This window comes from Thalassospira sp. Z349TD_5 (genome assembly GCF_056173045.1).
The window spans coordinates 1,365,001-1,412,500 of record NZ_CM149654.1 but is presented as its reverse complement, the minus strand read 5'-3'; the positions used below and the strand labels follow the sequence as shown (position 1 = coordinate 1,412,500).

Here is a 47,500-nt window from a genome sequence, read left to right as displayed (position 1 = left end):
TGATGGCGTAAAGATAGTTCTGCCAGGAAATGATATTGGTCACCGTCACATAACTTGGCGCGCGTTTGCGATCATCCCGGTAGGGTTTTGGCGGCGGAAACGGTGCGTGATGCGGCGGGTTGCCCAGATAATCAAACGTCTTTCCACCATTCGTGGATTTTAACGTCACCAATCCATTGATCCAGCAATCGGTCCGCTTGGTGCGGTCTTTGCACGGCATATCATGGCGATAGGGCATGAAGCTGGCACTGCCAAGGGCATATACGTTCTGCCCATCGTTTGTATAAATCGCCTGCAACCATGTCCGGTCATCAAGAAGGTCGGGGGATGCCTTGCCTGCGGCCATAAAACGGCTATCACAATCAGGCTTGAGACTATTAAACCCATAGCCAACAAATGCCCGGTTCTGGAAGTTCGGTGCAAACATCACCATCTTGCCTTGGGCATTGCGAAAGGCCCGGGCGGGGGAGTCTGGTAAATGATGGTTGTCACACCCTGAAACGTCACTGTCGAATATGATTTTTTCGGATCCAGTGACGGTCACTTCGGTTGCAGCCACGGGCGGGTTCCAGCCAACAAGACCACCAAGAGTCATACCGGCGGCAAAGGCCATGGTCGCGATCATGCGTCGTGATGGATTCAGTCTGGGCACAGCAAGTTTCCCTGTCATCATCAGTGGGGAAAATACGAGGCACATGGCGTTCTGGGGGAACGACCATGTGCCTCAGGCAGCAATGTCACGCCGCCTCTGCGACATAGGGGGTCGGGACGCGACCAAGACGGTGTGCCATGCTGTTTTCTTCAAGGAACTTTTTCAGCTCCCCAAAACGCTGCTGATAGGTTTTCTCAAAAAGATCGAAATCAGCATTGTCCCAAGCTTCCTCGAACGAGAATTTGTCCATGTAGCGCCCATCGATATATGGAATACCGAGCGTCTTGACGAATTCCCGGGTTCGGGTGTCATAGGTGACATAAAGTGCCGGAACTTCATTGGCGAGTGCCAGCAAATTGCCATGCAGTCGAAAGCCCGTCACGGCATCAAGGGATTGTTCTGCCTTTTCGAAATCGGCAACACTTTCAAAAACCGACAGTGACGACTTATACAAATCAAGAAGCGGATCTTTTGCGCCCGATAGCCATTTTTCGGCCGTCAGTTTCTGAACCGCATCCTTCATCACCTGATCATCATTTTCGACCTGCTTGGTGCGCGCATAGTAAATCTGCTTTTCTTCAAGTTCGCCTGCACAGAGGATTTCGGTGTCATAGCGTTCTGCCAATGTCCGCAACATATAGCGTTGAAGCGTCTGGAAGCCGTGAGTTTTGCGCCGAAGAGTAAAGCCCAGCCTGTTGATGGCAGATGCCTCAATGCGCGGCAATTTCAATTCCGGCTTGCAATGACGGAATGCAGTTGGGCAGCCAAAAATGCGAACATTTTTGATTCCGATCGAATTCAACGCCTTTTTCGACAAGTTGCCCCGCACCCCAACGGTGGTGGAACGATCGGCAATCAGCTGTAAAAAGCGTTTGGTCAACTCATTGACATAGTTTTCCGAATTGTCCGGCACCTGAACACCAATGCCAAAGGCAATCACCGGCACATTGGTTTTTTCAAGAACCGCCGTAATCGGATCCCACTGACCATTGGCATTGATATAGTTCGAGCCGCGCAAAAAGATGTAGTCCAACTGATTGATCTTTTCGATCTGTGTTTCAGACAGATTGCCGTCTGCAGGCACATAAATCGGGAACAGTTCGGAATAGTCGAGAATGCGCAAGGATGAGTCATAGACAAAACAGTCACCAATATTGGTAAACAGCGTTTTTGCCTTTTCGGGCGCACCATATGTATGGGTGACGACACCGATGTTACCTTCGATCCGGCCCGCGGGCATTAAAACGCCAATGCGGGGCTTACGGCCCGAGGTTGGGGAAACCTGGCTCATAGACATAACTCCTGCTGTCTTGGTTCGCACCGTTGATCGGCGTTATGATCGAACCGTTTGCTCGTATCTGAATAATTCAGTTTTAGATCGTTATGCGGTCAGGCCGCATCCACCTGACGTGTTTTGAGACTTTCTTCCCAATCAAGCGCGTGGCGCACGATGGCGTCGAGATCATCATATTCTGGCGTCCAGTCGAGCTTTTCACGAACCCGGTCAGCCGCTGCAATCAATGCCGCCGGATCACCCGGGCGACGTTCAGCACGCTCCACCGCAAAATCAATACCCGAAACGCGTTTGACCGCACCGATGACTTCCTTGACAGAGAACCCACGGCCATACCCGCAATTCATCACGTCGCTTTCACCACCGTCTTCAAGGTATTCCAGCGCCAGAACATGCGCCTTGGCGAGATCGGAAACATGGATGTAATCCCGGATACATGTCCCATCGGGCGTGTCGTAATCTTCGCCATAGATTGCCATTTGAGACCTCGCACCCGTCGCGGTCTGACTGGCGATCTTGATCAGATGGGTGGCCTTGCGTGATGTTTGCCCGGACCGACCTTTGGGATCAGCCCCGGCAACATTGAAATAGCGAAGCGCGACATATCGAAGATCATGGGCAATCGCGGCATCGGCCAGCATCTTTTCGGTCATCATCTTTGATGTGCCATACGGCGATATCGGCTTGAGTGAAAAGTCCTCAAGGATCGGCGTGCTTTTGGGTTCGCCGTAGACACCCGCTGTTGAAGAAAAGATGAAATGCTCGATCCCGCTATCCACAGCGGCCTGTGCCAGGGCACGAGAGTTCACCGTGTTGTTGTAATAGTATTCCAGAGGATAGATCACGGATTCAGGCACAATGATTGAGCCCGCGAAATGCATGATTGCCGTGACGTCATGTTCGGAAATAACCCGACGCACCAAATCATAATCGCCACAATCACCTTCAACAAACGCAGCCCCAGTGGGAACCGCCCAACGATATCCCTGGCTAAGATTATCAAGAACAACGACGTTGCGTCCGCCATCAAGAAGTGCCAGTGCTGCGTGACTACCGATATATCCTGCGCCACCCGTTACAAGTACAGTCATTGCCGTGTCTCCTTGTTCATGTTGTTCAATTTTCTGAACAGCTTTGGGAAAGCACAGCCGCTATGAACCCCGTTCCGGGACAGTCAAAGCAGCTGTACCGGATGCGGTCACGCCACCTTGCGTTCAAGTTGCGTGTCAGCGTTCATGACATCGACCATTTTGTGATCGATGTTATTTTCGCTCAGGAACAAAGCCATTTCGCGATAAGTCTGGAACCAAGCGCGGTTGAACTTGTCGAACAGGCCTTGATCCCAGTAATCCTCGAGCACGAATTCCTTTGTCGAGAACACGTCATACGACGGGATTTGATAGGTTTCTGCGAATTCGACCGTCCGGCTGTCATAGGTAAAGTAGATCGACGGCACACCGTTCGAGAGCGCCATCAGGTTACCGTGCAGGCGATAGCCCAGAACGCAGTCCTTCTGACGGACGAGGTCTTCGTAATCAGATACCACATCCGAATAGAACAGCTTTTCGCGGTAAAGGCGTTCCATCGTATCGTCGAGATACCAATTCTTGACCCAGTCGTTGTTCTTAAGCGCCTGCATGGCTTCTTCACGCTGGATGTTAGAGCCAAAGACCAGTTTCTTTTCTTCGGGCTCACCTTGTGCCATCAGGGTCATGTCATCGAAACGACCGGCCAGATGTTTGACCAGATCCCGATGGAAAGTCAGATAGCGTTTAATGTCCTGAGCATAAGCTGGCGAGACTTCGCGGCGCAGGGTAATGCCGACATTCTTGACACTTTCAAGGGACGGCAGTTTGATCCGCATATCCGGATTGTTCTGACGAAATGCCGTTGGGCACCCAACGATGCGAACATTGGTAATGCCCAGATCCCATAGAACCTGTGCAGTATAGGCACCACGCACACCAATTGATGTGGTGGAATCAGCCATCATCCGCAGGACGGTTTTGGTCTGATCAGAAAGCTCAAGCTTCCCTTTGACCGGGGCTTGTGCACCGATGCCAAATCCCAGAACTGGTAACTTCAACCGTTTAAGAACCTCGATCGTGTTCCGCCAGTCCATGTCAGAATGGATGTAGTTCGACCCACGCAAGAACACATAGTCATATTCCTCACGAAGACGGTCGATGTCTTCCATCTTGGGTTCGGCAATCGGCAGGACACCAAGCTTGTCGTAGTTCATCAGCTTCAGCGATGAGTCATAGACAAAGGCGTCACCAATATTGTGATAGTGATCGATGCTCCGTTGAACATCCTGATAGTTGTACCAACGGACGCAGTCGTGGTCGTAGACTTCGCCCGACGGGATCATTACGAGAACGCGCGCCATATTGTGTCTCCTTGGTTGATCACGTTTTTGTTCCGAATTCATGCCGTGCTTGCCACATTTTGCTCAGTGGCGGCTTTTGCAGATAGCAGGCGCGTTTTCAGAACCTCCCGATACTGCGCGAGATGTTGCTCGGCGCATTCCTCATAGGTCGTCACACGAGGGATCCCCTCGCGCATCCGGTCCCAAATCTTGTTGTCGCTTAAAACGTCAATCAGACGGTCGGCCAAATCTTCGGCACTTCCGACGCGGAAATGCAGACCATTGACCCCGTTTGTGATTTTCTCGGCCATGCCCCCAATGTTCGAACAGATCATCGGGCGCCCATGGAAAAAGGCTTCCTGAATGACCACCGGTGAGTTTTCCCACCAGATCGACGGAATAATCGTCCAGTCGGCAAGCTCCATCAGCTTGGGCATCTCGGTGTTTTGATAGGCACCGTAAAAACGGACCCGATCACCAGCCTTCTCGATAAGGTCGTGGACCTTTTCCTGATATTCAGGGGGTTGGCGTTCCAGATTACCGCCAAAAATCATCAGACGTGCATCATCGCCCCAGATTTCATCTGGCACACGTCCCACCGCATCAAGCAGGATGTCCGCACCTTTGAACATCGTAAGCTGTCCAAAAAAGGCAAAGCGCGACCGGCGTGGCTGTGTTTTGGAAAGCTGGCGGTCCTTGGCCCGTTCATCGATGTCCAGACCATTTTCGATCACAGACATCTTTTCGGCCTTCATGCCCCAATCGACAAAGCGTTTGGCCAGAAATTCACTGGGCGATACGTAATGGTCGGCCAGTTCAAGCATCGACTTGATGAACCGTTCACGCCGCAGGAATGAGGCCGGGGAAATGTCGGGGAAGCATCCGTTGCATTCAATCGGACTTGCCCGGTTGCACAGCTTCGTTCCACCGCTTTTGAGCATCTGTCCGTGGTTGTGGCAGATCGTCAAAAACTCATGGAATGTGAAAAAGATCGCTGTTTCGGGCAAAGCTTCGCGAATGGCGTAGATCGTCTCTAGCCCAAGGCCAAGATAGTGATGGAAGTGAACCACGTCCGGTTCGTAATCCTTCACAAAACGCAGGAAATCACGATCTATCTCGTCTGTGCTGCCGTTTGATAGAAGGAAATGATCATAGTTTTCCGCATGATAAAGGATTTCGTTGTTCTTCTGACGCAGGCTCATCAGTGCAGATGCACCATGACGTGGAACAGGGTTACCGACCCGCGCAAGATAGAAGCTTTCAACTCCATCAAGCGCATTCAAACCCTTATGAAGATTGTAAGAGGCCACTTCGGCCCCACCCAGCGAAATACTGGGATGGCCATGCGAAATAACGAGGACACGCAAATCAGTCGACGGCATTGTTATGGCTCCGCAAGTTTGAGACGACCAAAGACCAGCGACGATCAAACGCCCAGCGGTCAAGACGATGCGAAAGTTCCTCCCAGGCGGGGGCGCTGCTTATCGATTGTTCGCTGCCCAGTACTTCGACTTCGGGGATCCAGTAGGATGGTGTCCCTGCCATACGCAGCTTCAGCGCAAGATCGAGGCTCTTTTCGGCCGGACCGATATAGCCGCGCGTAAAGCCATCAGTATCGACAAATGCCTTACGCGGCAGAATGCAGCATTCCAAGGTTCCCGCACTGACTTCGCTTGGTTCTGCATCGGCCAAAACTGCGCAGGGATAGCCGACATATCGGTCTGACAAATACTGACCACCTTTGGTGTCACCATCGATCCATGTCCCTGCCCAACGAACAGAATCGTCTTCGAACAGGATGGTCGGCGACACAAGTGCCTTACTGCCGCGCTTGCGATAAGCGGCCAATAATTGGTCAAACCAGCCATCGTCACGCGGTAAAATATGGGCCGAGACAAGCCCGATGGTTTCCGAATTGGTTGCGGCAACACCGACTTCCAGGGCATCACAAAAGTCTTCCACCCCTTCGGCGAAAACGATCCGGGTATTGAGTTTGTAAAAGGCAGCAAGACGCAACATGTCGCTGCCGACGAGGTCAAAACTTTCAACCGGCCCAGCAATCACAATCGGCAAATGGCGTGTTGCTTGATCAAGTCCCAGAAGCGCAATCGTCACACCGATGTCATTGATCGTGTCATCGACACCGACCACCAGAGTTACCGGTGCGTCTTCATCAAAATTACCGATATCGTGGACATCAACGGCATATGGGTTTTGGGCTGTCATCCCCTGCAACATCGGCCCGAACTGGCGCTCGATACTGTTGGACGCCGTGACCGAACGCGGATCAAGCGAAGGCAAAACCCGCGACAGCGCCTGACGGGCCGATGCACGTGTCGGGTTTAAGGGACAATACGCCGGAAAGGCATCAACAATTCCCAGTTCAAGATAAACCGGCTGATCAGATGGCGGCGTATCCTCCAACGAACAGAACACCAAGAAACCGTGGTTGTTGCGCGCCGGGTTCATCCCCGAAAACATCGGATCATTTGCAAAGGCGCCGGTAACATCTGCACGTGACTGCCGTGTCCAGTGATCGTCAATCCGAACAAGTTCACCCCCGACACGCAGCGATACATTTTCCACCGCGCGATCAGGATCAAGCATCCAGCCTGAAATCAAAACACCGCTGCCTTCGATCAGGAGCGAGAAATCAATCCCGATCCGCACCGGACGGTCCAGTTCGGAAACAGTATCGCGACCATCAAAACGATGTGCGGCCATACGCAATTGATGCAGGATGTTGTCAGGAGCCCGAACGCGCCCCAAGACAGAGCGAATATGGGCCGGAACATCGGGCGGTGCGACAAGAACGCGCTGCTGATAAACCTCAATAGAATACCAACCTTCACGCCCGCGGAAATAAACGCGCTTGAGCTTGCCGGGGTTGATCGGTTTGTCACCCAGCATAAGCCCGGTCACGCCTGATGCCTCGTCACCAAGGTCATCACGTTGAAAATCAGCACTGGTCAATTCCGCCAGGATCGGCGCATCGTCCATGGCGATGACGCGTGTCCGCCCAACCGGGAAGTCGCTTGACCAGCCCTGAATGTAAACCTCACCTTCTTCAAGGCCGCCAAGTACTTCGATAAAGCCGTTGCTGCGTGCCGCAATCTGAACAAGGGCCGCAACTTTACGCAGACGTTTTTTGTCCGGGTCCCCTGCAAGTAATGCCTCGATCACACCATCAATGACGGTGGCAAACGCAGGGCCTGCTTGGTCTGCAACAGACGAAAGGATTGATTCAATCCGCTGTTGCCGGTTTTCAATCCGGTATTCGCATGGTTTGCCCGCCCCACGGAACAATGCGGTTTTAAGGCGACGCGGGGAGACATCCTTCATCGGCAAAAGGGCGACGAAGCCGTATGCATTTTCCTGATCGGTTTCGTTGCGACGCCAACTGATCACCGATGCCTGTATTTTGGCATCGGACTGATTGTTAAGATAAATATCAATAGTTGCTGGCAGGGCATTCCCAACCCCGACCATCAATGCCAAACCATCATCAACCAAGGCGGCAACGACGGTTCTGCCATCCAAAGGCATTCCATAAGCTTCAGTCATGCCCGCACCTCCTTGTCTTTATCGGGGTCTGTGTCTGTCGTCAGCGATGTAAAAAATTTCATGCCCGCACGCTCACCAGACAACCGCACCAATTGCCAATCCCGCCGTTACCCCGATCAGGCACGACAAGATCAAAAGTGGTGTTCTAAGATCATTGGTATGGCGTGCGGTCAGGACCGAAAGACGTTCGTCAAACCCGCCAAGCGACTTGTCGAAACGCACCAGAAACACTTCCAGTTCATCCACCCGGCTGGAGATTTCTTCCTGACCGGTCCGAACCAGCTTCACCCCTGCTTCAATGCCATCATCCGCAGATGCCAGTTCGTCCATGCGCTTTGACGCACTGACAAGACGCTTGGCAGCTTCACGTTGTCCGTTCTGTAAAATGTGCTGGGCTGCTAAAAGTCGATCAAGCCGATCAAGGATCTTACTAAGCGGCGCATTTAACGCAGTGTGGGCTTCCTGTTCGCTTTGCGATGGAATGCGCAGGTCAATTTCTTCGCCGGTCTCGGGAATGATCGCACATACTGAAATATTTTCAGCGCTGGCCAAGGCGGCATCTGGTAGCTCAGCTTCAAAGGCGTGCTTACCATCACCAATTCCGTTGCGACGCAAATCAACGCGCTCGTTTTCGGCTTTGATCCTTATTAACGCGTGCCCGTTCAGGCGAATGACAACATCGACACGCGCATCAGGCCGTTCTGGTGACCAAACCCAGCCAAACAGGCGGTTCTGATCAATGGCGTCAACGCGTCCTTCAAGGGTTGGCGTTGCGTCTTTGACATCTGGCGGCATGCCCGCTGCCATAGTGGCATTTGGTTGGGCGTTATCTTTGACCGTCTGTTTTTCTGCGAGTGCCATAAAGCGCTCCTAAGTAAAATCAGGCTGCAACAAAATCGGGGCGGATCATCTGACGAAACATCACGAGATATTCCTGCGCGACATCATCAATCGCGGCAGGTGCACGGACGTGCCCTGACAGTTTTTTCCAAAGTTTCGGATTGGTTGCGCAGTCCTTCATGACACGCGCCAGTTCTGCTGGATCATCGGGGCGCACATGAATGCCGTTATGACCATCGCGCACCATCTCGGCCATACCGCCAATACCACTGGTGATTACAGGACGCCCGTGCTGGAAGGCCTCCTGAATGACAAGCGGCGCATTCTCCCACCATATGGATGGCACAATGACCCAGTTCGACGCGCGCCATCAGTTCTGCAAGGTCTGCGCGTTCATACGCCCCTAGCCGGTGAACCTGATGGCCGGTCTTTTCAAACAGATGCTCCATCCGCTCGGTAAATTCGGTCGTCTGGAACAGCACGTCACCATGGATACGAAGATCGAAATCAACATCGTCTTCGACCAGTTTGTTGCTGGCCTCAAGCAGGACATCGGCCCCCTTCCAGGGGTTCAGATTACCGAAATAGCCAAAGACATTGGGCATGCCCGTTCCCATGTCGCGTTTGGGGGCGGCGGGAACAGGTGGGCGGCCATTTTGAATGACTGAAATCTTTTCAGGCTCAATGCCCCAGTTAACATAACGGTCCTTAAGAAATTCACTTGGCGAGATGAATTGATCAACAACACGCAGGTGATTGCGCAAATTGACGGCCCGCATGGAATATTGATCCGGGGAAAATCCATCCAATCCACACAGGCGACCAATTGCATCGGCCTTAGTGTACCGCTGTCGGTTTTTACGATTGATCATCAGACCGTCATTCGGGCAAATCTGATAATAGTCATGCAAGGTCATGACGATCCGGCAATGCGGTAAAACACGACGGATCAATGTTGGAAGTTCGATGCCCCACAGGACCAGATGATGAATATGGACAACATCCGGATCCCAGCTTTTCAACAATCGGGTAAAATCGGGGGCAACCGCATAAAGATCGGTTTGCGACATATTGAACCGGTCAAAATGCCCGGCCCAAAACAGCATTTCATCACCGGCCTCATTAATCGCCTGAAAGCTTGTACCCGGACGGCGTTCGCGGTGAACATCATTGGTTGCACCAACAAACAGGGCATCACATTCCGCACGCTTGTAAGCATGGAAAAGATCATGGGCGAATATTTCGGTTCCGCCGGGATGAAGGTCCGGGTGGTTGTGCGCCAGCACCATAATACGGGGGTTCATGCGGTCCTCCGTGGTTTTTTGGCAATAAGGAAGTCCTGATAATGCTCGGCCGTTTCACCGCGCCAGCCACCAAAGCTTTTTGAGCTGATTTCAAAGCCTGCTGACGTCAGGACGTTGACAATAAATTCTTCGTCAAACCCGACCGCCGCCATGGGGTTCTCCCCGCGCAGATACCAGCACGGCTGACCTTCGACCTTTTCAAGTCCCGACAGACGCACATCGCTGCCCGGCTTGGCCGGGTCGTCTTGTTCCCGGAGAATGAACGCCGTCAGGAAAATCCGCCCTCCCGGACGCAGCACACGAAACACCTCGGAACAATAGGTTTCGATTTCTTCTGGTGGCAGGTGGGTCGCCACCGAGATCATTGCAGTGAAATCGAATGTTCCATCCTGAAAAGGCAATCGCATGCCGCGCCCGCCGATGGATCCTTCGGGGTTATAAAGCGAATTTTTGATATCCTGGGTTTCGAACCGGAAATTCGGATAGGCTGGTGTAATTGAACGTTTGCACCATTCAATCCCGTTCGCCACTGGATCAAGCCCGCGATAAATCGCGTTCTCCGGATCCAGAAACTGGGTGAGTGGCACTGCAATCCGGCCAATACCGCAGCCGATATCAAGAACATCATCCGTTGGTAACAGCCCGGCACGGCGGACAAAATGGCCAAGGAACTCGGCACCAATCATCCGGTAGTCACCATCACCGACAAAAACGGCCTCCTCCGGCGGGACCGGCAGGAAGTGATTTGCGATGATCTGCTGGCACAACCATTCAAGATGGGTGTCATCCACGGCATCATGGGCCGGGGATTGATGTTCCGACAAGGCGAGAACCTGACTCATGCCGCGGCTCCATGTTTTGTTTTGCTGGGGGAACGTTCTTGGGGAACGCCATTGGCATGGATATCTTCGAGCATGTCGCGCCAACGCGACGCATGAAGCCACGCGTTATATTCGGCAGCGACACCACGCATGTAATCGGCATGGGTCGAGATTGACTTGCGCTCGAAGTGGTAAAGACTGACGTCGGGAATGTATTTTATGTCAAAATCGGCTTGCCGGATTTTCAGGCACAGATCACTGTCTTCGTAATCACCGATGACATAGTCTTCGGTAAACCCGTTGACCTCGTTGAATGCATCCCGATGCAGCATCATGCAGGCACCGGTAACACCGGGTACGGAACGTTCAACATTGGCATCCCGATACTGATCAGGCATACCTTTGTGGTAGTGATAGTTCAGCCATTTTCCGCTCTCATTGGGGGCGAAATACATCCCGGCATGCTGGATTGAGCCATCTTCAAACAACAGCTTTGGCCCAACGGCAGCGACTTCTTGTGGACCTCCCATTTTCGAGGCCAACCCTTGCGCCCATCCCGGTGTATGGGGGATGACATCCGAATTGAGCATCGCCAGAAGATGAGAACGGGCAACCTCCGCCCCGGCATTACAAGCACGCGCATAGCCCCCATTTCGGGTCATCACCACCAATCGCATTGGAATGCCATAAAGAATGTGCAAGCCGCGCAAAAGATGTTCGCATTCTTCGACCTGTTCAGGGGAATCCAGCACAAAAATCAGGTCACAGTTTTTCGCAACCCACGGATCACAGGCAAAGGCACCGACTTGCGCGCGCAGGAATCCCAACACACGGTATAGCGGTACAACAATCGAAACATCCGGGTCTTCGTGCGGCGTGCCCATTTCAATGATGTGATCAACCTTTGCGGACCCCATCAATTTTTGCTGCAGGTCGCCAATCACCGGCGCCAAACAATTTTCGATGATCTCATCGCTCAGATGCTGTGGCGGAACCGCGCGCAAGATACGCGCACGTGCCTCTGCCGGGTCAATGGGTTGTGCCGGTGGCACCATCAAATGGCGGTTTCCCGATGTCAGGCGCATCACGCTTCTTGGCTGAAGGATTGGTACAGGACTTTGAATGTCCTGATAAAATCCGACGAACCCGGTCGCTGGAACGGTACGGTCTTCGTCTTGAACGTTTCCGGTATACCGATAAAACCCATCGCCAAACGGGTGGGCAATACCATTGCTATCGAGAAGATCGATACTTGCAATCATATCAACAGGATCGCGATACCAGCCGCCAATCAGCGTGCCCCGTGCCGTTGTGACAGCAAGGTCGACTTCACCGCTTGGCAATGATCCACCACCGGCCACCCGTTGACTTGAAAGTGGACAGCGCAACTGAAATTCAATGGCGGCCTTGCTGGCCTTCATATCGGACCGTGCCAGCGCGCCAATAATGTATTCGCGGAGATCAGCATCCGATTTGCCACGCGCCTGCCACCAACGCGACACGGATGGCAAAACCGTGGTGCTGGGAAGATGACGAATGGCCAAGGTGCGCACACCGGTCACAACAAGATACGCGCCGTCTTCTGTGCCTGCACGATCGGCAATCATATACACCAGATCCTGCCCTCGCGGCCCCTGATGGCTGGTATGAGGCAACATCGCAAGACGACGGAAACCTGATGGTGAAACGATAAAAACAGCTTCGATTTCTTTGAACGCCTCGGGCAGCCCGGCGGCAATCAGCATTTTCTGATCGGACAGTTTTGCCAGCGCCTGGGCGCGCTGCGGCCGTTCAACAATTTCGGAGACAAGATGATTAAGGAAGCGGTTGTAGCTTTTGCTCAGGCGCAAACGGAACATGCTCGCCCACATGCCAAGCAAGGTCGACACCAGCGAAAGACGCCCGGAAGGTGTAACACCCTCAATCAGATGAGATGCATTTGCGAATTCAAAATCGCCATCTGGCTCGATTGTGATTTCGTCTTTACGACCAAGTGTCCCGGCTTCCGCCAGAAACGAGACCGGCTCGTCTTTTGGACGCCTAATCACACGCAACAACCGTGTCCCGCCACTATTTAGAGGAAGACGCAATGTTGCTTGCGGTGAAATCGCGACACCGGCAGCAGTTTCAAGTCTGGGAACCTCCCACAAGCGGGTCGGTGTATCCCAGATCAACATCAAGGTATCTGGGTTGAGCAGACAAACGTCCGGCGCTTCGCCGGTCGTCCGCACAGCATCGGACGAGGCAAATTCAAGCATGACCATCTTTCGCTTAACTTGAAGTTCAGGACGAAACGTCCGCAGCCGTAACTGCGGACGCCGTTTGACGGATTACTGGACGCTAAAGAAGCTATCCGGATCGTCCTGTACGTCTTCTGCATCGACATTGTTAAGGGTGATGGAATCACCATTGCCAAGGTCGATAACGGTGTTGGCCCCAACTTGCGTTGCACGCGCAGCAACGTCATCGGCACCTTCAATACCGGTGTCGTTTATATTGCTGCTAATGGAAAGCATGTCTTCGCCAGCCTGGAAGTCGAGAACGACATCGTTGCCGCCGCCGCCGGAGAACACGAATGTATCTCCACCAGAACCACCAGACAGGATATCGTCCCCGGCACCGCCTTCGAGGACATCATCCCCGGAGCCGCCCAGAAGAACATCGTTGCCTTCGCCACCCTGAAGAACATCGTCTCCAGAGCCGCCAAGCATGACGTCATCACCAGCACCACCGAGCAAGATATCGTTATCAGCACCGCCGACCAGAACATCGTCGCCCGAACCACCGTCCAGAACGTCGTCGCCTGATCCGCCAAGCATGATATCGTCACCCGATCCACCTGACAGAACGTCTTCGCCAGAGCCACCCGACATCAGGTCGCTCCCGCTGCCCCCGATCAGTGCATCGTCACCCGACCCACCAAACAGAAGATCATCACCTTCGCCACCAAGTGCTACGTCGTCGCCTGATCCGCCGAACAAGGCATCATCGCCTTCTTCGCCAAACAGCACGTCGTCATTGCCTTGTCCGAAGATTGTATCGTCTCCGCCACGTCCAAAGATGACGTCACTGAAACGAGATCCGAGAAGCGCATCATCAAAGGCGCCGCCTTCGAGAGTTGCCATGTAATCCTCCTTCGTGTCCCAACATTAATGACATCGTGGGGATATTTCCCTCACGAGAGGATGGCCGTTCCCTCCAGGCGATCTAAGCACCGCCCTGAACGGCCACTCAGAAAGACTATATTTTTTTACTTTGTTAGTGGAGGGTATTGTGGTGTTTTTATTTTGTCAACATTGTGACGCACTTCAATTTTACATGTAATTATTGATTACTTATTTAAACAATATTGTTTTTTGTTTTATTTTTATTTAATTTAAATTTAAATCAACTTTCCCAGAAAAAAGGCTGCCCCGTTAAAAATCTGAGGGCAGCCTGATGAAAAACAAGGAAATCTTTTGGCCCCTTATTCCTCGCGGAAGGCCTTATCCATGCTCTGAACGATCGGATCAATCAGGTAATCAATCGCCTTGCGTGGCGTTTTAAGAACCAGAATATTTGCCGGCATGCCCGGTCGCAGATTGATATCGTCATATTTTGCCAGCTCTTCGGGGTTAATCGCAGCACGGATGATGTAATAAGAACTGTCACGCTGCTCATCGACCGTTTGATCAGGCGCGACATATCGCACTTCCCCGATGAGAGGCGAAAGGCGCCTCTGACTATAGGCGGTTAGACGTATTTGCACTTTTGAGCCCACCTGAACAGAATCGATATCCTGCCGATTAATCCGCGCCTCGATCACCAGTGGTTCGTCTTCGGGAATGATATCCATGATCGGCTCTGCCGGACTGATAACACCACCCGGCGTTCTGATCTGGATATTGGCAACCGTGCCTGCCTGCGGTGCTTTCACCTCAAGCCGGTCAAGCACATCCTTACTGGCCCTGATCCGCTGGGTGACATCATTGAATGCAAGCTGTGCTTCCTGAATCTCGGTGGCAATGTCGCTTTGCCACTCCATTTCAATAGATGCCAGATTAATCTCGGCCTCTGCCTTTTGCTGCTGGGCGGCTGCCTTCTGGGCCTTGAATTCCCCCATGTCCCCGACAAGGTCGGACCAATTATTTTCAACCTCAACCAGTTGGGTGCGCGTTGCAAACCCCTTGTCCGCCAACTGCCGAATGCCTTTTAGTTGCTCTGCAACCAGTTTTTCCTGACGTGTCCGGGCGTTAATCTGAGACACAAGTGCCTGTGCCTCCGCCTCGAACTGTTCGATCTGTTTGGCCTGCGCGTCGCGCTTGGCGGCATAAACTTCATTGCGCTTGCCAAACAGGCGTTGCTCATCACTTAGAATATCCCCGACATACGCCTCATCACTTGCGGTAAGTTCTTGGGGGAATGCGATATTATCCTGACCACGCTGCTCCGCCCGCAGGCGTGCAAGTTTCGCCATCAGGCCAAACCGTTCGCCACGCAGCTGCCCGATTTCCGACTTACTGCGCGTCCCGTCAAGCAAAGCCAACGTTTGCCCCGCGGTGACGTGCTGCCCTTCATCAACCAGCAGCTTTTTCAGAATGCCGCCTTCATAATGGTTCACGACCTTTTTCTTTGAATTGACAATTATCGAGCCGGTCGCAACGGCTGCACTATCAAGTTCTGCGGTAAAGCCCCACGTCAGAAAGCCGCCAAAACCCAGTATGATAACTGTTAGCCCGGCAATAATCGGCTTGCGCAGACTTTGGCGCGATGCTTGGCGTTCTTCGGCAAGAATTTGATGCCAGGAAACTTGCTGATCGTCAGACGGAATGACAGTACCACTATCATCAACGTTAATGACACGGTTCATGCCGCACCTCCATTTCGCTGGCTGCGCTTCACGGCAGGCAGACTTTTGACATCGTCGTCTGTACTGAGACTCTGGATAACATCAGTACGCTCGCCAAACTGCTTGACCCGTCCATCCTGCATCACCAGCAATTTATGGGCGTACTGCATAATGCTTTGCCGATGCGCAATCAGCACAACCATCGCCCCCGACTCGCTGGCTTGACGGACAGCACGAATCAAGGATGCTTCACCTTCAGCATCAAGATTGGCATTGGGCTCATCAAGAACTAACAGACGCGGCCAGCCATAAAGTGCACGCGCAAGCGCAATGCGCTGTTGCTGGCCACCTGAAAGCGTATGCCGCCCGGCCCCGATTGGGGTGTCATAGCCAAGCGGCAACCGCCCGATCATTTCATGCACACCTGCGGCACGCGCAGCATCGATCACCTTGCGTGGATTAGCGTCACGCATCCGGCTGATATTGTCACGGATCGTCCCATTCAGAAGCGACACCGATTGCGGTAAATAACCAACCATGTCGCCAAATGAGCCCCGCTCCCACAAGTAAGCGTTATGCCCATCAAGGTACACGCCCCCGGCCGATGGTTTAGCTGCACCAACCAACAGGCGCGACAAGGTCGATTTACCGGCCGCAGATGGCCCGACGACGCCTAGAATCTCACCGGGAAACAGTTCGAAATTGATTGAGCGCAAAACCGGTACATTTGATCCGGGCACCGCATAGACCAGATTATCAACGATCAGCGGACCTTCGGACCGCGGTGTTGGTTTAATTTCACGCTCGGACTGGCTTTCTTCAAGCATGGAGCGGATTCGCTTCCATGACGAAAAAGCCCCAACCCACGCACGCCAGTCGCGCGTCACATTGTCAAACGGAAGCAAAAGCCGCCCCATAATGACGGTACCGCCAATCATCGCACCCGGCGTGGTTTCCCCGATAATGACAAGATATGCCCCCATCGCCAGAACGATGATCTGCATGCCAAACCGCGCAGACCGTGTAACCGAATACATCCCCTTGCTGCGCATATTGCCAACATCAAGGAGCTCACTGGCATGAATTTGTGCTTGGCGCCAACGCAGCGAAAGGGCCGGCAGCATCCCCATTGCTTCAATTGCTTCTGCATTTGAAACCGTCGATCCGATGTCGCCAATATTGCGCAAATTGGCGTCGGTGCCTTCCTTCGTGACCTGACGCACCAGCAAGTCCCCAAGCAGGCTCAACCCTATGAGCGTAAGTACCGCAACCAGTCCGGCAATGCCGTAGTACGGATGCAGCGCGAACATCACTCCGAGAAAAATTGGCGACCAGATCGCTTCGAGTGGGGAACTAATGGTCGTTCCGGTGATGAAGTTGCGCAGATCTGATAAGTCCCGCAAAACTTGGGTTCCATGCAGGCTTCCTTTTTCCAGTGCCACCCGCATGGCCGCCGAAATTGCAGGCAAGTTCAACCGACGCAGCAACGACTTCGCCATTTCCTGAAACACAAGGGCGCGCAGAAAATCCAGAATGCCGTAAAGAATGATGGCTGCAATCGCGATAACCAAAAGCAGGATCAATGTATCCGTGCTTTGGCTGTTGATAACCCTGTCATGCACCTGCAGCATGAAAAGCGGCACCGTCAACTGCAAGACAGTGATGAAACCGCTCATCACCCCGGCCCACCCAAGCCCACGAACGAACGTATATCTCGCCTCACGAACAACAGACTTCGTATCAAGCCCCGGTCTAACCTCTTTAGTTTGCAGCGCTTTTGTTGGTTCTTTGCGACCAAAATGCATCGATTTTCATCCAATCGGTCAAAAGTCATAGTTTTTCCGCAATCTACTCACATAGTTGCGCTGACACGATGTTCTACAATAAAATTAAATATGTCGATCTAATGTTGATGATTAGACAATGTAAAAATGAAATGATCAGAAGTATTTCAAAAACAAAAATACTTTCTAATTACTTCTGATCAACGAGCAAACTTGCGGGAAGTAAGGGACGTGCGGAAAAATCGTTCAAGAGCAACGTCCTGTTATCTTCCCCACACGAAAATTGTGCCAACTCAAACTTGCTTTGGCATCAACTCTCGCTTGGGACCAGATAACGGATCGGACAACATGACCGTCACACATCTTGAACTGGCAAACACTGTCGAACGAATTTATCGACGGTTTGCGGATCTGCTGCGTGTAGATCTTATTCAACTCGGCAAGGATGACATCAGCCCTGCGCAAGTAGCGTTGCTGTTCACCATTGGCGAGGATGAACTTTCGGTTCGCGATCTGCTTGATCGCGGCCATTACATGGGATCTAATGCATCCTATAATCTCAAACAGCTTGTCGATTCTGGCTATGTAGAACGCCAGGTAATGGCGCGTGACCGACGATCAGCCCGCATAAAGCTGACGGCAAAAGGCCACGAACTGTGTGAATCCTTGCATGAGTTCCACGAAGAATATCACGATGCATTGACCAACAACCTCGAAGACCAGCAGGAAATGGAAACGGCTTTGCGCACCTTGCGCAGGCTCGAAGAATTCTGGACTCAAACCCTCAGATACGGCGGCATCCCGATCAATGGTGCTGTCATTACGCATGAAGTTCGGAACCGTAGATGAAAATAGTCTTTGTCCATCGCCATGGGCCGGGACAATTTGTGCACCTTGCCTGTCATCTGGCGAATGCCGGATGGCAGGTTTCCTTCCTGTGTGAAGAAATGAATGTCCGCTTGCCCGGCATCCGTGTTTTACGTCAACGTGCAACACCTCCTCCACCAGCAACAACATTTTCCCAATATCATCAGGAACTAGGCCTGCAAGCTGCCACAACACTTGATGCCTTGGCGCGTCAGGAAGGCCCACCGGATGTTGTCTTTGGTCACATTGGCTGGGGCAGTATGTTGTTTGCCCGCGATGTCTTGCCAAACACGCCACTACTGGGATACTGCGAACATTATTATCATGCTGATGGGCGTGATGTTGGCTTTGCCAAGGATGAAAAGGTTTCACTGGCAAAACGCACCCAGCTTCGTCTGCGCAACAGTGCTCAGCTTTCAACACTTGATCATCTTGATGTCGCGCTTAGCCCGACACCCTGGCAAAAAACAGCCTTTCCTGATGCCTATCAGCATAAGATCGGCGTCTGCCATGACGGAATTGATGTTCATCGCTGTCGCCCAAACCCACAGGCCACGTTAAAAATGCCTGACGGACGAGTGCTTCGCGCGGGGGACCCTGTAGCGACCTATGTTGCCCGCGATCTTGAGCCATATCGCGGTTTTCCAACATTCATGCGATCTGCCGCCAAACTTGCCGCCCGCAATCCCGACGCCATATTTGTCGTTGCCGGAGGGGACGGTGTCAGTTACGGCACACCGCGAACCGACGGACGCAAGTGGCGCGACGTCATGATGGAAGAAACCGGGCTTGATCCTTCCCGTATCTACTTTCTTGGCCAAATATCGCATAAGCACCTCATACGCCTATTTCAAATCAGCGCTGCCCATATTTATCTGACGTACCCGTTCGTCCTTTCTTGGTCTGTGCTTGAGGCCATGGCGTGCGGGGCCGCCGTCATTGCATCGGACACGGGCCCTTGCCATGACGTCATCAAAGATCGTCATAACGGTCTGCTGACTGATTTCTGGGATACAGATGCATTGGCGGACAAAATGATATACAGCCTTGAAAACCCCGCGCAACTAATGCCCCTTCGACAGGAGGCACGACGCACCATCACACAGCATTTCGCTTTGCAGAAATGCCTTGAGAAACAAACCAGTCTGATTGAGAGATTGGCTGCTGGCGAGATTGAAAGAGTTGTGGGGAGGAGAGGCTGAATACAGGAAGGTTGTTAGCTGCACGCTGTGCGCTTCGCTGAACCTGCGCAAAGCGATGCTTTGCTTGGTTTGAACATAAGATTCAAGTCCACCTACCCCACCTTCCAGACATTAAAAAAGCCCGCCACAAGGGCGAGCTTATTTAATGTTGGTTGCGGGGGTAGGATTTGAACCTTTTCGGACCAAGGTACTAGGTTGAATCGACATTTAGAACCATAGAATAGCGGCCGCGAGATAAATGAAAGAGAGGAAATAACATGCCTTTCGGTCATATCGTGTGGCCAGTCTTCGCCAGTGTTTGAGCTTGTTGAACGTCCGCTCGACAACGTTTCTGCGCTTATAGATTTCCTTGTCGTATTTCCGTTGCTGCTTGCGATTGGATCTTGGTGGAATAACCGCAACAGCCTTCATGGCGGTGATGGCATCAAATATCTCCTGACTGTCATACCCTTTGTCGGCCTGAACATGTGAGGGGCGGAACCCTTCGATCAGCTCAAGACCCTTTGTGCAATCATTGCGCTGCCCGCCAGTCAGGATCAAACGCAAAGGACGCCCCAAATCCTCACTCCGCGCCCCCTTTTCCTGTAGCGGCCTGTTGATGGGCCCGAACAATCGTTGAATTGATCATGAGATACTCATTATCCGATGCTTCGATAAGAGCATCGAAAGTCTTTTCCCAGCCCCCTGCCTTGGACCAGCGCGTGAACCGCTTGTGGGCCGTCTTCCATTTGCCGTACCGTTCGGGCAGATCATGCCAATGGGACCACTGCGCAAGACCCAAAGCACGCCATTTACAAACTGCAGGTTGTTTCTGCCGCTACGTCCCCGATCACCTTCTTTGCCGGGAATGACAGGTTCAATTTTTCACCATTGCTCAGGGCTCAGTTCGTAGCTTCTCATCTCTTCTCCACTGACCGTTAAAACGGCAACAGTGAATCAAAGTTGAGGTTAATTGGGAAGCCCCTCAATTAAATGTCGATTGGTCCTAGGCCCGACGAGCTGCATATTGGCCTGAAAAGCACGATGAATGCGCTCTATTTCAAAGACCTTTCAGACAAAACCCACAGAGGCATGATTCCGGCGGTCTTGCACTGCGCCTCACCAGACGGCCAGCTTTACGCGTACGATCTCGTTCACGCGCTTGACGAATTCAGCGACCCCATTCGCGGCAAGTGCAAAGTCAATGAAGATCACGCAGCAATCATCCGAGTGATCTTTGAATATTATGCCGAAGGTCGGAAGCTCAAACATATTTGCGATGACCTCAACCGCCAAGGCATAGATTCTCCCAATGGCGGGAAATGGGCACCTTCAAGCCTTGTCGGATCGTTCGCTCGGCAAACAGGAATGGCGACGCAATCAAGCGGTCGGCAATAAACGCGCCAATGCCGAGTTCGGTGGAAAGCTCTATTACGGCGAGCATAATCAGAAGATCACCGCGACTTACGCAAAGCATTACTCCAAGCCGGTGAAAGGATGCGCTAGATACTTTTTTGAACGCGGCATCGACATCTATTATGAGACAGCCCACACCTATTGGAACAAGTTTGGTCCGATATTTGCTGCGGAAATTAGAAAAAACAGACCAGCGTCGAGGCGAATCTCGCCAGAATGGGGATGGCCTCTTGATGAGGTCTTTTTTGTGGATCAGTGGTGAAACTCATTCCCTCTGGCCAGCTATCGACTACGAAGGTGAAATTCCCGAAACATTTGTCACAAAGAAGCGAGACAGTAAGGCTGCACATAGTGTTCTGTCCTTAAGTTTTTGAAAAAAACAATGAAGCGATTCCGGCACTCGATGACGATTGTTACGAAACTACTTCGCTATTATCGGGCTGCAATGAAATTGATTGGTACCGAAGCGCACCAATAGGTCAGGTGCTGCACCCAATAGTCGAGCCGAAAACTCGCACCATCCCTTTTGGCAGCAAGAGCGGGCGATGACCAAATTCAGGAGCGCAAACTCGCTACAGAAATTTACATCAATCCATTCTTCAGTTCACAACCATTTTAATCAAGAACGTCATCTCTACAATCGCCAAACCTTCAAGCTTAACTGTGCCTCTGGTTTGGTAGAGTAGCGTAGCCGTTCTGTTTGGTGCTCACTGTATTATCGCTTCATTGAATCCGACTACTTTTTCTCTGACGATGCTCAATAGTATCGCTGCCATTTCATGAGGTGGTGGCATTTGTTGGTATGCCACCACCTCATAATGCTTCGTCAAAGTGACTTAATCGGTTGGTTGCTGACTGATTGTCCCGTCGCGGAGGGAAACAAAGTAATTGTCATCCCCAATTTGCCCGCCTTTCAGGGCGATCTCGAGTTGTCGGTCATTGCTGCGAAAAGCATTGCAAAGCGGAGAGCCCGGCGTTTGCGGGATCGGGTGACGCAATGTAAGGGCATAGATGTTCATCTGGCTAAGGGCTTGGCTTGAGGTGTCACCACCCGCGACGATTGCGCGCTCAAGCCCATGTTTGGTGATGAGATGGTTAAGTATTCTTCCAAGCGACCGTCCGGCGTCATCTGCGCCGTGCGATGTTGCACTTGCCACACTGTTGGGGCCGCGTGCTGTGTAGATAATCGGACTTCTGCCTGCATCAAGACTTTTTGAAGCATCTATCACTGCGTCATCAATTGCTTTTTCCCCACCTTCTCCCGATGCGAGCGCAAGATAATCAATCGGAATGCCATCAAACCCGTTTTTCAGGGCGGTTTTGATTTGGCGTTCTGTCGTGGGGGAACAACTGCCAGATACAACCGCAATGCGATCAAGTTTTTGAACGGCGGCAATGTCCGTTTGTGAGGGGATAATGCCGTCCTGCTTCCAAGCGCTTAGCAAGGCATATTCGACACCGGACGATCCCACAACAAACCGGCCAAGACTTTCGCGACTTGCGTGAAGCAACCTTCCAGCCAAGAGTTGCGTGTGTTGATCATGAACGTCAAACAAAACACTGCCAGCGTCTTGGAAATAGGTGTTTTGCGGGCCTGTTTCCGATGACTGTGCAATCGCCTTTTCCATGGTCGCCGCATCCATGCAGATTGAGGGCATATCGGTTTGCCAACCAAGATGTATGAGAAGATCAGCCTCATACATAGGAGTTGCAGGATGACGGGACATCACGGGGTGTCGGTCAATGCGGTAAATCTTGTCCTGATATGATGCAAATAGATGGCCAAAGAATGTGTATCGGCGCAATTGCGGGGCTCCAACGACCAGCCCAACTGTTGTTTGTTCAAATTCGGCACAGCCCAATTCAATAGCACACCCAATCGAACCTTGATGGGGGGCGCTGTCGAATGTCGAGCAGGTTTTATAATGGCAATGTGGTGCACTCAGCCTTTTGAGCCAATGAAAGATAGGTGGAAGGTTTTCTTTCATCCATTCTGGCGATTGACTTCTGCTGATGCCGGCAATGCCAATGGCCTTGCAATTGGAAAAGTAACTAAGTTGATCGGCATCGGGGATGCAGGTGAAAAGAACCGTCGGGATCCCGTTTGAAGACAGGGCTTCCATGACATCCGTCGATCCGGTGAAGTCATCGCCGTAGAACGACAGAGCTAGGTCGTTTGAAGTTTGTTGCTGGCTCATTTTATAGCTCCGCTAAAAGTGCTGAGCGCAGTGCGCAGAGCTTCATGGGCTTTGGCATATTCGTCGGTCTCGATGCCCTTAATCGCGGCATCGGCGGCCTGACGCAAGCTGGCAACGCCGTCGAAGACCCCGCCAGGGTGCCCCATGATGCCGCCGCCTGCACAGTAAATGAAATTGGTATGCCCCAGTGCAGCAATGGTTGGTGCCATTTGGGCAGCGGTCTGACCCGATGAAAATACCGGCATTGCATGATAATTGGTGGTTGGCGTGACGTTTTGACCAAGAGACCGTGCCGCATCAATTACGGTGTCGTCGTCTTCGGTAAATTTGTTGCCTATTCCGTTAACATGCAAATGGTCCGCCCCTGCCAGCCGCCAGAATTTTTGCCAGACACGGAATGAAATCCCAATGTCGGGAGATCGCGAATAAATTCCCCAGCCATTGCGATGGCAATGCAATGGCAATTCAACATGTTTGCGGATTGCCGATAAGCCCGCTAGCCCGATCGAGAACAGGCTGACCATTGCGCAGGTGCCGCCATGGTCGCGGACAAGGTCGGCATTGCGTTTCATCTCGTCAATTTCACCGGTGATGTTAAAGGCATACATGGGTTTTTTGCCAGTATGGTCCGCATGATCATTGATGACGCGCATGACGTGCGAAACGCGGGCTGCGAACGGGCAATGAGGACCATTACCCTGTAGTTCGTCATCCTTGATGAAATCAATTCCACCTTCGACCAGTTGTTTGACAAGCACGGCAGTATCGCCGGGTGAAAGTCCAACACTGGGTTTGATGATTGTGCCAATCATCGGACGATCCGACACGTGGGCGAGTTTGAGCGTGCCGCCTATCCCAAATCCAGGTCCGGGATAGGCGGCAGCGAACGCATCTGGAAATTCGATGTCAATCAATCTTAAGGCAGATACATCCGCAAGTTCGAACAAATTACCTGCGACGGTTGCCAGCACGTTGGTTAACGATGTTCCCATGTTTTCAAGTGGCCATGACAACGTAATCTCGCCGCGCATATAGGTGTTCCCGTGTGTGCAGGAAGGCAGAGATCCCGATGTGGATGTTGATGTTTCTGTGACTTTCTCAACCCGTGCGCCAGCACGATGGCGCAGCTCGTCCGTTTCACTGGCAAGCTTCAGGAAGGTGCCAGAGGATTGTTCGCCCGCAATGACATTCGCCGCATGCTCAAGGCTTTTCGGGCTTTCAAGTTCGTATCTGGCAATGATCCGTTCCATCAACTCGTGCTCCATCAAGAAATGTTTTCAGGATTTATTTTGATATCATTATCACCTCATCATACCAGTTGACAATATGATGAATGCATGTAGATTTCTAAAAACAGTTATAAGGAGGAAGCATGAAAATCGCTCTGATCGGTGCCGGTGGCAAAATGGGGGTTCGTTTGGCAATGAACCTTAAAGAGTCACGTTTTGATGTGGCGCATGTGGAAATAGGTGCAGCTGGCCAGCAACGCCTGAAAGAGATGGTCGGGGTGGATTGTGTTGCGCTTGATGATGCGCTTGATGGTGCGCGTGCAGTGGTTCTTGCCGTTCCTGATACGGCAATCAAAGCTGTGTCACATGGTTTGATTGACAAGGTCGCGACCGGAACCATGATTATTGCACTGGATGCAGCAGCGCCATTTGCGGGTCATTTTCCGGAACGCAAGGATGTGACCTATTTTGTCACGCATCCCTGCCATCCGCCGATTTTCAATGACGAAACAGAAATGGCCGCCAAGCGTGATTATTTCGGTGGTGTTGCCGCAAAACAGGCCATTGTTAGCGCGTTGATGCAAGGGCCCGAAGAAGATTTTGAGTTGGGCGAGGAAATCGCAAAAACAATCTTCCAGCCGATTTTGCGTTCACACCGCGTTTCGGTTGAAGAAATGGCATTGTTGGAACCGGGGCTATCTGAGACAGTTTGCGCGACTTTGTTGGTCGTAATGAAAGATGCTCTTGATGAGGTTGTCCGCCGTGGCGTGGATGCTCAGGCAGCGCGAGACTTTCTTTTGGGGCATCTTAATATCCTTGGTGCCGTGGTTATGGGAGAAATACAGGGAGAATTTTCCGATGCCTGTAACAAGGCTATTGTTAACGGAAAACCGCGTTTGATGCGCGACGACTGGATCGGGGTGTTCGAGCCGGATGAAATAAAAGAAAGTATCCGTCGGATCACCTGATAAAGCGCGGCATTAGAACTTCGCAAAAGAAGCATGCCGCTTGGTGACTAAAACTTAATGTATCTAGGGAGGTACACATGACGTTTATGCGTAAAACACTGCTTGCTGGTGTGGCGATGGCCATGGGATTCGCGGTTGTTCCGGGGCCTGTGTCAGCAGCCGATTTGATTGCAATTCTTACTCCGTCACATGACAACCCGTTTTTCAAGGCTGAGGCCAAGGGTGCGAAACAACGGGCAGAAGAGCTTGGCTATGAAACGCTTGTTCTTGTCCATGATGATGACCCCAATAAGCAAAACGAACTTTTTGATACGGCAATTGCGCGTGGGGCAAAGGCCATCATTCTTGATAATGCCGGTGCCGAGGCAACCGTTGCACCTGTGCGTCGTGCAAAGGAAGCTGGCATTCCATCTTTCCTGATTGATCGCGAGATCAAGGAATCCGGAATTGCGGTTTCGCAAATTGTTTCGAACAATTACCAAGGTGCACAGCTTGGCGCCGAAGAATTCGTCCGTCAGATGGGCGAGGAAGGCAAGTATGCCGAGTTGCTTGGCCGTGAAGCAGATACCAATGCAGGTATCCGGTCTTCCGGGTATCATGACATTATCGACCAGTATCCGGACATGGAAATGGTTGCGCAGCAATCTGCCAACTGGAGCCAGACCGAAGCCTATGGGAAAATGGAAACGATCCTTCAGGCCAACCCAGAAATCAAAGGCGTGATTTCTGGCAATGATACCATGGCGATGGGGGCAATTGCGGCACTTCAGGCGGCAGGCCGCAATGATGTCATCGTGGTTGGTTTTGATGGCAGTAATGACGTACGTGACTCCATTCTTGAAGGTGGAATCAAGGCAACCGTTCTGCAGCCAGCATACCGTCAGGCACAGATTGCGGTTGAACAAGCTGACCAATACCTGAGAACCGGGTCCACCGGCCATGATGAAAAGCAGCTGATGGATTGTATCCTGATTACGGCTGACAATGCAGGGCAGCTTGAAACCTTTGCACTGAAATAAGCGAACCAGGCGCAATATCGTCTGATCTATGCTTTTCGTGCCGGATGGCCGGGGAACATAAATCTAAATGTGTTTCCCGGCTTCCGCAGAGATTGCGATGCATCAATCTTCTGAAGGAGGCCAGCTTGAAGTTTAAAGGCCCAATTAAGAATCTGTTTCTGTTGTTTTCTGCGGCGTTCCTGATTGTGGGATGCCAACTGGTCGAAAATGATGCCCAAGGTGACAAAGAGGCGCTTGTTTCAAGTTCGCCGGGGGGCGATATGGCCGTCCTGGCTGATGAAATATGGGATGATAAAGTCCTGCCTCATCTTAAAAACGATGCCGTTGATTTTACGGAACTTAAGCCCGTGCTTGACCGTGACCTTGATGTTGCGGGTGATCAATACGGCTATCGACCCTCAAGCGAAGGAAGCCCGTGGAATTTTACAACCCGGATCGACGGGGAAATCGTTAATGCGAAAACCGATACGCGGGCGGCAACACTGGATGTCGATATCAATAATGATGGAAATGCCGATGCGGTTGTACAACTTGGCCCGGTCATTCGTGGAACGACACTGCGCGATGTATTGCCATTTATAGATTTTACGTCCTTTACCGACCAGATCGAATTCGCCCAGCTATCACGTGCGCTTAATACCAAGACCTACGAAACGGTTCTTGTGGATCTTACGCGAGATGGTCTTGTAGGCAGGCGTGTCATCGTGCTGGGGGCGTTTACCATGCGCAAACCCGATGATGCGGTTCTTGTGACGCCAGTTGAAATCGAGGTGGTGGCGCAATGAACGATCTATCTTCGCTTGAAACTCATAGAGTCGGTCTGTCTGTGCGCGGCGCGACAAAGGTCTATCCCGGTACACTCGCACTTGAAAATGCCGACTTTGATGTTCGCCTTGGTGCGGTGAATGTTCTGGTCGGCGAAAATGGTGCTGGGAAATCAACCTTGATGAAGGTCATCTCTGGGGTTGAGCAATTGACCGCTGGTGAAATCTTTATCGATGGGCAGGCGGTAAGTTTTGCTGATACGCGTGCCGCAGCGGCGCATGGGATTGGAATAGTGTTTCAGGAACTGAACCTGTTCCCAAACATGAGCGTGGCTGAGAACATCTTCATCGGGCGTGAAAAAACACGTGGTCTGGTCGATATTGATGGTCGGGCACAACGGAAAGAGGCAGCCCTTCTGATGAAGCGGCTGGAGCATGATATTTCGCCGGATGCATTGGTCGGTGAGCTTAGCATCGGTGAACAACAGATTGTCGAAATTGCCAAGGCGCTGTCACAAGATGCACGTATTCTGATCATGGACGAACCGACATCGGCATTAAGCTCGGCCGAAGTCGAAATTTTGTTCCGCGTCATCGACGATCTGAAGGCGTCTGGTGTTGGTATTATCTATATTTCACACCGCCTTGAAGAACTGATCCGTATTGGCGACTACATCACCGTTTTGCGCGATGGCCACATTACCGGGACACGTCCGATGGATGGGGTGGAAGTAAGCTGGATCGTGCGGAACATGATCGGTGCTGCTTCCAAGGATTTCTCGAAATCGCTTACCCATCAATTGGGGCCAGAGGTGTTTAGGGCAGAAGAAATATGCCTTCCCAGCAAAAGCGGTGGCTTTGTTGTTGATCATGTTTCTCTGTCTGTGCACGCGGGCGAAATCGTTGGCATTTATGGGCTTATGGGGGCGGGGCGTTCGGAGTTTTTCGAATGTGTCATGGCGCAACATCCAATGTGCACGGGGGCGTTCTTTGTCGAGGGGGAAGCTCTTGATGAGCGAAGCGTTGCCGGACGTATTGATCGGGGTATTGCCCTAATCCCCGAAGACCGCAAGGGTGCAGGTCTGGTTCAGATTTTGCCCATCCGCGAGAATATGTCGTTGTCCAGTCTTTGGAATTTCACCAAGCGCGGACATCTTAGCTTGAAAAAAGAGGGCGTTGCTGTCGCAGCGATGGTCCGAGACTTATTTATCAAGGTCGCGAGTGTTGAAAACCCGATCAGTTCTCTGTCTGGGGGGAATCAGCAAAAAGTCGTGATTGGCAAAGCATTGATGACCAACCCGAAGCTTCTTCTAATGGATGAGCCCAGTCGCGGCATCGATATTGGTGCCAAGGCAGAAGTCTTTCAGGAAATGCGTAAGTTGGCAGCCAAAGGGCTGGGCATCTTGTTTGTGACATCGGATCTAGAAGAGGTCATGTCACTTTCTGACCGAATATTGGTCATGTCCAAAGGGCGGGTCATTAAGGAATTTACCCAAGCTGACGCTTCAGAAGAGGAGATCGTTGCTGCTTCTGCTGTCGGTCATACAATTAAAAGCCATCAAACGGCTGAGAATAGGGAGGTGTTGCTATGACATCCATCGCATCGGCCAGAATGGCTCCGAAGCACAATAATCAGACATGGCTTCTGCTTTTGCTCAAGCTTAGAACATTCATTGCGCTGATTGTTGTTTTTGCGTTTTTTGCCTTCGCAGCGCCGAACTTTCTGAGCACGGCCAACTTCGTAATTATGTCTAAACATGTGGCGTTAAACGCATTTCTGGCGATTGGTATGACATTTGTCATCATTACCGGGGGGATTGACCTTTCGGTTGGGTCGATTGTCGGGTTGTGCGGTATGGTTGCGGGTTGGTTGATACTGCATGGGGTTGATCTTGGGATCGGCTACACACTGTATTTCAATATTTTTGAAATTATTGCCATCACGCTTCTGGTCGGCGTGTTGTTTGGTGCGGTGAACGGTGTCTTGATCACAAAACTTAATGTTGCTCCGTTCATTGCCACGCTGGGAACACTTTATGTCGCACGTGGGCTTGCTTTGCTGTCTTCTGACGGGGCGACATTCCCAAATTTGGTGGGCAACCCCGAATATGGATCTAACGGATTGAATGTCCTGGGGTCAGGGGCGGTCATGGGCATTCCCGTTTCGATCTGGATACTGATCGCGGTCGGGTGCGGAGCAGCATACATTGCTGGGCGCACACCGCTTGGGCGTCATATCTATGCGGTTGGTGGTAACGAACATGCCGCTGCCTTGTCTGGCGTGAAAGTTAATCGCGTCAAGATGTTCGTTTACATGTTTTCCGGGTTTTGTGCCGCGATTGTTGGTTTGGTGATTTCATCCCAGCTTGTGGCAGCACATCCGGCTACCGGTGAAACGTTTGAATTGAATGCGATTGCTGCAGCTGTTCTTGGTGGTACGTCTATGTCGGGCGGTCGGGGGCGCATTGCAGGCACGATCATTGGTGCATTTGTGATCGGCATTTTATCTGATGGGTTGGTGATGATGGGGGTCAGTTCATTCTGGCAGACCGTGATCAAGGGGCTTGTTATCATTGCTGCTGTTGTCGTCGATCAGGCACAGCAACGTCTGCAGGCACGGGTGGCTTTGCAACAACAAGCTGCACTCAGTACGCAGGAAGGATGATGCGGTATGTTTAAAGGTGCTTTGATTGGCTGCGGGTTCTTTGCCCAAAATCACTTGCATGCATGGCGCGATGTCAATGGGGCAGAAATCACCGCACTATGTGATCGTGACGAAAAACGTCTTGCCGAAACAGCACGTCGCTTTGGCATTAAAAACACATACATCGATGCGCAAGAGATGTTTGATACTGAAAAACTGGATTTCGTTGATATTGCAACCACGGTGGAGACGCATTTGCCACTGGTTAAGATGTCAGCGACAAAAGGTCTTCACATTATCTGTCAGAAGCCTTTTGCCGGTTCAACGGATGATGCATACAAGATGGTGCTAATGGCCAAAGAGGCTGGTGTCACCTTGATGGTGCATGAGAACTTCCGTTGGCAGTCAGCCATTCGTGCCGTAAAGGGTCACATTGCTAACGGTGCAATTGGTGACGTGTTCTGGGGACGGGTGAGCTTTCGTTCGGCCTATGATGTCTATGCGGGGCAGCCTTATCTGGCGACGGACGAGAAATTCATCATTCAGGACCTAGGGATCCACATTCTGGATATTGCACGGTTTCTGTTTGGCGATGTTAAATCGATCTCTGCCTCGACGAAGCGGGTCAACCCAAACATCCGTGCCGAGGATGTCGCAACCATGATGCTTAATCATCAAAATGGCATCACCAGTATCGTCGATTGTAGTTATGCAACACGCCTGCCTACGGAAAACTTCCCCGAAACCCTTCTTGAAATTGACGGCAGCAAGGGAACGCTTCGCTTAACTTCCGGGTATCAATTGCAACGTCACAACGATAAAGGAACGCAAAATTTCGATGTGGCACCGCCGCTTCTGCCATGGGCGGAACGGCCTTGGCATAATATTCAAGAAAGTGTTTTCAACATTGAACAGCATTTTGCAGATTGTCTTCGTGCCAATGAGCCCCCCGAAACCTCGGGGGCGGATAACCTGAGAACACTTGGTCTGGTCTATGCGGCTTATCAGTCCGCGCAAGCAGGCAAGAGGATCATTTTCGATCTGGAAGTGGATTGATGGAAAGATCAGCACAGCAATTAGAAAAGCTGTTTGACACAACGCGCCCAAAAAGTGACTGCCGTATACTGTCTGCTGGTCCTCTTGAGGTGCGGTTTGAAAACGGAAACCTGCGTTATGTCCATTACGAAGGGGTAGAGGTTCTCCGTGCGATTTCCTATGTGATAAGGGACCGTGATTGGGGAACGCTAGCGGTCAATATTGCGGATCTCGATATTCGTGAAACCGCAGATGAATTTGAGGTGTGCTACTCGGCAACCTGTCAAAATAACGGATCGGTTCTGGCTCTGAACGCAAAGATTTCTGGCGCCTCTGATGGGCGATTAAGTTTTGTGGTTGATGCCGTACCCGATCGTGATTTTGAAACGAACCGGTGTGGTTTCAACGTCCTTCATCCGATTGATGGTGTCGCAGGTAGTGCTGTTCGTGTTGAACACTGTAATGGCAAGATCATAGAAACAAACTTTCCAGACCTGATTGAACCTTGGCAACCGTTTAAATCCATTCGCGCCTTAACACACAAACCTTCTGACAGGCTGTTGGCGATTTGCCGGATGACGGGGGATGAGTTTGAAATGGAGGATCAGCGAAACTGGTCTGATGCCTCTTTCAAAACCTATGTTCGACCGATTGAACTTCCTTGGCCATATGTGATGTCTGGTGAGGAAAACTGCAGGCAGGCGGTAGAGCTTTCCATCATTGGGCAGGATGGAAATTCACATAAAACACCGAAAATGACGGCCAAGTCAGGATTAGATGCCCCCGTTCATATCGAATTGGCAGAGGTTTCCGGGAAGAAATTTCCGAAAGTTGGGCTGGTCGTAACCCCGGAAGAAATTACCGCAACAATTGCCTATTTGGGTCTGTTAAGTGATGTGGCTCCGCAGACATTGTTATGCCATTTCGACCCGACGGTTGGGCATGACAAAGAAAGTTTGCGGGCGTTTGGCAAGCTCCAAAGCCGTTTTGGTGCCATCTACGAACTGGAATATGTGGTTGCGGGTGATGGAAATCTTGAACAGGAGTTTCAGGAACTGCGTGATGGTCTTAACGGCGCAGTTTTTTGTCCCGACAGAATTTTGGTTTGTCCATCTCTTGACAGGCAATCAACCCCGCCGGGAAGTGAATGGCCGGAATGTCCCCCGCTTTCTGATATCTACAATACAGCGCTAACTATATTTCCTGAGATAACGCTCGGCGGCGGCATGTTCAGTTATTTCACGGAACTGAACCGTAAACGACCGCCTATGGAAATGCTCGATTTTGTCACGCATGCAACCAATCCAATTGTGCATGCTGCTGATGACGAAAGCGTGATGGAAACCTTGGAAACCTTGCCGCATATATTCCGCTCTGCCCGTGCGATTATTGGCGCGAACAAAGAATATTGTCTTGGACCGACGACAATTGCGATGCGACAAAATCCATATGGTTCACGGACATTTCCCAATCCTGATGGGGATCGGATCTGCATGGCGCATGACGATCCTCGGCACAGGGCAGTATTCGGTGCTGCTTGGACGATCGGTTACGGTATGCGTGTTAGCGATGCAGATGTTTCGCGGTGGGTGCCAACCGGTATTGTTGGGCCGCGTGGAATTATTGACCAATCTGGAGAAGGCCTTTGGCCGGTGGGGCTGGTTGTGCGGGACATGTGTGCGATGGCTGGTCGTCCGATAATAACCTGTCGAATTGATGCTCCACGCGCGGTTGCTGCGATAGGTGTGCAAGAGGGAGAAATCATTAGAATGCTGATTGCAAACCTTACAGGTCACAGAATGACTGTTTCGGTAGGTTGTCTGGGACTTGTGGAGGAATTGGACGCATATGGTTTCACGCGTTTGGATGTGCCCGCGTCTAAGGTTCTCAATTGAATGAACATCATATAAAAGGTTCGCAGCCCTTGGGCTGAGTTGTAAATGCTGTGAAGGATGCGAAAGCACTCTCGGATGGAAAATTGGAAAGATACTGGCGAAGACAAAAAGATCGTGCGTCGCAAGCTTTCAGATCAGGTTCTTGAGCGACTGCGTGAAATGATTGTTCGTGGGGAACTGGGGCCAGGCGATTTGATGCCCTCGGAACGGACATTAATGGAACGTTTTGGTGTTGGTCGCCCGGCTGTTCGTGAAGCAATGCAATCTATGAACACGCTTGGTCTTATCAGTATTTCTCATGGCGAGCGCGCTCGGGTCAGCGAGCTTTCGGCAGATCTTATGTTCCGTCAGATGGATATGGTTGCACGGATGTTGCTGTCAGCTTCACCCGATAATCTTGAGCACCTCAAAGAAGCGCGACGGTTGTTTGAGGTGGGCATGGTACGTATCGCCTCTCAAAATGCCACATCAGGTGACATTGTTGAACTCAACGAACTTATCGAAGCCCAACGTGAGCAGCTTGGTGACCCCGCTGCTTTTATTAAGGGTGACATGGCGTTCCACATCAAGATTTCCAGCATGTCGGGAAATCCAATCTTCCAGGCCGTTAGCGAGGCTATGTTGAACTGGGTCTTTAACTACCATACTGATTTACTAATATGGTCAGGTCAGGAGGATGTGACCCTAGGCGAGCATCAAGAGATCGTTAAGTGCATTGAAGCGAAAAATGCCGATCAAGCGGCCCAAGAGATGCAGTCACACTTAAACCGTTCAAGCGGCTTTTATCGCCATCGAGAAGGATGAGCTTTCACTTTCCTAAACGTTAATGCGGAGCAAGAGCGTTTGTAAGTGAAATGTCACCTTTTCTGTCAGTTCAGCCGTTATTTGTCAGCTCATGTGTCAATCCATGTCAACTTATCTGGCAATCGGAAATGCTAAGTAGCTGCTCTTGCGAAATGTTGAATGTCAGCCTTTATGGCATGTGACACCGAACAACGCATTAAGCACAATTTGAATGATATTGGGGCTGCCTCTAGATGTGGACCCTCAATAGGTTGTCCCGGTTTATTCCGAGGCGACCGATAGGTGTCAGGTCTTTTATCCCACCGTGGGGTCTGTGCCAATTATAGAGATGAACCCAAAGATGAAGGTCTTTTGCGCGTTGATCCGATGACTGGTAGGGCCGGGCATAGGCCCATTCACGCAAAGCCGTCTGAATGAAGCGTTCAGCCTTTCCGTTTGTTTGAGGGGTATAGGGTTTTGTCCGCAGGTGTTTGATCCCGAGCTGTTTGCAGGCTTTTGCGAAGGCCATTGATGTATAACAGGGTCCGTTATCGGTCATGATCCCTGTCACCCTGACACCGAGGCTTTGATAATAGGCGACGGCGGCCTTGAGATGAGCGATGGCACTATCGGCCTTTTCATCGGGATGGATCTGGCAAAACGACAGGCGTGAATGATCGTCGATGGCGACATGGACATATTCCCAGCCATAGCCACCCTGCTTGCGTGAGCGTGGGTTCGACTGACCGGTGCGCTCCCCCGTAACGCGGTGACCGGGCTGCTCGAAGCGCCCGAGTTTCTTGATGTCGAGATGGATGATTTCGCCGGGGCTTTCGCGTTCGTAACGATGTATCGGCTCGGCAGGGGCAAGGTCTTTGAGGCGGGATAGTCCTGCGCGTTTCAGGACACGGCTCACGGTTGCTGGTGAGACATTGGTTTCCCGGGCGATATGCTTACCAGTCCAGCGACGTCGGCGCAGGGCGATGATACGGTCGATGGTCTCAGGTACTGTCGGGTTGTGCAGTTTCCTGGGGCGTGAGGAGCGGTCCTGTAACCCTGCCAGGCCTTCAAGCTGGATAGCGCGTCCGCCACTTGCGCGCGGTGCGCGGGCACACCCCTGCGAGTGCTACCGCACTCTCCGGGCTGTGCCCGCCCTTCATCAGACGGACCAAACGTTCTCGACCTATCGGTGTTAAACGGGCATTCTTGTGCATGTTCATTCGGGCTGGCCTCCAAGGATGGTTGAAGCTTGGTAACTCCAGTCTCCTCGGTCTGGCCCGAATGGACAACCTGTTGAAAGTTCACATCTAGAGCGTTTCACACCTTATCAGAATTGATAGGGAATTCCCAAAGTAGTTGAGTTGTGATTTAAGATGGATGCTGGGTGAGGAGGCCAGCATCCATGACCCGACCTTATTCGAATGATCTTCGTGACCGTGTTGTCGCGGCAGTTCAGGCAGGAGAGAGCTGCCGGGCGGTCGCCGCTCGTTTTGAAGTCGCAGTTTCATCTGTGGTGAAATGGCATCAACGTTATCGCTCTACAGGGAGTGTTGCGCCGGGAAAAATGGGCGGTCATCGCAAACGTGTGCTGGTTGAATATCGAGATTTCATCCATGAGCAGATCAAGCAAATACCTTATCTGACACTCCATGGTATGAAGGATCTTCTTGAGGACCGGGGCGTGGTTGTCTCGCATCAGGCGGTATGGCGCTTTCTCAGGGATGAGGGGTTACGCTTCAAAAAAAACTCTGTTCGCTATTGAGCAGGCTCGGGCGGGCGTTGCCCGCCAGCGCCGACGCTGGAAATCCTGGCAAGGCAGGATTGATCCCGAGCGACTGGTGTTCATTGATGAAACCTGGATCAAAACCAATATGGCTCCGATCCGGGGCTGGGGCATGAAAGGGTAGCGACTTGTTGGCTATGCACCACATGGGCATTGGCGCACGATGACCTTCATTGCCGCCTTGCGCCATGACCAGCTGACAGCCCCATGCGTCTTTGACGGTCCGATCAATGGGACCAGCTTCCTTGCTTACGTAAAACAGCAACTGGTTCGGGTTCTGCGTTCCGGTGATATCGTTATCATGGACAATCTCGGTAGCCACAAATCCCGAGCCGTGCGTGACGCCATCAAGTCAGTCGACGCCCGTGCGTGGTTCCTCCCGCCCTATAGTCCAGACCTTAACCCGATTGAACAGGCGTTCTCAAAGGTCAAGCACTGGATGCGAACCGCTCAAAAACGAAACCTTGAAGAAACATGGCGTCACGTTGGCCATATTGCAGGTACATTCTCGCCGGACGAATGCGCACGTTATTTCACAAATGCCGGATATCGTTCCGTTAAAACGTGAAGGAGTTTAGGGTCTGGACTTAATTGGCCCAACATCTGATTGCAAAAATCCGGACCATATTAAGGAAGTTTTCTGCGGACTTTTCGTATCGGATGGTCAGCCGCCTCATATCCTTCATACGGCAGAAGAAACGCTCAACAAGATTGCGTTTGGCGTAAAGACCCGCGTCATGAGGGATAGGCTTTCTGGCATTTGCCTTGGCGGGGATCACCGGCAAGGCACCTTCATCCTCTATCTCCCGACGGATACGTGCACTGCCATAGGCCTTGTCGGCGACAATGGCCAATGGTGGTTTTGACCAATTCAGGAAGCAGTCGATCATCTTACTGTCATGGAGTTGTCCGCCACTGATCGCAAGACGCAACGGGCGACCGAGTGCATCTACAGCGGCGTGAACTTTACTTGTCCTGCCGCCGCGTGAGCGTCCAATACCCTCTGCCAGTTCCCATTTTTTGACCCAGCCGCTGCGCGGTGAGCCTTCACAATCGAACTGTCGATAAAGACAAGGGCATCTTCATATTCTGATGCCAGTGCCTCGAATATCTCGCGCCATATACCGCGTTCTCCCCAACGGACATAACGATTATAGACTGTTGTAGGCGGGCCATATCTTCCCGGAAGATCCCGCCAGGGTGCACCGGTTCGAAGAATGTAGAAAATGCCATTGAGAACGGTCCTGTCGTCGCGACGCTTCGGTCCCCGACCGTCAACCGCAAGAAGAGGAGCAATGATTGCCCATTCTTTATCGCTCAAATCAAATCGTGCCATGTGATAACTCCCTTTCCCAAAGGGTGAATCACATTTCGACTATAAATTTCAAGCGTTCCAATTGGGTTCAGACCCTAGTAAAGCGCATTCTCGCTAAGGTTATCGTCTAGCCGGAAGGTCTCGATTGCTTTTGTTGCAGCTGCCTCCATAAAACGCGCATCAGAACCGATCGTAACCAGATCGATACCAGCCTTAGCCATTCGGCGGGCATAGTCAGCAGAACCGCAATGTAATCCGACGATCTTGCCTGCCGCTTGTGTTTGAGTTCTTATTTTATCAATGATCGCTAGAAGTTCGGGCTCCTCCCGGTCGAAAGCGGGAGAATATCCATATGAGAATGAAAGATCTGCCGGTCCAATATAGATGCCGGTAAGCTCCTCGACCGAAAGGATTTCATCAAGGTTTTCAACCGCTTTTCGTGTCTCGACCATGGCAAAAGACGCAATTGTGTCATCAACAGTTGCCGCATAGTCACCTTGGCAGGTAAAGCGTGCCCGAATAGGCCCGAAACTGCGGCCACCGCTTGGCGGGTAACGACAAGCGGACACAAGGCGTTTGGCATCATGTGCATTCTCTATCATCGGAACGATAATACCGTATGCCCCCGCATCGAGGGCCCTCATAATAGATGCCTCATCCAGCCAAGCGACCCGAACCAGCGGAGTTTTGTTCGATTTTTCCAAAATTGGAAAAATATATAAAAGATCCGAATAGTCCGCCGTCCCATGCTGTAAATCAACAGTGACAGTATCCCAGTCCAGAGATGCCATCACCTCTGCTGCCAAGGGCGACGGAATAGCAATCCATCCATTCAGGACAGTTTGCCCGGTAGCGGTATTCTGGCGCAATTTCGTGTTTTTAAGCATTTTTACCGTGCCATCATGTGGGTGAGCTTTGTGTTCTGGTAGTCATGAATAGCATCTGCCCCCCCTTCACGTCCCATCCCAGAATGATCAACACCACCAAATGGGGCTTCAGCATGGGCAACAAGAAAGGTGTTTATGCCAACCATACCGGCATGGAGTTTCCGTGAAAGGGTTTGGGCCCGCTCCTGATTGTTGGTAAATGCATAAGCAGCCAAGCCGAATGGTGTGGAGTTCGCCCTTGCAATCGCATCTTCAAGATTATCAAAACTTGTGACCGACGCAACGGGGCCAAACGGCTCTTCCGACATAATGATCGCCTGGTCATCCACATCCGCAAGAATTGTCGGTTCGAAAAACCACCCGGAATTGCGCTCTGCTGGGCGTTTGCCCCCACTGACAACCCGTGCGCCGCGGTCCGTCGCATCCTTGATCAGACGTTCAACCTTTTCGCGCCCACTTGCCAATGTTAAAGGTCCCATCGTCGCCGATGGGTTTTGGCTATCTCCGACAACTAGAGTTTGCGCTTCGGACTTCATTTTATCAAGAAAACGGTCCAGAATGTCCGCTTGGACATAAAACCGGTTCGGGGCGATGCAAACCTGTCCTGCATTCCGGAACTTGAAGGCAGCGCACTGTGTTGCCGCATAATCGACGTCAGTGTCGGAACAAACGATTACGGGGCCATGTCCCCCCAATTCCATCGAAACCCGTTTGACGGTTTTGGCGGCTTCAGACATCAAATGTATTCCAACGCCCGTAGATCCCGTCAAAGAGATTTTCCGGACATCGTTGCTTTCCATAATAACAGGGCTGATTTCGGAAGCGTCTCCAAGTAAAAGCTGAACGACGCCAGCGGGAACACCACCAGCAACGCATGCCTCGGCGATCAAGGTTGATGTCATCGGAACCTGTTCTGATGGGCGCATCAGGATTACACAACCAGCCGCCAGCGCCGGCGCGATTTTCCGGATCGGCAGGTTTACCGGGAAATTCCAAGCGGTAAATGCAGCACAAATACCAACCGGTTCCGGATCTATCAGCAAGCGCCCGCCTTGTCTTGAGGGTATCGTCTTGCCAAACAGTCTTTCTGCTTCGCCAGCAAACCATTCAAGCTGCTCAATCGCGGCACCAACCTCCCCGCCGCATTGAGCGTATGGGCGCCCGATTTCCAAAGACATCGCCTGAGCTATTTGATCGGTACGCGTACGTATTTCTTCTGCAATGTTCCGAAGAATGCGTGCTCTTTCCCATCCATGAACGGCAGACCAAGTTTTCTGAGCCTCTCGAGCATAGGAAAGGGCTTCGACAACGTCTTCTGCTCCACAGGCTGGCTGGTTCCACAATGTCTTTTCGGTGCAGGGGTTGAGAACCGCAATAGAGCCTGCGCGACCTTCGTTCCGAAACTCACCACCGATGAGTATTTTTGGTTGCATTCCAGTCATATCGCACCTCTAGAATAAAGTGTACTGGACACAGCGACGGCCGCTCCATACTTGGTTTTCAGAAAGTCAAAAATTGGCCACGGTTCACATGCACTATATGTTCTGTGTAGCTACTGCTGTCTTAAGGCGTCTCAATACTCCAATCCCTGAGGTCACCTTACCGACCCTTGCAGATATTGTTCTTCAATCATTGAGACGCCGTAACTCCCCCGTCTACATATACAATCTGGCCTGTCATATAACTGCCTGCCGGGGCTGCGAACGCAATGACCTGTCCTGCTACTTCCAAAGGTTCGCCAATCCGGCCCAGAGGATTGCGTTCAAGAATGAATTCACGGAACTCGGGCCTGTCGAGGTGCGGTTTGATACGATCAGATTGAATAAAGGTCGGCGCGACGCCGTTCACTGTTATGCCATAGGGGGCCAATTCCATCGCATGCTGTTTAACCAACATGACCAAAGCCCCCTTTGTCGCGCAATAAGCTGAATAACCGCGTCCGCGCAGGGCGAGTTGAGACCTAACCGATAGCAGATGAATTTGACGTCCGCCCTTCGCGCGCCGGATTTGATCTTTGGCAACAGCTTGGGCAAGGAACATCGCAGAGCGCAAATTCGTCTGATACATTTCATCAAAAGTATCTTCGGTGACTTCCAGCAGGGATTGTTCACGTTGAATACCAACACAATTGATCAGCACATCAACCCCGCCCATAAGATCAATGGCGTTTTCTACACATTGGGTAATAGAATCTGTGTTACATGCATCGACCTGAAGGCCATGGGCATTTCCACCATCGGCATTAATCCGCTTGGCCAGACTTTCCGCTTTGGCGTGATTTGGGCCGGCGATCGATACTTTCGCGCCCAACTGGCCCATAGCAACTGCGATAGCCTCGCCGATCGCGCCATAACCGCCGGGGATAAGAACGCGCTGTCCGGCGACATCGAAAAGACGCTTGATCTGGCCCGGATCAATCTTGGGTGTCATGCTAGCCGTTTCTTGGGTCATTCTTGGATCTCCACGCCGGCAATGCGATACACACTTTCCATCAGTCGCAACGTTTCCAGATTATCCAGTCTATCTGTCTCAAAGGGACTATCATCGGCAAGGCTGCGCAAGAAATGCGTTATGACGGTATCGAAGCATTCCTGATAGCGGCCCAAAAGGTTGACTTCTTCCAATGAGTCTTCCTCCCCAACCAGATAAACACGGTTCATTTCCATCATGATTGTGCCGGTTGTTCCGATGATCTCAAGACGGTCACCATGCAAGGGCGGGTAGCCCGGCGCGACGAGGCATCCGTCGGCTGTAACGATCAAGCCATTATCCCCTGTCAGAAGAATTGCTGCGGTGTCTTCTCCGGGCAACCCTTCGGCCAATGTTCCTAAACGGGCTCCGACGACACGAAGGGGACCACACAAACAGCGCAAGACATCAAGATGATGGATCATTGTTTCAAAAACGAGGTTCCGACGAAACGTCGTCAAATACGGTTGGCGCTCGATCAAAAACGGCACAGTTCCATCGCGTGGACAAAGACCTGACCCGCGACAGGAAATGGCGGCATGCCGTATCTCACCGATCCGACCTTCTTTGATCCACTTGCGTACAGTCATATAGTGCGGGCGAAAGCGATAATTTTCGTGAACCATGAAACGAACACGAGTTCCTACATCATCAATCAACCGTTCTGCTTCCCTGACTGTCGCAGTCAAAGGTTTCTGGCACATGATGTGCTTACCGTGATCGGCAGCCATGCGTGCGATCGGGGCATGGGCATCGACCGAGGCTGTAATATCAACAACATCAAAGCCGCTATCGGCGAACATAAGTGCGGCATCTTCGTATATACGCTTCACCCCGAATTCATCAGCGCGTGATTTTGCCTTGCCACGGTCAGGATCACAAACAGCGACAATATCAGCTCCAGCCGATTGCCAGGCCCGCAAATGATACAAACTGATCAAACCACAGCCAGCGACTGCAACACGCAGTGGATTACCCATGTTTGCCCCCGAAATTGCCATAGCCATAATACCAGATACTGGCACCAGATTTTGATGTTCGAAGAGTGTGCAACGCGTGGGCTGGAATCAGAACAAGATCCCCGGCATGGCAGGTCGCGCATTGATCACCAACTTCGATCTCCACGATCCCCTTCGCTACAACTACAAATTCGTCTGTATCATGCACAAAATCAGCCCACACCTGTCCAGGGTGGTCGTGAAACTCGCCAAAACTGAAGTCGTGAAATTCTAGTCGAACTTCCTGTACTGCAACCGGCAACGAATAGGCCCCTTTTTTAAACACACTATTCATGCCTGACGATCCGTCAGCAAGTCACCAAGATAGGCCCGTGCTGGCGCGTGCCCCAGCAGTTCTGCATAATCTTTGAGAGGACAGACCGAACCATCCTTGATGAAGATGAAGCTTTCGCAAATCTCTTGAAGAATTTCCAAGTGGAACAGTTCATTGGGATGGACACATAGAAATACCAGCCGCCCGTCGTCACGAAGTTTCCGAAAGAAATCAAGCATGAACCCGATATATCCATCCTGGGTATTAAACTGCGGTTCATCAAAGAGATGCACAATCGGATAATCGGAACCCGCCGGATCCAACAACATATCAGGGACAAAGGATCTAAAATGCCGCACCTGATAGGACTGGTGATAATGAATAGCCAGCCTGTCTCGCTGATCTGTTCGCACCTTGTGAATATTGCGCCCCATGACCCGTATTTCGCCCGACGACGGTGTGTTGGACCCTGTGATCAATTCAAAAAGAGTTGTCTTTCCGGACCCGTTCGGCCCCATCATCCCGACAATTTCAGGACCTTCAACCTTGAAATCCGCAGCCAGTCGGAACGTTGGTGTTCGATCAAAACGGCCTTTTGTGTAAGTTTTTTCAAGCTTACTAACTTCCAACATTGCGCTCATGATTTACATTCCAATAAGGCGCCGGCGGAGCGGCGCGTTTTCTAGAAGTTCGAATGCCTGTCCCTCATGAACAATCTGGCCGCGGTCCATTACGTAAACGCGATCAGATACTTCAAGGGCAGCCAAAGCGTTTTGTTCGACAATCAAACTCGATATTCCCTGATCTTTGAGATAAAGAACCGTTTTCATGACGTCCTGGACAACCTTGGGCGCCAAGCCTTGGCTTGGTTCATCAAACAAAACAATTCCAGGAGCCCCAAGCAAAGCACGACTGATGGCAACCATCTGCAACTCTCCACCGGACATATTTTCACACTCCCGCAGGAGCAGATGCTCTAGTGCCGAAAAAATTCCGCAGGCTTCTGCTTCGGACCAGCTCCGGAACCGGGTGGTGCGTTTTCCCAAAGACAGATTTCTTTTACCCGTCAATGTGGGGAAAACCCGTCGATCATCTGGAACCCAACTTATGCCTAGTCGCGAGATCTGGTGCGTCGGCAGTGTGGTGATGGTCGTGCCATCAAAATGAATGGATCCCCGGCTGGGTGGCGAAAGCCCAAGGATAGAACGAATAGTCGTTGTTTTACCTGCTCCATTTGCCCCAAGAAGTGCCACCACTTCTTTTTCACCGACATTCAGAGATGTCCCGAAAAGGACCTGAGTTTCGCCGTAGTAAGTGTCAATACTGTCGACCTGCAACATCATGCGACATCCCCTAGGGCAGAACGTGCGACCCACTTGTTATTCTGAAGAGAGGCCGGCGTATCTTCGGCAATTATCTGCCCCCAATGGATAACAGAGATACGGTCAGCGAGGCTAAACAGGAAACGCATGTCATGTTCAATCAGAACAATCGTGTAGTTCTTACGCAACTTTTGCACCAAGACAGCCAAGTCTTGTGTAGCTTCCGCACCCAGCCCGGATGTCGGTTCATCGAGAAACAGAATTTTCGGGCTTGCCGCAAGTGCAACCGCAATCTCAAGCGCCCTTCGACTGCCGTATGACAAGGAAGTCGCCTTGTCCCAAGCATACCCCACCAGCCCGACTTGATCCAAAACAGCGAGACCTTTGTCGATCAGAGACGTGTAGCCAAGCACACTTTTGGAGCAATTAAAACTCTGCTCACGGAACTCCGGTAGGGCCAGCAGGACATTTTCAATGACAACTGTCTCGTCAAATAGATTCATAATCTGAAACGAACGCGAAATACCAAGACGCGCAATCAGATGGGGTTTCATCCCAGAAATATCTTGCCCGTCAAAAGAAATGATTCCGCGGTCCGGTGCGTGATGCCCTGTCAGAACATGAAAGCATGTTGTCTTTCCTGCGCCGTTTGGCCCCATGATTCCGTGAACGCTACCCTCTTCGACAGTTAAGGATACGTTTTCAAGTACGACGCGCGGTCCAAAACGCTTATGAAGATTCTCAGCCTTGAAAAACGCCATATCAAATGCCCCCTTCCCGCACAGATGATCGCAGCAAAGATGCCTTTCGATGTAAACGATGATGCAGACTATGGAACAGACCGGCCAAGCCTTCGGGCCGCAACATCACCATGGTGACGAACATCAACCCAAACCAAAGGAGCCATGTTTCGGTAATACCACCAATGATGTCCCGGGCAATGAAGTAAAGTAAGACCCCTAACACAGGGCCCCAGAAACTTACGATACCGCCACCAATCAAAACCATCATCACAATAAGTCCCGATTGATGCAGGCTCATCACATCCGGATAGGCACTTTCCTGCGCCATGGCGAAAAGACCGCCAGCCAAACCGGCAAACGCGGTTGATGCCGTAAAGGTAAGCCATTTTATGCGCCAGACATCGTAACCAACAAAACGCGCACGTGTTTCGTTCTGACGGATCGCTTGCAAAACCCGGCCATAAGGTGCATTCACCAGCCGCCAAAGAACCATGGTAACAAGGGCAAGAACAATCGAGACGAACCAATACAGGTTCACATTGTCAGCCAGACTGATATGTATGTTGCCAAGTGTGAGGTCGGGTCGAGGAATTCCAAGAAGGCCATCCTCGCCGCCGGTTATGTTATGCAGTTTTATGGACGCAAACCAGAACACCTGACCAAATGCGATGGTCATAAGCGCATAGTAGATGCCACGCCGGTGAGACAGGAACAATCCAACAATGGCGCCGGCTACCGTCGCCGCAGCCACAGCCGCAGCCAATCCCCCCCAAAGGCTTATCCCAACCTCTTTTTGGAACAAACCGAACGCAAAGGCACCAATCCCCAAATAAGCTCCATGTCCAAAAGAATGAAGCCCGATATATCCAAATAGCAGATTGAAAGCGAGCGCAAACAAAATCCAGATCGCAACCTCAATACCAAGATACTGATACAGGCCAATTGGCTCCAACCAAAATGGGGCCGTAAATAGCGCTAAAAAGAAAATTCCCATGGCTGGCGTAAAAGGTGACCCTCCGCGCGCAGGAATGTCAGACAGCGAAATCATTGTTTCAATTCTCCAGGGCACTTTTGCGGCCCATCAATCCACGCGACCGCACACCTATAACGACAATAAGCAGGATATACATCGACATCATGGACCAGGCCGGGACATAAGCTCCCGTAACCCCAACAGACAAGCCGACCAGAAGTGCGCCAAGGACGGCGCCCCAAAAACTGCCTATACCGCCGATGACAATGATGAGAAATGCGGGAATGACGACATCAATACCGATGTGCGGACGCAATCCCCAAATTGGCACAAGGATCACACCAGCAAGCCCCGCCATCGCCGCACCAAATCCGAAAACAAGCAATCGCAGGCGAGACAAATCGTAGCCCAATGCCCGGACCATCTCGCTATCATGCGTGCCAGCTTTGATAATCGCCCCATAAGGCGTTCGCTCAAGAAACAGCCAAACGCCAACAATCGAGATCAGGGCAAAAAGGGCTGCAAAGAACTTGTATTTCGAGAAAATTAGCCCCCCCATCAGGAAGGCACCGTTAATTGACTGAGGAACCGTTAAACTTTGCTCCCCCGTGCCCCACGCCAACCGAATAAGTTCCTCAATGACAAGAGCAGCCCCAAAGGTCAGCAAAAGCCCGTAAAGTGGCGTTTTCCCGTAGGTTGGGCGCAGGCACAATTCGATCACCATGCCAGCTGCCGCTGCAAAAAGCGGCCCAAGGATCAGTCCGGCAACATAGCGAACAGCAATCGGCTGTGCCAACCACCATTGGCCAAACCCGCTTGATGAGAACCAGTCGGCACCGATGGTCGCCAATGCAAAGTAAGCCCCCAGCGCAAAAAAACTGCCATGGGCGAGGTTAATAACCTCCATCACACCAATGATCAGAGTGAAACCCAATGCAATCAGCGCGAACAACAATCCGAGCGTCAATCCGTTGACGATATGTGGAACTATTTCAATCATAACCGTTTCTTGCAGAAGAACGTTTCCATACCACCGATGAAGATGGCCATAAGACTGACCAGCACTGCTAATGTACTGATCAGTCCGGGCTTGGAAGATTTACGCGTCAAACGTCGGCGTTTCGTCGTAACTTTCTAACTTACAGCTCGACTGGCTCATGTCATCACGAACATCATCGGGGGTCGATTGCGCTAAAATATTGTACATATCGTCCCCGTTTTTCGGAGCATTATTCGCAGTTGCAAGATAAACAGTCTGTTGCACCTGATGCGTATTCGGATCAATTACCGCATCAAAATGCTGCATACGATCACGGGCTGACATGACATGACCTTCGAGTTCCCGGATCACAGCGATATTGTTCGTTGTGTCAGCACGTTCGATTGCTGCAAGCAATTCCTTGGTCGCCATGTATCCATTGTAGAAAACGTTCCCGGGAACTTTCATCTCTGTGTCTGGATACATTGCCTGATAACGTCCAACGAACTCGCTGACACCAGGTAGAGATTGATCAAGACCGTGATACCAGGTCGTTCCAAACACCCCGAAAAGGTTCTCGATCGGAAGACCGTAAACATCGGGCCAATCTTGCTGGTTATTAATCCATGCTGGCGAAGATCCCATTCCCAACTGAATCACCTGTTGGCGCAAGGCAATCTGATCATCGCCGCCGATGGCTGCAGCTACCACATCGGGCTTGGCTTGCTGAATAGAAAGAAGTGCCGCACTGAAATCGCGGGTCCCTTGCGGGACAAGTATTTCATCTGTGACTTCCCCTCCATATTCTTCTAAAAGACGGCGCGTGGACTTCGCCGTATCATGCCCCCAAACATAATCATTGGTGAGCAGCATGAACTTTCCGCCATAAGCCTTGATCGAGTTCTTGATCGCAGCTTTGGCGAAGTTCGTCCCGTTGCCATCCCAAACGAATTTGACACGATGGCAGTTCTCACCACTTTCGGTCGGGGATGACGAATTCGTATTCATGTAGATAACACCATAGCGCTGAGCAACTTGGCTGATTGCATTGGCAACACCGGAACTGACTGCACCGATAAGGAATCCACAATCTTCGCGGGTAATCAGACGCTCGGCGACGCGGCTTCCCGTCGCAGGCGTGGTTTCCGTATCAATGTGCTGAAATTCAATTTTGCGCCCAAGAACGCCACCACGCTCATTCGCCTCAGCAATCGCCATCATCATTCCACGGCGATCACTCGCACCGGAATTTGCGTATTGACCGCTGGCATCAGACGTTATGCCAATGCGAATTGGCTTGTCACTTGCCTGGGCCCAAACCCGATTATACTTCCAGGGACCAAAGACAGTTGCGGCCCCTCCCGCCGCGACTGAACACATTAGAGAACGACGAGTTAGCTTAAAGTTAGACATGATTTTCCTCCCTGTGATGCCCTATTCGACAAGGGCCTGTCAGGCTTACTGATCCTCTTTATGGGATCGATTTGAAAACCTTATCACGAGAATAGAAAGAATTTTCTAAAACCGTCAAGAAATTTTTTTCCATTCAATAGAAAATTTGTTATACATCGACTTATGGACAGAAAAATTACAGCCCCAAAAACTACGGAACCCATGAATTTTGATGCTCTGCGGCAACGAATTCGCGAACGATTCCCGGACCTGAGCCCGCACCTCCAACGCATTGCACGCGCCTCGCTCGAGGAACCAAACAAATTTGCTTTAAACACAACCCCTGTGATCGCCTTATCACTTGGGGTACAGCCTTCAACGCTGATTAGGTTTGCAAAAGAGTTTGGTTTTACAGGCTTCACAAGCCTTCAGAAGGTGTTTCGTCAGAGGCTGATTGAGGGAGATCCGAATGTACGCGATCAAGTGCTTGAGCAAGACAAGTCAACCCCTACGCCAGACCTTCAGACCGTGCTGCTAAACTGCGCGAATGAGCATATTCGTGCTCTAGAGCACATGACAGCAAACTGTGACCTAGATGCTTTAAACACCGCCATTCAGTATTTGCGCAATGCCAATCACATCTATATCGCAGGCCTTCGCCGTTCTAGGCCAATCGCCGAATATTTCCACTACGGCCTATTAAGAGGCGAGAGAGCATGCACAATGCTTGATTTCTCTGGGGGCATGGCAGGCCCACAGATTGCAACGATTGGCCTTGATGACGTCTTGTTTGCAATTGGCTTCACACCGTACTCAAAACCAGTCTTAGACGTCGTTCTAGACGCCCATGTATCTGGCCGTCGCGTGGTGGCATTAACCGACAGTCCTGAAAGCCCACTTGCCAAATATGC

44 protein-coding genes and 3 pseudogenes (2 of these 47 running past the window's edge) are annotated in these 47,500 nt (G+C 51.5%); 15 read left to right on the top strand and 32 right to left on the bottom strand.

Translation table 11 applies throughout. From position 1 onward, the window contains the following. The 14 genes from AC0VXT_RS06295 to AC0VXT_RS06230 all read right to left on the bottom strand — a co-directional run. Positions 1-652, bottom strand: the 5' portion of a protein-coding gene (locus tag AC0VXT_RS06295) for a hypothetical protein (protein ID WP_475547952.1). 545 nt of this gene lie to the left of the window's left edge; the window shows 652 of its 1,197 coding nt (coding positions 1-652); it begins with the start codon at positions 650-652; its stop codon lies off the left edge, out of view. A gap of 85 nt (positions 653-737) precedes the next feature. Beyond that, positions 738-1,943, bottom strand: coding sequence for a polysaccharide pyruvyl transferase family protein (locus tag AC0VXT_RS06290; protein ID WP_475547951.1), 1,206 nt, complete (start codon positions 1,941-1,943; stop codon positions 738-740). A 98-nt stretch (positions 1,944-2,041) separates the two neighbouring features. After that, positions 2,042-3,037 (bottom strand): UDP-glucose 4-epimerase GalE, encoded by a 996-nt coding sequence (galE, locus tag AC0VXT_RS06285; RefSeq protein WP_475547950.1) that lies wholly within the window; start codon positions 3,035-3,037, stop codon positions 2,042-2,044. Positions 3,038-3,144: 107 nt separating this feature from the next. Then, positions 3,145-4,335: a polysaccharide pyruvyl transferase family protein gene (locus AC0VXT_RS06280; protein WP_102785597.1), complete on the bottom strand. Its 1,191-nt coding sequence runs from the start codon at positions 4,333-4,335 to the stop codon at positions 3,145-3,147. Between the two features lie 38 nt (positions 4,336-4,373). Beyond that, positions 4,374-5,696 carry a glycosyltransferase family 4 protein gene (locus AC0VXT_RS06275; protein ID WP_475547949.1) on the bottom strand — a complete coding sequence of 441 codons (1,323 nt, stop codon included), beginning with the start codon at positions 5,694-5,696 and terminating at the stop codon, positions 4,374-4,376. Next, on the bottom strand, positions 5,683-7,878 hold the full coding sequence (locus AC0VXT_RS06270) for a hypothetical protein (RefSeq protein ID WP_475547948.1): 2,196 nt from the start codon (positions 7,876-7,878) through the stop codon (positions 5,683-5,685). Before AC0VXT_RS06270 ends, AC0VXT_RS06275 begins: the two co-directional genes overlap by 14 nt. Before the next feature lie 72 nt (positions 7,879-7,950). Further along, entirely contained in the window at positions 7,951-8,739 is a 789-nt protein-coding gene (locus tag AC0VXT_RS06265; protein ID WP_475547947.1) for a hypothetical protein, read from the bottom strand. Between the two features lie 19 nt (positions 8,740-8,758). Next, positions 8,759-9,064: a glycosyltransferase gene (locus AC0VXT_RS06260; protein ID WP_475547946.1), complete on the bottom strand. Its 306-nt coding sequence runs from the start codon at positions 9,062-9,064 to the stop codon at positions 8,759-8,761. Next, the gene (locus tag AC0VXT_RS06255) at positions 8,946-10,022 is read right to left on the bottom strand and encodes a glycosyltransferase (protein ID WP_475547945.1); all 1,077 of its coding nucleotides are present in this window, start codon (positions 10,020-10,022) and stop codon (positions 8,946-8,948) included. The genes AC0VXT_RS06260 and AC0VXT_RS06255 overlap by 119 nt, the downstream gene beginning before the upstream one ends. Next, a complete protein-coding gene (locus AC0VXT_RS06250; protein WP_475547944.1) occupies positions 10,019-10,864 on the bottom strand; it encodes a class I SAM-dependent methyltransferase in 846 nt (281 codons plus the stop codon). The genes AC0VXT_RS06255 and AC0VXT_RS06250 overlap by 4 nt, the downstream gene beginning before the upstream one ends. Continuing rightward, the gene (locus AC0VXT_RS06245; protein ID WP_475547943.1) at positions 10,861-13,101 is read right to left on the bottom strand and encodes a glycosyltransferase; all 2,241 of its coding nucleotides are present in this window, start codon (positions 13,099-13,101) and stop codon (positions 10,861-10,863) included. The genes AC0VXT_RS06250 and AC0VXT_RS06245 overlap by 4 nt, the downstream gene beginning before the upstream one ends. Positions 13,102-13,173: 72 nt before the next feature. After that, positions 13,174-13,968 carry a calcium-binding protein gene (locus AC0VXT_RS06240; protein WP_101304792.1) on the bottom strand — a complete coding sequence of 265 codons (795 nt, stop codon included), beginning with the start codon at positions 13,966-13,968 and terminating at the stop codon, positions 13,174-13,176. A 341-nt stretch (positions 13,969-14,309) separates the two neighbouring features. Beyond that, positions 14,310-15,692, bottom strand: a complete 1,383-nt coding sequence (locus tag AC0VXT_RS06235; protein ID WP_475547942.1) for an HlyD family type I secretion periplasmic adaptor subunit — start codon at positions 15,690-15,692, stop codon at positions 14,310-14,312. Next, positions 15,689-17,347: a type I secretion system permease/ATPase gene (locus AC0VXT_RS06230; protein WP_475547941.1), complete on the bottom strand. Its 1,659-nt coding sequence runs from the start codon at positions 17,345-17,347 to the stop codon at positions 15,689-15,691. The genes AC0VXT_RS06235 and AC0VXT_RS06230 overlap by 4 nt, the downstream gene beginning before the upstream one ends. Positions 17,348-17,803: 456 nt before the next feature. Between AC0VXT_RS06230 and AC0VXT_RS06225 the strand changes: the two genes are divergently transcribed. Then, entirely contained in the window at positions 17,804-18,304 is a 501-nt protein-coding gene (locus AC0VXT_RS06225) for a MarR family winged helix-turn-helix transcriptional regulator (protein ID WP_475547940.1), read from the top strand. Next, a complete protein-coding gene (locus AC0VXT_RS06220) occupies positions 18,301-19,524 on the top strand; it encodes a glycosyltransferase (protein ID WP_475547939.1) in 1,224 nt (407 codons plus the stop codon). Before AC0VXT_RS06225 ends, AC0VXT_RS06220 begins: the two co-directional genes overlap by 4 nt. 207 nt (positions 19,525-19,731) lie before the next feature. Here AC0VXT_RS06220 and AC0VXT_RS06215 read toward each other — a convergent pair. Both AC0VXT_RS06215 and AC0VXT_RS06210 read right to left on the bottom strand, forming a co-directional pair. Then, positions 19,732-20,385, bottom strand: a pseudogene (locus AC0VXT_RS06215) (IS5 family transposase). 237 nt (positions 20,386-20,622) lie between these two features. Beyond that, the gene (locus AC0VXT_RS06210) at positions 20,623-20,799 is read right to left on the bottom strand and encodes a hypothetical protein (protein WP_475548612.1); all 177 of its coding nucleotides are present in this window, start codon (positions 20,797-20,799) and stop codon (positions 20,623-20,625) included. Here AC0VXT_RS06210 and AC0VXT_RS06205 point away from each other — a divergent pair. The 3 genes from AC0VXT_RS06205 (at position 20,725) to AC0VXT_RS06195 (ending at position 21,605) form a co-directional block, all read left to right on the top strand. After that, positions 20,725-20,901 (top strand): recombinase family protein, encoded by a 177-nt coding sequence (locus tag AC0VXT_RS06205; protein WP_475548568.1) that lies wholly within the window; start codon positions 20,725-20,727, stop codon positions 20,899-20,901. The two genes, AC0VXT_RS06210 and AC0VXT_RS06205, sit on opposite strands and share 75 nt — an antisense overlap. Continuing rightward, the gene (locus AC0VXT_RS06200) at positions 20,816-21,181 is read left to right on the top strand and encodes a hypothetical protein (RefSeq protein WP_475547938.1); all 366 of its coding nucleotides are present in this window, start codon (positions 20,816-20,818) and stop codon (positions 21,179-21,181) included. Before AC0VXT_RS06205 ends, AC0VXT_RS06200 begins: the two co-directional genes overlap by 86 nt. A gap of 193 nt (positions 21,182-21,374) precedes the next feature. After that, positions 21,375-21,605, top strand: a complete 231-nt coding sequence (locus AC0VXT_RS06195) for a DDE-type integrase/transposase/recombinase (protein ID WP_475547937.1) — start codon at positions 21,375-21,377, stop codon at positions 21,603-21,605. 150 nt (positions 21,606-21,755) lie between these two features. Here the strand turns inward: AC0VXT_RS06195 and AC0VXT_RS06190 are convergent, their stop codons facing one another. Both AC0VXT_RS06190 and AC0VXT_RS06185 read right to left on the bottom strand, forming a co-directional pair. Next, positions 21,756-23,117: a four-carbon acid sugar kinase family protein gene (locus tag AC0VXT_RS06190; protein WP_475547936.1), complete on the bottom strand. Its 1,362-nt coding sequence runs from the start codon at positions 23,115-23,117 to the stop codon at positions 21,756-21,758. Then, entirely contained in the window at positions 23,114-24,367 is a 1,254-nt protein-coding gene (locus AC0VXT_RS06185; protein WP_475547935.1) for a ribulose-bisphosphate carboxylase large subunit family protein, read from the bottom strand. Before AC0VXT_RS06185 ends, AC0VXT_RS06190 begins: the two co-directional genes overlap by 4 nt. Positions 24,368-24,489: 122 nt before the next feature. Here AC0VXT_RS06185 and AC0VXT_RS06180 point away from each other — a divergent pair, with 122 nt between their 5' ends. The 8 genes from AC0VXT_RS06180 to AC0VXT_RS06145 all read left to right on the top strand — a co-directional run bounded on the left by AC0VXT_RS06180 (position 24,490) and on the right by AC0VXT_RS06145 (position 33,475). After that, a complete protein-coding gene (locus tag AC0VXT_RS06180; protein WP_475547934.1) occupies positions 24,490-25,314 on the top strand; it encodes a phosphogluconate dehydrogenase C-terminal domain-containing protein in 825 nt (274 codons plus the stop codon). A gap of 77 nt (positions 25,315-25,391) precedes the next feature. After that, entirely contained in the window at positions 25,392-26,333 is a 942-nt protein-coding gene (locus tag AC0VXT_RS06175; protein ID WP_475547933.1) for a substrate-binding domain-containing protein, read from the top strand. Between the two features lie 125 nt (positions 26,334-26,458). Next, a complete protein-coding gene (locus AC0VXT_RS06170) occupies positions 26,459-27,118 on the top strand; it encodes a DUF2291 family protein (RefSeq protein ID WP_475547932.1) in 660 nt (219 codons plus the stop codon). After that, positions 27,115-28,689: a sugar ABC transporter ATP-binding protein gene (locus AC0VXT_RS06165; RefSeq protein ID WP_475547931.1), complete on the top strand. Its 1,575-nt coding sequence runs from the start codon at positions 27,115-27,117 to the stop codon at positions 28,687-28,689. The genes AC0VXT_RS06170 and AC0VXT_RS06165 overlap by 4 nt, the downstream gene beginning before the upstream one ends. Beyond that, positions 28,686-29,762, top strand: coding sequence for an ABC transporter permease (locus AC0VXT_RS06160; protein ID WP_475547930.1), 1,077 nt, complete (start codon positions 28,686-28,688; stop codon positions 29,760-29,762). The genes AC0VXT_RS06165 and AC0VXT_RS06160 overlap by 4 nt, the downstream gene beginning before the upstream one ends. 6 nt (positions 29,763-29,768) lie before the next feature. Beyond that, positions 29,769-30,797: a Gfo/Idh/MocA family protein gene (locus AC0VXT_RS06155; protein ID WP_475547929.1), complete on the top strand. Its 1,029-nt coding sequence runs from the start codon at positions 29,769-29,771 to the stop codon at positions 30,795-30,797. After that, positions 30,797-32,671, top strand: a complete 1,875-nt coding sequence (gene apnL / locus AC0VXT_RS06150) for a D-apionate lactonase (RefSeq protein ID WP_475547928.1) — start codon at positions 30,797-30,799, stop codon at positions 32,669-32,671. Before AC0VXT_RS06155 ends, apnL begins: the two co-directional genes overlap by 1 nt. A gap of 75 nt (positions 32,672-32,746) precedes the next feature. Further along, positions 32,747-33,475, top strand: a complete 729-nt coding sequence (locus AC0VXT_RS06145) for a transcriptional regulator NanR (RefSeq protein WP_475547927.1) — start codon at positions 32,747-32,749, stop codon at positions 33,473-33,475. A gap of 229 nt (positions 33,476-33,704) precedes the next feature. Here AC0VXT_RS06145 and AC0VXT_RS06140 read toward each other — a convergent pair. Then, positions 33,705-34,674, bottom strand: a pseudogene (locus AC0VXT_RS06140) (IS481 family transposase). Positions 34,675-34,856: 182 nt separating this feature from the next. Between AC0VXT_RS06140 and AC0VXT_RS06135 the strand changes: the two are divergent. Beyond that, positions 34,857-35,805 (top strand): annotated as a pseudogene (locus tag AC0VXT_RS06135) (IS630 family transposase). Positions 35,806-35,824: 19 nt separating this feature from the next. Here the strand turns inward: AC0VXT_RS06135 and AC0VXT_RS06130 are convergent. The 13 genes from AC0VXT_RS06130 to AC0VXT_RS06070 all read right to left on the bottom strand — a co-directional run bounded on the left by AC0VXT_RS06130 (position 35,825) and on the right by AC0VXT_RS06070 (position 46,610). Further along, positions 35,825-36,235 carry an IS5 family transposase gene (locus AC0VXT_RS06130; protein ID WP_475548567.1) on the bottom strand — a complete coding sequence of 137 codons (411 nt, stop codon included), beginning with the start codon at positions 36,233-36,235 and terminating at the stop codon, positions 35,825-35,827. Beyond that, entirely contained in the window at positions 36,187-36,573 is a 387-nt protein-coding gene (locus AC0VXT_RS06125; protein WP_475547926.1) for an IS5 family transposase, read from the bottom strand. Before AC0VXT_RS06125 ends, AC0VXT_RS06130 begins: the two co-directional genes overlap by 49 nt. Positions 36,574-36,647: 74 nt before the next feature. Beyond that, the gene (locus AC0VXT_RS06120; RefSeq protein WP_475547925.1) at positions 36,648-37,439 is read right to left on the bottom strand and encodes an HpcH/HpaI aldolase family protein; all 792 of its coding nucleotides are present in this window, start codon (positions 37,437-37,439) and stop codon (positions 36,648-36,650) included. A 2-nt stretch (positions 37,440-37,441) separates the two neighbouring features. Next, on the bottom strand, positions 37,442-38,881 hold the full coding sequence (locus AC0VXT_RS06115) for an NAD-dependent succinate-semialdehyde dehydrogenase (RefSeq protein WP_475547924.1): 1,440 nt from the start codon (positions 38,879-38,881) through the stop codon (positions 37,442-37,444). 187 nt (positions 38,882-39,068) lie between these two features. After that, the gene (locus tag AC0VXT_RS06110) at positions 39,069-39,890 is read right to left on the bottom strand and encodes an SDR family NAD(P)-dependent oxidoreductase (protein WP_475547923.1); all 822 of its coding nucleotides are present in this window, start codon (positions 39,888-39,890) and stop codon (positions 39,069-39,071) included. After that, positions 39,887-40,888: a Gfo/Idh/MocA family protein gene (locus AC0VXT_RS06105; protein ID WP_475547922.1), complete on the bottom strand. Its 1,002-nt coding sequence runs from the start codon at positions 40,886-40,888 to the stop codon at positions 39,887-39,889. The genes AC0VXT_RS06110 and AC0VXT_RS06105 overlap by 4 nt, the downstream gene beginning before the upstream one ends. Further along, a complete protein-coding gene (locus AC0VXT_RS06100; RefSeq protein ID WP_475547921.1) occupies positions 40,881-41,201 on the bottom strand; it encodes a cupin domain-containing protein in 321 nt (106 codons plus the stop codon). The genes AC0VXT_RS06105 and AC0VXT_RS06100 overlap by 8 nt, the downstream gene beginning before the upstream one ends. After that, on the bottom strand, positions 41,198-41,821 hold the full coding sequence (locus AC0VXT_RS06095; protein ID WP_475547920.1) for an ATP-binding cassette domain-containing protein: 624 nt from the start codon (positions 41,819-41,821) through the stop codon (positions 41,198-41,200). The genes AC0VXT_RS06100 and AC0VXT_RS06095 overlap by 4 nt, the downstream gene beginning before the upstream one ends. 3 nt (positions 41,822-41,824) lie before the next feature. After that, complete coding sequence (locus AC0VXT_RS06090; protein ID WP_475547919.1) at positions 41,825-42,523, bottom strand: ABC transporter ATP-binding protein; 699 nt, start codon at positions 42,521-42,523, stop codon at positions 41,825-41,827. After that, positions 42,520-43,263, bottom strand: coding sequence for an ABC transporter ATP-binding protein (locus AC0VXT_RS06085; RefSeq protein WP_475547918.1), 744 nt, complete (start codon positions 43,261-43,263; stop codon positions 42,520-42,522). Before AC0VXT_RS06085 ends, AC0VXT_RS06090 begins: the two co-directional genes overlap by 4 nt. Position 43,264: 1 nt before the next feature. Continuing rightward, complete coding sequence (locus AC0VXT_RS06080; RefSeq protein ID WP_475548566.1) at positions 43,265-44,239, bottom strand: branched-chain amino acid ABC transporter permease; 975 nt, start codon at positions 44,237-44,239, stop codon at positions 43,265-43,267. Between the two features lie 58 nt (positions 44,240-44,297). Further along, positions 44,298-45,218, bottom strand: a complete 921-nt coding sequence (locus AC0VXT_RS06075; RefSeq protein ID WP_475547917.1) for a branched-chain amino acid ABC transporter permease — start codon at positions 45,216-45,218, stop codon at positions 44,298-44,300. A gap of 99 nt (positions 45,219-45,317) precedes the next feature. Next, positions 45,318-46,610 carry an ABC transporter substrate-binding protein gene (locus AC0VXT_RS06070; RefSeq protein ID WP_475547916.1) on the bottom strand — a complete coding sequence of 431 codons (1,293 nt, stop codon included), beginning with the start codon at positions 46,608-46,610 and terminating at the stop codon, positions 45,318-45,320. Positions 46,611-46,811: 201 nt separating this feature from the next. Here AC0VXT_RS06070 and AC0VXT_RS06065 point away from each other — a divergent pair, with 201 nt between their 5' ends. Beyond that, a protein-coding gene (locus tag AC0VXT_RS06065) for a MurR/RpiR family transcriptional regulator (RefSeq protein WP_475547915.1) crosses the window boundary here: on the top strand, positions 46,812-47,500 show its 5' portion. The gene runs 106 nt beyond the window's last position; the window shows 689 of its 795 coding nt (coding positions 1-689); its start codon is at positions 46,812-46,814; the stop codon falls past the right edge of the window.

Bases quoted from the DNA above. Each gene is read 5' to 3' on its own strand.
- AC0VXT_RS06200 (WP_475547938.1), top strand. From the start codon at position 20,816: ATGGCGGGAAATGGGCACCTTCAAGCCTTGTCGGATCGTTCGCTCGGC.
- AC0VXT_RS06095 (WP_475547920.1), bottom strand. From the start codon at position 41,821: ATGAGCGCAATGTTGGAAGTTAGTAAGCTTGAAAAAACTTACACAAAA.
- AC0VXT_RS06155 (WP_475547929.1), top strand. From the start codon at position 29,769: ATGTTTAAAGGTGCTTTGATTGGCTGCGGGTTCTTTGCCCAAAATCAC.
- AC0VXT_RS06175 (WP_475547933.1), top strand. From the start codon at position 25,392: ATGACGTTTATGCGTAAAACACTGCTTGCTGGTGTGGCGATGGCCATG.
- AC0VXT_RS06240 (WP_101304792.1), bottom strand. From the start codon at position 13,968: ATGGCAACTCTCGAAGGCGGCGCCTTTGATGATGCGCTTCTCGGATCT.
- AC0VXT_RS06165 (WP_475547931.1), top strand. From the start codon at position 27,115: ATGAACGATCTATCTTCGCTTGAAACTCATAGAGTCGGTCTGTCTGTG.
- AC0VXT_RS06280 (WP_102785597.1), bottom strand. From the start codon at position 4,335: ATGGCGCGCGTTCTCGTAATGATCCCGTCGGGCGAAGTCTACGACCAC.
- AC0VXT_RS06190 (WP_475547936.1), bottom strand. From the start codon at position 23,117: ATGAGCCAGCAACAAACTTCAAACGACCTAGCTCTGTCGTTCTACGGC.
- AC0VXT_RS06255 (WP_475547945.1), bottom strand. From the start codon at position 10,022: ATGAACCCCCGTATTATGGTGCTGGCGCACAACCACCCGGACCTTCAT.
- AC0VXT_RS06105 (WP_475547922.1), bottom strand. From the start codon at position 40,888: ATGGGTAATCCACTGCGTGTTGCAGTCGCTGGCTGTGGTTTGATCAGT.
- AC0VXT_RS06220 (WP_475547939.1), top strand. From the start codon at position 18,301: ATGAAAATAGTCTTTGTCCATCGCCATGGGCCGGGACAATTTGTGCAC.
- AC0VXT_RS06245 (WP_475547943.1), bottom strand. From the start codon at position 13,101: ATGCTTGAATTTGCCTCGTCCGATGCTGTGCGGACGACCGGCGAAGCG.
- AC0VXT_RS06145 (WP_475547927.1), top strand. From the start codon at position 32,747: ATGGAAAATTGGAAAGATACTGGCGAAGACAAAAAGATCGTGCGTCGC.
- AC0VXT_RS06160 (WP_475547930.1), top strand. From the start codon at position 28,686: ATGACATCCATCGCATCGGCCAGAATGGCTCCGAAGCACAATAATCAG.
- AC0VXT_RS06180 (WP_475547934.1), top strand. From the start codon at position 24,490: ATGAAAATCGCTCTGATCGGTGCCGGTGGCAAAATGGGGGTTCGTTTG.
- galE (WP_475547950.1), bottom strand. From the start codon at position 3,037: ATGACTGTACTTGTAACGGGTGGCGCAGGATATATCGGTAGTCACGCA.
- AC0VXT_RS06250 (WP_475547944.1), bottom strand. From the start codon at position 10,864: ATGAGTCAGGTTCTCGCCTTGTCGGAACATCAATCCCCGGCCCATGAT.
- AC0VXT_RS06225 (WP_475547940.1), top strand. From the start codon at position 17,804: ATGACCGTCACACATCTTGAACTGGCAAACACTGTCGAACGAATTTAT.
- AC0VXT_RS06185 (WP_475547935.1), bottom strand. From the start codon at position 24,367: ATGGAACGGATCATTGCCAGATACGAACTTGAAAGCCCGAAAAGCCTT.
- AC0VXT_RS06080 (WP_475548566.1), bottom strand. From the start codon at position 44,239: ATGGGAATTTTCTTTTTAGCGCTATTTACGGCCCCATTTTGGTTGGAG.
- AC0VXT_RS06090 (WP_475547919.1), bottom strand. From the start codon at position 42,523: ATGATGTTGCAGGTCGACAGTATTGACACTTACTACGGCGAAACTCAG.
- AC0VXT_RS06275 (WP_475547949.1), bottom strand. From the start codon at position 5,696: ATGCCGTCGACTGATTTGCGTGTCCTCGTTATTTCGCATGGCCATCCC.
- AC0VXT_RS06100 (WP_475547921.1), bottom strand. From the start codon at position 41,201: ATGAATAGTGTGTTTAAAAAAGGGGCCTATTCGTTGCCGGTTGCAGTA.
- AC0VXT_RS06085 (WP_475547918.1), bottom strand. From the start codon at position 43,263: ATGGCGTTTTTCAAGGCTGAGAATCTTCATAAGCGTTTTGGACCGCGC.
- apnL (WP_475547928.1), top strand. From the start codon at position 30,797: ATGGAAAGATCAGCACAGCAATTAGAAAAGCTGTTTGACACAACGCGC.
- AC0VXT_RS06230 (WP_475547941.1), bottom strand. From the start codon at position 17,347: ATGAGCGGTTTCATCACTGTCTTGCAGTTGACGGTGCCGCTTTTCATG.
- AC0VXT_RS06270 (WP_475547948.1), bottom strand. From the start codon at position 7,878: ATGACTGAAGCTTATGGAATGCCTTTGGATGGCAGAACCGTCGTTGCC.
- AC0VXT_RS06070 (WP_475547916.1), bottom strand. From the start codon at position 46,610: ATGTCTAACTTTAAGCTAACTCGTCGTTCTCTAATGTGTTCAGTCGCG.
- AC0VXT_RS06235 (WP_475547942.1), bottom strand. From the start codon at position 15,692: ATGAACCGTGTCATTAACGTTGATGATAGTGGTACTGTCATTCCGTCT.
- AC0VXT_RS06115 (WP_475547924.1), bottom strand. From the start codon at position 38,881: ATGACTGGAATGCAACCAAAAATACTCATCGGTGGTGAGTTTCGGAAC.
- AC0VXT_RS06290 (WP_475547951.1), bottom strand. From the start codon at position 1,943: ATGAGCCAGGTTTCCCCAACCTCGGGCCGTAAGCCCCGCATTGGCGTT.
- AC0VXT_RS06120 (WP_475547925.1), bottom strand. From the start codon at position 37,439: ATGCTTAAAAACACGAAATTGCGCCAGAATACCGCTACCGGGCAAACT.
- AC0VXT_RS06265 (WP_475547947.1), bottom strand. From the start codon at position 8,739: ATGGCACTCGCAGAAAAACAGACGGTCAAAGATAACGCCCAACCAAAT.
- AC0VXT_RS06110 (WP_475547923.1), bottom strand. From the start codon at position 39,890: ATGACCCAAGAAACGGCTAGCATGACACCCAAGATTGATCCGGGCCAG.
- AC0VXT_RS06075 (WP_475547917.1), bottom strand. From the start codon at position 45,218: ATGATTGAAATAGTTCCACATATCGTCAACGGATTGACGCTCGGATTG.
- AC0VXT_RS06125 (WP_475547926.1), bottom strand. From the start codon at position 36,573: ATGGCACGATTTGATTTGAGCGATAAAGAATGGGCAATCATTGCTCCT.